Below are 49,737 nucleotides of genomic sequence, written 5' to 3'. Positions count from 1 at the left end.
AGAAATGAAAGGAAAGCAATGATTCCAATACAAAGCCCAAATCCAATGATCATAAGATACAATTTTGATCTTAGAGTAAGTTGCACCATAACTCATTCCTTGAAAACCATGAACAATTTCTATTTTTTATATGAACCATTAAATTAAGGTTCAAATAATGTATTATTGTATTATTCATTTCACCTAATGTCATATGGTTCAATGCCTGAAAGAGGTAAACCAAGTCACGCAACGAGCTTGGATTTAACCATGTTCATCTGTTGTGGCTTGTGCTTCAATGTCATATTTGGACATGAACCAACTATAGGCCTTCACACTTTTTGTTGCCGACGATGATGAAGCCTTTGCATGGTTTACCACCAAACTGGGATGAATCCTGTTAGTAGATCGTCCGATGGGCGAGGTAAAGCGTTGGGTGACGATCGCGCCATCCTAAGGGACACTGACAAGGCTTGTTTTGGCACCGGGGTCAAGACCCCAAGAGATCGCTGTGATCAGCCGGCAAATGGGCAGTCGGGTTGGGTTTTCTGTCAACAGCCGACTTTGAGTCTCAGTACCAGTGGATGGAGGAGATGGGCGTCACGTTTCGTGAGGCACCAAGTCATGCGTCTGACGGAAAAGGGGTGGTCATTGAGGATTGCTATGGCCATGGTTGGGATTTTCTGGTGTCTGCCCGAACTGCAACAAGGTGATATTGGGGGCAAATACAGCTTTGTCACTTGACCAAACCACCTAGCCTCTTTTGGGTAAGCACGTGAGCGAAAGCGCGATTAAGTGAGCATTTGGTCACTTAGCGTCAGATTTTTGAGCATTTTGGGGGATTAGATGCGTCGATTTGTTAAACCATTTATCATTGCTGTACTGGCCTGCACGGCAACCTTCGCATCGGCCCAAATCGCGCCAAAGCCCGGATTTCCCCATGATCGCTACACGGACTTTAAACCTGATTCAGGTGTAATCTATGGCACCCTTGCCAACGGCATGCGCTATGCGATCAAAAAATGGCCAACCCCTAAAAACGAAGCTTCCATTCGGTTGCGCATTGCGGCTGGGTCGTTGAACGAGGAAGACAACCAAAAAGGTCTAGCGCATTTTTTAGAGCACATGGCCTTTAATGGTTCGAAAAACATTCCTGAAAATGAGTTGGACAAAATCCTCTCACGCGAAGGCTTAGCTTTTGGGCCCGACAGCAATGCCTATACCAGCTGGGATGAGACGGTTTATCAATTGGATATGCCCAAGTCGGAAAAGCTTGATCTTGGTCTGTCCATCATGCGCGAAACCGCTGGTCGCTTAACCCTGGCACCCGACGCCATCGACCGTGAGCGTGGTGTTGTAGAGGGCGAGGAGCGGGCGCGCCAAAGCCCAAGTGAGCGCCAGTTTCGCGCTTTTATCGCCCATTCCCTTGATGGAACCCGTATCCCCGACCGCAATCCAATCGGCGATATGAAAGTTGTGCGTGAAGCGCCGCGTGAACGGTTCAAGGACCTTTATGAGCGCTTTTATACACCAGAGCGCGCCTTATTGGTTGTGGTCGGTGACTTCGATCCAGTGGCCACTGAAGCTTTGATTAAAAAGCAATTTTCCAATTGGACCGCCCCTGCTGCTCCCGGCAAAGATCCAAGCTTGGGAACACCAAAGCGTGAACCCGGATCGGTTAGATTGTTGCTGGAACCCCAAGCCGCCACCTCTGTCAGTCTGTTTAATGTGAAGCCCTATGTGGATGAACCCGATACGAGCGTGACCCGTCGCGACGATTTGCTATTAGACTTAGCGCAAACGATGGTGAACACTCGGCTAGAGCGCATTGCACGCCGCGATGGTGCGCCGATCTTAAGTGCCAGGATCGATACCACAAACTGGTTCAATGCTGCCGAAACCGCTACACTTGAGACCGCAGCGCGCGACCCATCCAAATGGCAGGCAGCGCTGGAAATCAGCGATCAAGAGCTAAGACGGGCGCTGACTTTTGGCTTCACGCCCGATGAATTTGCGGTTGCTCTGGCCAATGAGCGTGAAAGCTATCGTCAGGCAGCCGCGCAAACAAATGCACAACGCTCAGCTGAGCTTGTTGATTCCATTTTAGATTCTTTTGCCGATGACGAGGTGTGGACCAGTGATGCGGACGATCTTGCTTGGTTTGAAAAAGTTGCGCCAACCTTGACCCCTGCTGAGAGCCTCGCTCAATTACGCAAAGTCTGGGGCACTGAAGCGCCCGAGCTTTTTGTTTCTTCAGGTGCGCCGATTGAGGGCGGGGAAGCCTTTATCAAAGCCACCTATGACGGCTTGCGCACTAAAGCCGTTACCGCCCCTAAAGCAGAAGCCAAAAGCACGTGGGATTATGTGCAGTTTGGCAAGATTGGTCAGGTCGCAAGCTCGCAGAGCCTAGCCGATATTGGCGTCACCAAAATCCGCTTTGCCAATAATGTCTATCTGACAATTAAGCCAACCAAGTTTGAAGAAGGAAGGGTGCGGGTTTCAGTCAATTTCGGCGACGGGCAATTAGCATTACCGGCTGATCAACCGGGCTTGGCCTATGCCATTAATGCGGCCTTTACTGCTGGTGGCCTTGGGCGATTGGATATAGATGCGCTCCAGCGCGCGCTGGCAGGACGCAGTGTCGGAACTGGCTTTGGGGTCTATGAAGATGCCTTTGCGTTTAATGGCGCGACCACACCGTCTGACCTTAATCTTCAGCTACAAGTGTTTGCAGCCTTCTTTACCGATCCGGCTTGGCGGCCAGACGGTATGGCGCGCCTGAAAGCGGCTAAGGACGCGATTTACCGACAAATTGATACCACGCCGGGCGCCGTATGGGGCACACAAGGGCCCTATGTGCTTTTTGCCAATAATCCGCGTTTCGCGTTTCCAACCCCAGAGCAGTTTGACACATTGACGTTGGAGGCCGCCCGCACCGTCGTTGATGCCGCGCGTAAAAACTCTGCCATCGAGGTGATCATCGTAGGTGATACGACGGTTGAGGCTGCCCGTGACGCAGTTGCAGCAACCTTTGGCGCATTACCAGTGCGTGAGGAAGCTCTGGCAGCCCGGACAGCAGAACGCAAAGTCTCTTTCCCACCCGGCCGGGGCACGACCATCTTGACCCATAAGGGCCGCGCCGATCAATCCTTGGCGATGGTCTATTGGCCGATGCGCGATTTTGGCGATGGACGCGAAGTGCGCGGCTTACGGATACTAAGCGCCATCCTCCAAAACCGCCTGACCGAGGTCGTTCGTGAGGAATTGGGTGAAAGCTATAGTCCTGGAACGGATTGGTCACCCTCGCGCGTGTTTCCAGGCTATGGCACTTTGGGCGCGCTTGCCGAAGTCAAGCCAAGCGATAGCGACAAAGTCCTTGTAACCATGGAAGCGATTGCAGCCGATTTAGCTGCGGGCAAAATCGACGATGATTTGTTTCAACGCGCACGACGTCCCTTGATTGCCGACTTTGATGAAACCACCGCCAACAATCCTTGGTGGTTAGGCGCACTTGATCGGGCAAGCTTCCAGCCAGAACGGTTGGTGCGTATTCGTGAAGGCAAAAGCCAATATACTTCTGCGACATTGGACGAAATCAAGGCCTTGGCGAAGCGCTATTTGGATCCAGCCAAAGCCCGCTTGATCAAAGTGGTTCCAGGCCCCGATGCAACGCCAGTCCCAACGCCAACGCCCTAAACTAGGCCTGTCCATAGCACGTCTTCAATCCGGCGTGCTCCGGTTGCCAAAACGACCAAGCGATCAAAGCCCAATGCTACGCCACTGGCATTGGGCATGATGGCCAAGGCCGCCAAAAAGTCTTCATCAAGGGGGTAGGTTTCCCCGTAGAGGGCCTGCTTTGCTGCCATGTCGGCTTCAAAGCGGCGGCGTTGTTCGTGCGGGTCGGTCAATTCGCCAAAGCCATTGGCAAGCTCAATCCCGCAGACATAAAGCTCAAAGCGTTCTGCCACGCGGGGATCGAGTGCGCTTTTTCGCGCAAGTGCCGCTTCGCTGATCGGATAGCTATGTAACACGCACGGTGCGTCAAAGCCCAAGAAGGGCTCAATCTTTTCAACCAAAATCTTCGAAAATATATCCGACCAGCTATCGGTCGGGCCGGTGGTTATTCCAGCTTTAAGTGCGCCGTCCCGCAAAGCTGCTGCATCAGCAAACCCATCGTCGCTTATGGTCGCCAATAGGTCGATCCCGGCCATGACCTTGAAGGCATCCTGGACACTCAAATGGATCGGCGGCGTTTGGAGCAACACTTCATGCCCCCTCCAGCTCAGGCTGGGTGTTGGTATGGCTCCTGCGGCCACCGACAACAGCGTCAAGCAATCTTGAATAACCGCCTGCCAAGGCGCGTTCGCGCGATACCATTCCAGCATGGTGAATTCAGTGGCGTGGAGTGGACCGGCTTCGCGGTTACGAAACACCCGCGCAAAGTCAAAAATGCACGTCTCCCCAGCCGCCAATAATTTCTTGCAGGCAAATTCGGGGCTGGTGTGCAGATAAAGTGAAGTGGGCTTGCCATCGGGCGAAAGCCTGGTGGTGCTCAGTGCATGTAAATGGGTTTCATTGCCCGGTGAGACTTGCAACTGCCCTGCCTCAACTTCACAAAACCCTTCGCCCTCAAACCAAGCGCGGATTGCCTGTTTGATGCGACCGCGCGCCAATAAAAATGGACGCCGATCCATATGACGTGCTCTATCCCACCAAGGGCTTGGACTGGGTTCACGCGCACTCATGCTTCACCCATTTGGCGGATTGGCATAGACCAGCTAGAAGGCGCTTTCATCACAAGATTCCTATGCTTGAACCCCAATCGGGCCCAAGCCCATCACTGAAAGACAAAACATGGTCAAGGTCATCGCCTCTAGCCTTCGTAAAGGCAATGTTGTCGAACATACAGACAACAAGCTCTACGTCATCCTGACAACGCAAAATATCCATCCCGGTAAGGGCACCCCTGTGACCCAGGTTGAAATGCGGCGCATCACCGATGGCATCAAAATGACCGAGCGCTTTAAGACCACCGATCAAGTCGAAAAGGCCTTCGTAGAGGAAATTAAGTTCAATTACCTCTATGACGATGGCACGGCCTATGTGTTCATGAACCCTGAAACATATGAGCAGGTCTTAGTACCCCATGCGGTGCTGGGCGAAGATGCCGCCTATCTGCAAGAAAACATGGAAGTCTATTTGACCATCTTCAATGAAACGCCTTTGGCGGCAGTGCTGCCTACGCGCGTCACTTTAGAGATTGTCGATACAGAGCCCAGTATGAAGGGACAAACAGCTTCCTCTTCTTATAAGCCTGCGACACTCTCAAACGGTGTGCGCACCATGGTGCCACCCTATATTGCAACCGGCACGCGCATTGTGGTCTTGACCGAAGATGGTTCTTACGTTGAGCGTGCTAAGGACTAAGGTGTCATCACATTTAGGTTAAGCCAAAAGGACCAGGGGACCATCATGCGCCACATTCTTAGTCTTGGCTTGGCTTTGTGTCTGGCAGCATGCGCAATCAATTCGGTGGCATCACCCCCATCTGTCTCCCAGCCAAAAGCTTCAGTTCCAGAAGCCAAGCCAGCAGGTCAGTGGTCTCATGGTGCCATGATTGCGGCGGCCAATCCTTTGGCGGTGGAAGCCGGCTTAGAAATTTTGCGCGCTGGTGGTTCGGCAGTCGATGCCGCCATCGCCGTGCAAACAGCACTAGGTCTGGTTGAGCCCCAATCAAGCGGGATTGGTGGCGGGGCCTTTATGCTCCATTATGATGCCAAGACCGGCGATGTTGTCGCCTATGATGGCCGCGAAGTCGCCCCGGCTGGTGCCAATGAGCGCTTATTCCTGGACGAAGCTGGCGCTCCTTTACCGTTTTGGGCGGCGGTGAAATCCGGTCGGTCACAAGGCGTCCCGGGGGCGGTTGCGATGTTGTATCTGGCTTGGCAAGAACATGGCAAATTGCCTTGGAGCCGCAGCTTTCAGCCCGCGATCATCTTAGCTAGAGATGGATTTCCCATCTCTCCACGCCTCAATTCAAGTGTCACCCAACTCAAACGCATTACCGAACCTGGTGATGATGTGGTGTCTTATCTGATGGATGAAACGGCTACGCCATTGCCGGTAGGCACGATTTTGAAAAATGCAGCCTATGCCGACACGTTAAGTCAAATAGCAACACAAGGCCCAAAAGCATTTTATGAGGGGGCGATAGCGGCAGATATTGTCGCCCGCTCTGGTCAAGCGCCTATGCCTGGAACCTTGTCGCTAGCCGACCTTAAAGCCTATAAGCCCAAGAGATTAGAACCGATTTGCCGCACTTATCACGAGCGCAAGGTCTGTGGCATGGGGCCACCTTCGTCAGGCGGAATTGGTGTATTAGCCACTTTGGGCATTTTGGAAAACTTTGACATGGCCGCTACCGATCCTAGAGAGCCGCTTGGTTGGCATCGCTTTATCGAAGCACAGCGTTTGGCATACGCAGACCGGGACACCTATGTCGCTGATGATCGCTTTGTTGTCGTGCCCATCAAGGGCTTGCTGGACGCGACCTATTTGAAGAGCCGCGCGGCCTTGATCTCCGACACTTCAAGCATGAAAACTGTGGAGCCGGGAGAGCCACCAGGCTCGGTCAAGCGCGGTCGGGATGCGACGGGCAATGTGTTTGGCACCACCCATTTTGTGATCGTCGATCAAAGTGGCGATGTCGTTTCCATGACCACAACGGTGGAAGGCCTATTTGGCTCACAGCGCATGGTGCGCGGCTTCTTCCTCAATAATCAATTGACCGACTTTTCCTTCCTTAATGTCGATGCCAAGGGTGAGCCGATCGCCAATGCGCCCGCAGCCGGAAAAAAGCCCCGCTCCAGCATGGCGCCAACAATTGTATTTGATAAGGACGGTCATTTTGAATTGGCGGTCGGCTCCCCCGGCGGTAATGCCATCATCGCCTATGTCTCCAAAGCCATCATAGGCATGCTGGACTGGAATTTAACACCCCAAGAGGCAGTGGCCTTACCCAATATGATCGCTCGGACAATTCCGGTTGCGGTGGAGCGCAGCCGTGCGAACCCTAAGCTGATCCAAAGCTTGGAAGCGCTTGGGCATACGTTCAGAGATGGGGGTGGGGCGGAAGGGTCAGGTTTGCATGCGATACGCCTGACACCGCAAGGACTGGTCGGTGGGGCTGATCCTCGCCGTGAAGGAGTTGCACGGCAGCCTTAACAACAGGGTCTAGGGCATTTATCTTCATATATCTATGATCCTTAGTTGATACCCCAAATATTGCGAAGCAAGCTCTAAGCTCGCCCTCAGGGTATGGCTGTTAGGGCGATCCATATTGCCTGATGCGCGGGCTGGCCTTGATCGGCGTGGCGAAAGTGAGGGATGGCAGCTTAGCCACTATCGGCCGGGGTTAAGGTTGATACAGACGCTTGTGCATCCAAGCGCTGATTGAAGGCAAGGCTGGCGCGAACCTTAACACTCTCACTGCGCAATTGTCCGCATGCTGCCAAAATGTCTCGGCCTCTTGGTGTACGAATGGGTGCTGAATAGCCAGCACGGCTCACAATATCGGAGAAAGTATGGATGGTGTTCCAGTCAGAGCATTCATATTGGCTTCCAGGCCAAGGGTTGAAAGGAATAAGATTTACCTTGGCAGGAATACCAGACAAGAGCTTCACCAAAGCGCGGGCTTCAGCAGGGCTGTCATTGACGCCTTTGAGCATCACATATTCAAATGTCACGCGCTTGGCGTTATTCAGGCCTGGATAGGATCGGATCGCAGCCATGAGTTCGCCAAGCGGGTATTTCTTGTTCAGCGGAACCAAGACATCGCGCAGCCTGTCATGGGTAGCATGCAGGCTAATCGCAAGCATGGCACCTGTGCGGTTGCCGAGCTCTTTTATGTGCGGTACTACGCCAGAGGTTGAGACTGTGATGCGGCGTCGACCAATCGAAATCCCCTCTCCATCACTCATCAGATCAATGGCTTTGGCGACTTCATCAAGATTATAGAGCGGTTCGCCCATGCCCATAAACACGATATTGGTTAATGTGCGCCCATCGGTGGTGGAGGGCCACTCGTCCAAATCATCGCGCGCAATCATCACTTGGGCTACGATTTCAGCGGCCGTTAAATTACGGACCAACTTCTGGGTGCCCGTATGACAAAAAGTGCACGTTAATGTGCATCCGACCTGACTGGACACACATAGAGCGCCAGAACGGGCGACATCTGGGATAAACACCGTCTCAAACTCAACACCTGGGGCTGAGCGGATCAGCCATTTGCGCGTGCCATCGGTGGAGATCAGGCGCTCAACCACTTCTGGGCGATCCAATGTGTGGCGCTCTTCCAGCAACAGACGCAGATCCTTGCTGATATCGGTCATCACATCAAAGCTGCGCGCACCAAAGAAATAGACCCATCTCCAGATTTGTTGAGCGCGCATTTTTGCTTTTTTGGGCTCAACGCCTAATGCCAAAACCGCATCGCGCATTTCCTCAAGGGTCAAGCCAACTAAGGAGGTCACTTTATGGTGGCTGGTTATATCAGGGTCCCTTGGCGCTTGGCCGATGTGGGAAAGATTGAGGGTGATGGTCATTAAAGCTCACTAGCATGAAATAATTCACCCGTCAGTGGGGGAACAGAATCAGCTATGCCCTTAGTCCTAGAAAGGCCATAACACAGTGGCTTAACCTTATTCGACAAGCTTTACCAAAATAAGGCACGCGGCCCTTGTGACCCCAATCACATTTGACCTAATCAAACATGGCGTCGAGATCGTTTTGATTCATGGCCGCATCGTCAGTCCCAAACATCAAATCGATGTCATCTTGCTCAACCTCTGGGCCGTTCAGGGCAGGACCATTGAGCAAATTTTCACGTTTCCTTCGATCTTCTGGGGTTTCTTCAAGTTCGGCATCCTCAACCCCCATCACATTGGCAAAGCGCTCTAAGCGCTGCTCGATATGGGTCAAGGTTTCGACAACTTTTTTGATCCTTTGCCCTGTGATATCTTGAAACGTACAAGCCTCAAAAACCTCCATCATTTTTTCTGAGACATAGGCCTGGTAGGCGTCTGGATCACTTGTATCTGCGCCCATGACATCTTCGGCAACCGCCATGATCAAGTTTGTCGCTTCTGCGGTATGCTCAACAACCGCATGTAATTCCGCACCAGCCGTAGGTATACGGTCTTCACTCAAGTCCGTGGGGCGTAGATTTGAAATTTCAGAACGCGTACGCTGAATGTAAGATGAGATATAGCGCATTTCATCAAACAATGTTCGATCGATCGAGCTGAAGAATATGCGCATGGCTTCGCTCATTTGAGAGGCTAAGTTTAGAACTTCTCCCAATCGCGGATCTTGAAGGTCAGCCCCCTTAAGGGCGTTAATGGCCTCACGGACTTTATTGGCAACTTCTGTCGATGGCATCATCGAACCCTTTCAATAGCACATAAGTTCAAACGATATCTGGATCAAAAATCGCCCAGAACAGACGCAATCTTGGCTTTTAAGGTTTGCGCATTGAAGGGTTTGACGATGTAGTTATTCACCCCAGCTTTTTTAGCAGCAATGACGTTTTCGGTCTTGGACTCAGCCGTTACCATGATGAAGGGCGTCGGTTTGAGTAATTCATCGCCCCGCACTTCCCTTAGTAATTCATAGCCCGTCATCGGCTCCATATTCCAATCCGAGATCACAAGGCCGTATTTCTTTGCCTTCATTTTCTCCAAGGCTTCACGCCCGTCGGCAGCCTCATCGACATTCTCAAAACCTAACTGCTTCAAAAGATTGCGAATGATGCGTACCATGGTTTGATAATCATCAACCACTAACACCGGCGCGTTCATGTCCACTGCCATACAAGTACTCCTTTGGTGGCTTGGGCCACTCTAACCACACGGTTGATATCTCATTACCTGATGGTGGCTAAAGAAGCGTGAATCATGATTTAAAAAGGACTTAAAATGCCAAATAATGCAGCAGGCTTTTATTTTGAAGAACTTAGTATAGGCCAAGTCGCTGAATCATGGCGCACTATCACCGAATCAGACCTGCTTTTGTTTGGTGCAGCATCGGGTGACCTGAACCCTATGCACTTTGATGAAGAGTTTGCGACCACAACCCGGTTTGGTGAACGCATTGCGCACGGCATGCTCACAGCTAGCCATGTTTCAGCTTTAATTGGTATGCGCCTTCCAGGCCCAGGTAGCGTTTATTTAAGTCAGAATTTGGTGTTCAAGCGACCGGTCAAAATTGGTGCTACCGTTAAGACGCGCGTCGAAATCACAAAGCTTGATGCCGAAAATGGCTATGTAACCTTGTCGACAAGTTGTTCAATCGCAGGCAAAGCCGTGCTCAGTGGTGAAGCCCAGGTCATGGTCGCCAAGCGCGTGGTGTGATGCACATTTTTGAAACATGGTCCGATATTCCTGATGCAGCGAAGGGCACAAGCCTGGCTTTGGGTGCCTTTGACGGTTTGCACCTAGGTCACGTTGCCGTATTGCGGGCGGCCCAAGCGGCCTACCCGGAAGCACAACTAGCCATTGGTGCTTTTGAACCGCCGCCTAAATGCTATTTTGCAGCGAAAGCTAGCCCCACACTTCGATTACACACGCCCCGCCTTCGTGCATGCCGCGCCGCAGAACTTGGGGCGCAAATCATGTTCACCATCCCTTTTGACGCACTTATGGCTGCGATGTCGGCAGAGGACTTTATCAAGAACGTGCTGGCGGATGGACTTCATCCCCGCCATGTCGCGGTCGGCCATGATTTTCGATTTGGCCATGACAGGTGTGGGGATGGTGCAATGCTGACCCAAATGGGTAATCAATTAGGCTTTGGCGTCACCATTCTTGAGCCTGTGTTGGACCAAAATGGCTTACGCTATTCATCCACCCGCGTACGTGAATCCATAAAAACCGGGAATTTGGCCTTGGCGACCACTTTGCTTGGGCAAGAGTGGCGCGTTGAAGGTCTTGTCATTCATGGCGAAAAGCGGGGCCGCACGATTGGGTTTCCTACCGCAAATTTTCACCTAGAATCCCAGCTTGCTCCTCGATTTGGTGTCTATGCGGTTCGGGCTAGGATTATGGGGAGGGGGGAATGGTATGGCGGGGTGGCCAATTTTGGGAGAACTCCCACCACAGGTCTACGGGAGCCGCTGTTTGAGGTTCACATCTTTGATTTTGATGGCGACTTATATGGCAAGTGCCTCGAAGTTGGCCTGCATGCCTTTTTGCGGCCCGAGCTTACATTTACCAGTTTTGACAATTTGGTTACTCAAATTCGACGCGATGCCCAAGAAGCCGCCGAGATTTTGTCGAAGGTAACTTAACGGGTTTGGCAGGCTTGGCGATAGCGCTGCATCAAGGTTTTTTGATCCTTGCCAAGCCGGTAGAGCCAGTCCCAGGTAAAAATCCCACTGTTGTGGCCATCATCAAAAATAAGTCGCAGTGCATAGCGGCCAACTGGTTCTGCCCGCAACACTGTCACATCTGCCTTATCGTGAACCCATTTTTTTTCGACACCATGATGTCCTTGAACCTCTGCTGAGGGGCTCTCCACTCGTAGCAATTCATAAGGGATCAAAAAGGTGCTGGCATCATCAAAGGCAATGATTAATTGTTTTTTCTTGGCTTGGAAGATGAGTTCTGTAGGCCAAGGCCGCTCACGGCTGGAGGCGACCTCGTTAGGCATCTTGGATATCTCTGGCTTCACCTACCAACATGATAGGCACCCCATCACGGATAGGATAAGCCAGTTTAGCCGCCTTGGACACCAGTTCCCCTCTCTCCCGATCATAGGTCAAAGACGTGCGTGATACCGGGCAAACCAAGATTTCTAACAATTTGGGATCAAGTTCGCGGGTGTTGCTGTCAGAGGCTTTGGTATGATTGGTCATTGGAATGGCCTTTCTTCGTCATTGGAATCGTCATCATGGCCACCTTGGTCCATTTCCATCAAGGCAATCAAGACGTCCCGGCGATCTTCGATGGTATGAGCCTCTAACAGGGCTTGCTTTTCGATGGGCACGAATGGGCACAGTGCCGACAAGACATTGACAAGTGGTTCTGCTTGGGCCTGATCAATTGAACTCCAATCCGCGTTTAGATTGTTGCGATCAAGATAATTGCGTAAAGCTGACAAAAGGCCAGTCCGGTCGAAACCTTCATAGGAACGTGGCGTTGCAAGGTCTGCAGCATATCGCGTCCAATCCGGGGTAACCTGGCGATATGGGGTTTGGACTTGGTACTCGCGGGCAACCACAAAGCGGCAAATTCCTGTCAAAGTCACAAGATAGCGGCCATCATCGGTTTCAGCAAACGAAGTTAGTTTACCCACACAACCAACCCGAGATAGGCCGGGCTTTTCAGGGTCGCCGGTTCCATCAGCTTGGATCATGCCAATCAGTCTATTACCGGCCAAAGCATCGTCAATCATATTGAGGTATCGCGGCTCAAAAATATTCAACGGCAATTGGCCGCGCGGAAATAATAAAGCCCCAGTTAGCGGGAAAATAGGTATTACGGCGGGAAGATCACTGGGCTTGCGATAAACATAACCTGCCACCATTGCTAAAGTCCTCTATGTAAACAGGCTCTAAGAAAAAAGGATGGACGACAAACGACGCCGTCCATTGCGGGTTACATCCGACAAAGGCCCTGCGGCGTCAAAGACTTTGAGAAGCTGCATGCGCGCCGCATTCTCCTGCCAATCACGCTCACGATTGATGATGAATAATAATTGCTCAACCCCGTCAGCATAGGCACCAGCAGCAATATAGGCTTTGGCTAACTCAAAGCGCGCATTTAAATCATCGGGTGCTTGCGCGACAGCTGCGGCCAATGGGGCTAATTCACCAGCGGTGGCGACCTCACCCATCAAATCGATCTGAGCCTGCACGCTCATCACATCGCTATCCTTGGTTTTATCTGTGGGCACAGTGGCCAATAATTCTTTGGCTTTTTCTAAATCGCCACCGAGCACATAAACCCGCGCAAGCCCGGCCAAGGCTTTAGGGTTTTCTGGATCCAATGCTGCGGCCTGGGCATAAGACTGGGCGGCACCACCCAGATCGCCAAGGTCAAGGCTCTCTTTGGCCGCAGCCAGATGTTCATCAAGTCCTGTGGGCTGGCTGCCCACCAAGCGGTCGACTAAAGCCTTAATCTGGCTTTCAGGCTGGGCTCCCATAAAGCCATCCACAGGGCGGCCCTTGTCAAAGGCAAAGACCGCAGGAATGGATTGAACGCGCAATTGACCCGCTATCGCTGGATGCGCATCAATATTGATTTTGACCAGACGAATTTTACCCTTGGCTGCACGCACGACTTTTTCCAGGATTGGCGTCAAGGTCCGACACGGGCCGCACCATGGAGCCCAGAAATCGACAAGCACAGGGGTTTGCATTGAAGCGTCGATGACATCGACCTTAAATGATTGGTCACTACTATCCTTGATCAGGCCATTGGCGTCTGACGCAGCTTGTGCGGAGGGTTTTGGTGTACCTAAGCCGATTAAAGCCATCGAACGCTCGTGCGGCCAGCGCACGCTCCTTTCAGTTGATGATGTGACCAAGTCACAAGGACACTATGAAAATGGGCTTGGCACGTCCAGCTTGCAAGCGCTGACATGCGCAACTTATCAGTGACAATTAGGTGCCTGTATAGGTAAACAGATCGGTGCCTCACCGTCAAAATCGCCTAACAAAACGCGCCCACCCCAATAAGTGATGAATTTAGACAAATCATATTGGCTTATGGACGTTGTTGCATCATTGGATAAGGGGTGGAAGTTAATCGGGTCTGCCTCTAACAAAGCCTTGTCCAGCACCAAGGTCACTTTGTGGGTTGGGTCATTAATCAGTGCAAATAAAGTAACCGACCCTGGGCGCACGCCCAAGCGCTCAAACAAATAGGTTTCACTGCCAAAGCTTAAGCGCGTGCAGCCTATGGCTTTATGCAAGTGATTAAGTTGGATTCGGGTTTGTCCCAAAGCGCACACCAAAAAGCATGCGCCATTTTTATCCTTTAAAAAAAGATTTTTCGTATGCCCACCTGGTAAAGCGGCCTTGATGTCAGCGCCTTCTTCCACCGTAAAAACGCGGCGATGCTCTAAGGTGGAGTGGCTGACGCCAAGGCGATCAAACAGATTGAATAGGTCCGCGCGTGTCGCTGGCGCGCAAAGTTCTAAGGTCATGCTTTAGCTGTACCCCATGGTGCCTAGCTGCATCAAGTACGGCGCAAACCCCTTGCACTTACCCAGTGGCTGAGGCATATGCGCCGCCTTACTTCGGCTTTCTTGCCGTGATTACCCAAGGACGCGGGCGTAGCTCAGGGGTAGAGCGCCACCTTGCCAAGGTGGATGTCGTGAGTTCGAATCTCATCGCCCGCTCCATTTTTTCTCAATAAATTCAGTTTTCTAGACAGAAAATGGCTTGGTAGCTGGCCAAGCCAAACCAACCATTTTGGCCCGAAAAATGGGCCAGCTACCACCCAGCTACCACTTTTTTTAACTGTATCTTGGGTGAATTTTTTGCAGTTGAGTCTAGCTGGAGCGCGCTAAGAGCCCGCTCACTCCACATAAGTGTCTATTGCCTGCAATCAATTTGCGGATTGGATAGGCGGTCAACCGCAGTTTGCCAAATGAGTTCGCCCGAGATTGAGCCAGGAGGCATTGGCAATTTGCGTCCTGGCTGGTTTGAACACACAGAATCTATCTCAGAGCACCCCGCTCACGACCGGCTTGTCTTGGAGTTTGCTTCAACGACTGTTTTGGTGTCTCATACCATACCGGTCAATTGACCATCGTTGTCTCATTCTCGAGCATCGGCAAATTGCCGAAACGGCCAAAGGATGAAGGTCGTCATTGTTTGTCGTGACCTCCGCCATCAAAGTCGCCTGCGAAACCCGATCAACACTTGGCGCGGAGGTCCTGCAAACATGCCGTCCGTGCGGGTCGTTAGATAGCGACGGTCGAGCACATTGTGGGCACTAAGATAGATGTCCCAATTCACCCTTTCGGGTCGAAACCTCAGACCCAGATTGAGGATACTATAAAAAGGCACCAATCCGAGCGTGCCGTCGGCAGATTGGGCAATTGTATTACGAGCATCCGAAAATTGTTCGCCGACATAATGAACACCAAGAGTGACACCAAGCCCATTTGTTCCTGTCAGGCCGACAGACAAGTCGCCAAGCCATTTAGGCGCATAAGGAATTCGGTTGCCCCGCACATTGGCTGCACCCTCCCCCACATTACTGTCGAATTCTGCCTTGGCTAAATAGGTTCCAGACAGGGTGATCCAAGGCTTCCAATTTGGGGACAAGCCTTCTGACCATCCATGCTTTAAGTAGAGTTCACCACCGGCATGGGTGGCCTCACCAGCATTGATTAGCGTCCCACTGGCCAACCCCAACAGCGGCCCTGCGACGATCAGTTCCTTGAAATCCAGCAAGAATGCGGTCGCCTCGACTTGTGTTGCATCGCCAATACGGCGACGCATACCGAGCTCGTAATTTGTACTTTGCTCGGGACGGACCTGATTTGCTGGAGCCAGTGGATCAACATCCCGGTCCGGGCGTGGTGGCGCGAAACCCTTATGAACACCGGCAAATACAACAAAGGAATCCTGTGGTTCCCAAGTTAACCCAAAGCCCGGAAGTGCGATATTCTGATGCGACGAGGCGCGAAGATTTCTCTCGAGGAAGTTGGCATAAACCGACGTGTTGGTCGTCTGGATATCTTCGTTACGGATCCCTGCACTAACGCTGAGACTTTTGTAGTTCCAAGTTGTCTGAGCATAAAGCGCCGTTGCATCAGTTTGGATCAAATTCAAATCACGTAACGAGGTGCCTTGTGAGGTTTCACGTGCTGTCGGGGTTAGACCATTATATCGACGACGATCCGCATCTTCGTGATGCCAACGCGCGCCGACGATTGAGGTGATCTCTTGACCCCAGAGGGAAGACTGCAAAGTCCAAGTGGTCTCAAGACCTGAAAAGGAAAATTTTCGAGGGCGCATTTTATTGCCGCATCGCGCTGCAAAATTCTCATAGTCGGTTCGCGCACTCCCCTCACAGCCTGTTGTCGGGTTGGCCGTCATTGCGTCCGTCGACGTGTCCGTCTGGCGATACGAAGCGCGGAATGTTTCGGCTGCATAGACCTGTGTGTGCGAATTAACATGAGCACCCCAACCGGCATCATAGACGAGCTGCATTGCCCGGCGGGTCAGATCGAAATGATCGTCTGTAAACGGGTTCGCATAAGGGTTCTGTGCATAGCGCGCAGCGTTGAGCCCCGCCTCAGTTAGTGCTGTATCTTCAACAAAATTGGTAAAGCGCGCCGTTAAGGTGCGGCGATCGCCGAGTTTAACAACCGCCTTAAGCGCGACATCTTTAAGCTGTGTTGAATGACCATCTCTGGTGCCGTCGCTTTGCTTCTGTAAAATGTTGAGCGTGGCCCCACCCTGTTCATTCCCCGCGCCAAGCATGAGGTGGCCAGACCCGAAATTCCGTGTGCCGGCTGCAACATCAATCTGACCTTCAAAGCCGTCGGGGACAGGTTTGGTGATGAAATTGATCATACCGCCCAAGCTTTGCGGGCCATACATAATCTCGCCCGACCCCTTGAGTACTTCGATACGCTCAATCCGTTCGAACGGTGGGACATAATGTGCAGAAGGCTCTGAATAGGGCGCAGGCTGTATCGGCATGCCATCTTCCAGCAGCAGGGTGCGGGCCGATCGGCGCGGCGTTAGCCCACGCACGGAGATATTCACTTTGAGACCAAACAGATCTTCGCTGACAACCTGAACTCCCGGAACCCCTTGCAGTAAATCAGAGACAGAAATGGGCTTTAGCCGAGCTAGATCGTCCGCCGAAACTTCAAAAACCGACCCTGGCAGATTTGCTTTGTCTTTTAGAATGCTGCCAGAAACAATGATGGTCTCAACTTCTTCCGCCGCCGCTGGCGACGCAAGAAGAATCGGAAAGAGTAGAGCGCAGGCGGCCCGGTTAAAGCAAACTTTGTTCGCTTCAGTCATCGTCATCATCAAGCTGGAATGGGCTGAAGGTGGCGTTCTTTGATTTTGGATAGGGTGTCGACCAGCCTTTAATCTCATGCCAGACGATCCGGTTGAGTTCTGCCGTCGGCACAGCGTCGGGGACAGAGAAATTCATTTTCGCAGACGCCAACGCCCCGGCCTTTCGCGGGCCTGTGAGAGCCATGACTGGTGGATTGAGTTCAAGCAAATCTTGCTTAGGGACAATAGCCGTGTGCGGTCGCAGATCTGGTGTATCGGTAAAGCTGGCGCGCATGTCGTTGGCGATCAAATTGAACAAGGACATGCTTGGCAAACCAAGAATCAGCTCAATCGATTTCAGCATGCTTTGATGCGAATACATCGTTGAATCCACGTGATTGCGCCGCGTGTAAGGACTAATTGCTAGAGCCACTGTTCGGTGGCCATCAACATGATCCACCCCATTTTGCGAATCGTCTTCAACAACAAAAATCGCCATTTTGGACCAGAATTTGGATTTGCTGAGACCCTCGACAACTTGTCCTAAGGCAAGATCATTATCGGCAACCATCGCTTTGGGTGTATTCGCCCCAGGCTTTGTACCACTGGTGTGGTCGCTTGGCAGCAAAATGACGGTCAGATGCGGCATTGCATTGGTGGCTTCGTAGTCTTTGAGCTTGTTTAGGAAGATCCGCGCACGAACCACATCTGGAACGTCCAAATCATAGGGTGGAAAATTGCGGACCAACGCTTTGTCCAGTGGCGGTATGGGTGAACGCGTATTCCATTGATTTGCGAAGCTGTCGCCAGCTTGCCAGCGCGCGAACAAGCCCTGACGCGCAACAAGTTTATCTTCCAAAACGCTTGGGGCATACTCTCCAAAGACTGCGACAGACTTCCCTTTTGCAAGCACAGAGTCCCAAATGAAGCCGCCTGCAGAGTAAGCCAAAGGATCGCTACCATCAAATGGGTAGGAACGTCCTGAATAACCCGGCCACAAAGTGTAGCTGACTTCATTGCCTTGCGTGACCCATTGGTGGCCGCTGGCACTATTGCCACCGGTTGTATAAAAATTGTCCAATACGACAAAGTCGCGCGCCAAGCGGCGTTGGTTAGGGGTCACATCCTCCCCGAACATTACAAAATTTGGTTCGCCATTGCCACGCTCTAGGTCACCAAAGATTTGATCATAAGTGCGATTTTCCTTGATGATGTAGACCACGTGTTCAATCAAAGAAGGCTCGCCCGAGCGAACTGGAATCGCACGGGGCGGCGCGTGTGGGTTGGGCTGGGGCACCACCGCGTCCCGATAGGCCATGCGATTGTTCTCTGAAACGGCTGCCGAATAACTGGCAAGCTGAGCCGCGTCCGGCATGGGAATTACATGAACACTGCCGCGGTTGGCGTGCACGAAGCGCTTTGTCGGCCCTTCATTTTGGCCCGAGCCAATGCCCAAAAGTGTTGCCACCACCATCTTGGTCTCATCGCCATTGAGGGCGACTGAAACCGGATACCAACCCGTTGGCACCAAGCCGCTAATGCGGTTTGCTTCGAGGTCATAAATCAGAACGGCATTAATGCCCCCGCAGGCGATGAACAGTAACTTGCCTGCTCGATCGAGCGTCATTCCTGAAGGCGCAATACCCTTCACGGCTTGCGCAAAGGGTTGCAACTTAATGGTTTGCGTGACCGCCCGCGTTCGAACATCAACGACGGAAATGGAATCATCATTGGTATTGGCCACATAGAGCAAGCCTTTGGCCCCATCCAAGGCAAGGCCGGTCGGGTGTCGTCCGACGGGGATATTGTCAGAGACGGTTCCCGAAGTTAGGTTGACGACGCTGATTGATCCTTGAAGCGCTATGCCCTGTGCATCGATCCGAACAAGATCGGCACCTGGCTTTAGGCCTGTTGGTGCACTGGGCAACCCGGCAGTTGCGGCTAGCCCACCCCAATTGGCGACATAAGCAAGATTTCCGCCAGCAGCTACGGCCACAGGTGCAACACCCACGGTGACGGTCTTGCTCTGCCCAGATGCTAGATCCGTAATTGCCAGTCCATTGTTGAAGGTCAAAGGCGTCAATGCCTTGCCGTCATGCACAATCGGGGAGCCAACATTTTCAGTGCCAAGCTGGCTGCCAATCTTGGCAAGGCCCCCGGGGCTTGCTCCCGCATCAGGCCGCGCAATCACAACAGATCCGGGTTGACCTTGCTTGGCTTCAATGTAGCTGACAATTGGAACGCCATCCTTGTCCATTGCAATACCACGAATGCCGCCGACCCCTTTGAGGGCATGTTGAGAAATGGTCTTATTCTCAAGCCAGTTGAGCTGATACAAATGGCTGCGCGACAAGGCCCAAAGGGTCCCATCTTTTCCAAACGCAGCACCTTGGACGCGGCCTTTGAATACCGTCTGCGCGCCCGCAGGTGTGATCCCCTGGCGAGTGGTTATGACGCCGGGATCTTCAACGGCACGAACTGGCCGGTCGATCGATTGCGACTGCGCTTGAGACAAGGCCAGAAAATTAGAGGACACGAGAGACGTGGCTACCAGAAGGCTCGTAACTCGAGCTAGTTTTCGTTTATTCGCCATGACTGTGTCCTCCAATGGGCGATCAGAGATCGCGTGTTCGCATCTCAATTGCAGTGCTAGACTTTGATTTTGGATTGCTTGGCTGATCGACTGTTCGATAGGTCGCCGTCCAATTGTTGCGGTCAATTGTGGATCGAATGTAGCCGCGCTTGGACCCGTCGACGTAATCGACGTGGGGATTGTAAGACTTAGCGGCATCCAAAGCCCCGGCCCAAGGACAATGGGACGAAATCGAGGTCCCGCAGAAATTATGCCCGATCCGCTTTGAGCGCGGATCATAGGGCCTCTCATGGATGCGCATTGCGCTCGCGCTATGCCAGTCGCCACTCAAGACCACGGGATTAGCGATGCCATTGGCAAGGGCATCAATGATCCGCTGACGCTGCACGCCGTAACCATCCCATTGGTCCATATTCACGCGTGGAGCTTCCGGGGGTGCGTTATAGCGATAGGGTGCAAACCAAGTTTGCGAGGCCAACACATTGAATGGCGCATTGGACCGCTTCAGGGCATCAAACAGCCAAGCTTCTTGGGCTTGGCCTGTCATCGTCAAGCTCGGGTCATTCATCGCATCACACGCTGTGTCACCCGGAAACCCCTGCCCGCATGGTTGGTCGGACCGAAACTGACGCGTGTCGAGCAGATGGACTTGTGCCGGCCCAAACCGGTATAGGCCAAACATTTGCAGGCTGGCCTCAAGCCCTTGGATCATGGGCGGCTTCTCGATCGGCATATGTTCATAATAGGCCTTCAATGCCGCGATTTTTCGGACTTTGAATTCTAGTGAAGTCTGTTGGTCTGGATCTTCCGGTATGTCTCCGGCCCAGTTATTGTCGATCTCGTGATCGTCCATGGCGACAATCCACGGCGCTGCAGCATGAGCTGCCTGTAGGTCGGGATCGGTCTTATAAAGCGCGTAGCGATTTCGGTAATCCCAAAGAGATTTAGTTTCTGGGCTATTGTGAAGCCGGACGGTTTCGAACGACAATTCCTTGCCGTCAACCAAACGCGTATTCATGCCTAGCCGACCAATACCGCCCTCATAAATATAGTCGCCAACATGGATGACACAGTCTGGCGTCCAAGCGGCCATGTCTGCAAAAGCTGCAAAGTAACCGCTCTCATAAGCGTTGCAACTTGCTAAGGCGAGCTTTGCACTGGCGTCCATCGGGCTGGTTGTGCGCGTCCGCCCAATCGCGCTGGTTGCATCCCCGAACATGAATTGATAGAAAAACTCGTGCCCTGGCTGTAGGCCGTCTAACAAGACGTGAACACTGTGTGCATCCAAGTCAGAGGTTTCAAATTGCCCTTCGCGGAAGGTTTTTGTCATCTCCACGTCTAGGCAAACCTTGTAACGTACTAGCGCGCGGCCGACCGGCATGCCCCCACCTTTGAGTGGATCAGGAGCAAGACGTGTCCACAGGATAACACTATCTGGTTTCGGATTGCCGGAAGCGACTCCCAGAGTGAAGGGGTTGACGGTTGTGGCAGCAAGTACTTTTTGTGCACTTAGCAATGGCAGTGCACCTAGTGCCACGAGCGTGTTTCGACGAGTAAGCATCAATCACTCCAACAGAATTTCGACAAAGCTGGAATAGGCAAGCGAGTGGCCAGAGGCAGCACTTCTGCCTCTGGCCAATGTTGGATCTTTAGAATTTGGTCGCGTAGGTCACGTAGAAGCTGCGCGGTTTGCCTTCGAACGGATAGCCATAAAAGTAGCGATCGTCGGTGTTGGTGTATTCGCCACGGTTGAAAGCAGCACCGTAGAAGTTGTTTCCAAAACCCCAGCGCTCTGCGTAGTCTTCGTCCAAGAGGTTCACGACACGGAACATGAAGCGATGTTGCATGTTTTCACCGGCCAAATAGGTGATCGATGCATTCACCACGGTGTAATTACCAAAGTTCGTCCGGTAACGTGGTACACCCGTATCCGCCCCCTTGCCGTCAGGACCAGCGGCCTTGGTCGTCCCAGCAATCGCTGGACCGCCGGTCGACCACTCATCGCCCTGAATACGAGGCAACAGCTGAACCTTCAGGCGCTTGTCCTCGGAAGTCCAGTTGAGTGATGCGGTCGCAAACCACTCCGGGGTCTCATTGAGCTGTAGGCCGCCACGCGAACCAGAGCTAAGCGCTGAATCTTGGTTTGTATAGCCAACATTAAACGCCCATTGCTCGCCAATCTTTAGATCAACTTCAGCGGTCCAGCCTTGAATTTCATTCACGAAGTTGTTGTTGAAGAAGGTATCAACGGGGGTTTGAAGCCCAGTGATTGGGTTCGTCACAATGATTGGGCGGCCAGACGTTGTGGAAATTCGATTTGTGACTTCAGTCTTGAAACCACCAAGTTCCATAAACAAGACCGACTGGCCAAATTCGTGGGTGTAGCCAATGGCTGTATTGAAAGTCTCGGTTTCTTCGGGCAACAAATCGGGATTACCAATTGTGGTAAAGCCAGTCTCATTGACCGCCGTCGGTGGCCGGGGATTGTTGATGAACAATTCGTTGGTCTGCGGCAGGCTGTAAGACGTCCCGCCATTTGCGCGAACATAGAAATTGTCCATGAACGGATGTTTGATCCCGAATTTCCAGATGGTCTTGCTGTCAAACGCATCTGAGAAGTCCGTCCTGACGGCCAGCGAAATGCCGGTCTTTGGGCTAAATGGCAGCGTAGGATGGACGTCAACAAAGACACCGGTTGTGGCGGTATCATTGTTGGGGACCGCAAAGCGGGCATCGGAGTCATCTTTATAACTGACATATTGAACGCCACCGACAACTTCGAGGTACTCGTTAAACTTATAGGTCGCGCGGACCGTTCCACCAATCTCAACAAAGCCGCTCTTGAATTGGTTTGTTGTCCCAAAGCCATGCGCGAACGCAGGCTCAACAGCACCAGTCCAAGCACCACGGGGAACAGTACGTGTTCCGACCCCTGCTGCGGTAGCTTGGTTTGCGATCGGACAGCCAGCGGCAATACGGCACACAACAGGGTAAAGCTCTGCGTTCCAAAGCAAGGGGTTTGAGTAATAGGCTGAAGCTTCTATCAACAGCTTGTCGCCTGCTTTGTGGGTCAGCGATGCGTCGATGATTGGGTAGCGCAGCGTATTTGGCGAATAAGACTCGCCAGATGGAAATGCATCTTGGAACCAGCTCTCGGTATAGATCGCATTTGCGCGGAATTCCGTGCTCTCATTGATTTTCCAAAGATACTTGACCCCGATGTTGTTCTTGTTCAGCGGATATTCTTGAATACCGCCAGACAAAGCAACGTTATCCGTGAACAGGTTCGGATCATAAATGCGCGGACCATCTGTCGCCAATAAGGAACCATATACCATCAAGGAATGATTGCCTTCAGCATCGATTGGGAAGCTATAATTGCCCCAGAGCTCACGCGTGTTGAAAGCGCCATAGGAAACACCAAAGTCACCTTTAACGGTGCCATCAGGCTTTTTGGTCACGACGTTAACGACACCAATTCCACCATTGGAACCGAAATAAAGACTGTTGCCGCCGCGGAAAACTTCGATGTTCTCAACGATATGATTGTCGATTGTGGTTGCGCCCCAAATGTTTTCGAGAACAGGTCCGCGATCATATAGAGGTACACCATCCAGCGTGACCAAAGTATCGCGGTCGCCGCCGCCGTCGAGACGAATAGTGTATTCGCCTTCATCGGGTGAGTAGCCTACGTTGACGCCTTTCACCAAAAATTGCACGGCTTCGGCGAAATTGATTGCGCCACTTTGCTCAATAGTCGCTCCGGAGATAACTTGCACGTCGGTGCCATAAATCGCGAGCTCTTGGGCGACATTGGTTGCTGGGGCGCGGTTGCGTTCAGCGGTGACGACAACCGTTTCGGTTGTGGGCTTCGGCGTATCAGAGGCTGTATTCACCTGCGCGAGAGCCATGCTCGGCAGTGCAGTCGACGCCAGCAGAACTGCCAACAAGCGTCCGTGAGCCTTGAAAACTGATTGATGCATCATTTGATCCCCTCTAATAACTGAGATATTCTCAGTTCATGCACAAGTTCGCGTTGGCCGAGATCGTAACGATCTTAGCCCCAAGACAAGCGTTTTCAGTCTTTAGAGCTATAACCTATGCAGAAAGCGTGACGCTTGCACGAATTTTTTGTGAAAGGTTAATGAATATATTTCATTTCAAAACAGAACATGCTTGAACATAAGTCCACAAAGCGTTGATGGTGATGGAGAGCGAGTTTGAGCCAATTGATAGTAACAGCGGCCGGGATAGCCGACCGCAATCAAGCACGCACAATCCTTGACGGTGGCAGCGGAATTTTGCTGGACTGGGACGGGTGTGTTTCAATTGGCGATGTTCCCCACGCCGACGGCCTAAAGTTTCTCTCTCGGTTTCAAGAGCGAATAGCCATTGTGTCCAATAGCTCGACGATCAGACCGCGCGATATCCATCGCATCCTCGCACAAGCAGGCGTCACCTTTCCGATCGACCGTATCATCTTAGCCGGTCATCAGGCCTTGGTTCGTGCCGCAGAATTAAAGCGACCTACTATTGTCTTTGGAAGTCTGCCCATGAAAGCCTTGGCACGAGATCTGGGTGTGGTCCAGGTGAAGTGCGACCCAGAAATAATTGTTCTGTTGCGCGACACACGATTTAGTTATGAGAGCCTTCATCTGGGCGTAAATGCTTTGCTTAATGGCGCCCATTTGATTGTTTCAAATCCGGATCTGACCCATCCTGGCCATGCTGGTTTAGTTATACCCGAAACCGGTGCGCTACTAGCCGCTTTTCAAGCTTGTGTCCCTGAACAGGCCTTCAAGATGGAAGTGATTGGCAAGCCAAGTGCTAAGCTGTTCGAGCAGGCGTGCTTGGCCTTAGGCATTGATACCAACCAAGCCGTTATGATTGGTGACAACCCGCAAACTGACATTATTGGCGCAAAGCGGCTCGATATAGCATCGATCTTGGTTAGACCAGGCTCCAGTCTGAGATTGGCTGATTTGTGTTAGAATCGCTTCAGTGACAGGACGTCAAATGTTTCGCGCAAGGTTTGGATCGAGCGCTCATAATCCGCCAGCGCTAGCGCCGCGATCAATGTGTCGATCACACAGAGTTGGGCGATCCGGCTTGTCATGGCCTCGGTCCGGAACAGCGTCTCGCAGGCCATTGTAAAGAGCGTCACATCGGCGAACGCCTGTATCGGGGACCTTCCGAAATTCGTCAGAACCACGGTTTTTGCTCCGGCCTCCTTGGCGAGTTGAGTTGCCACCACCGTTTCGCGCGTCGAGCCAGTATGAGAGATGGTCAAGACAGCTACGTCGGGCGTCGTGCGCGAGGCACTTATCGCTTGCACATGGCTATCTGTAACCGCCTTCGCATCCAGACCAATTCGGAGCATGCGATAATGAGCGTCCTCTGCGATGGGTGCCGAAGAACCAATTCCGTAAATCTCAATTCGCTTGGCCGAGCGCATCAATTGGACAGCAGCTGCGATCGACTTTGGCTCTAAGGCAGACTTGGAATCGCGCAAGGCTTGGATGCCGCCATGGAAAACCTTTCGGCAAACCGTCTCGATATCATCGCTGCGTTCAAGGTCTTCGTGAATATATTGAACGGGCTGCACCACCGCTTGGGCCAGAGATAACTTGAGTTGTTGGAAGCCCGACAGGCCCAAGTTCTGGCAAAAGTTGACAACACTTCCTTGGCTAGCACCAGTGGTTTCGGACAATTCCGTAACGGACATTGCCATAACCCTTTGGGGTTGGGCCAAAATGAAGTTGGCAATCGTCTTGGACATCGGGCCCATCGTCTTATAGCTCAAGCGAATGCGCGCGATGATATTCTCTACCAGCGCCTGATCTTGGTTACGCCCCCGCCCTTTCATGACAGTCTCGGTCGTTTCAGTCATGGATCACCTCAAACAAGTGAGAGATTTATCAAATGTCAACTCACGTCGTGCCACGATTGAATAAATCTCACAATAGTTTTCGGCGTAATTTGGCTGACAGATGGTCGATAAGGAGCACCATAAGAAAGATGGCAATTAAAATGGTTGCCACATGCCCATAAGCATAAAGATCGAACCGTCCCTTTAGTTCCTGACCTATGCCACCTGCCCCCACCAGGCCAATAACCGTGGCCATGCGGATATTTCGATCTAAGATATACAGCGTATAGGCCGTGAATTGCGGCATGACTTGGGGCAGCACAGCATAACGCGCAAGCTTCAATCGATTGGCACCCAGTGCCCGCAAGGCCTCCTGCGGCTTTGGGTCTGCATTCTCGCTATCGTCGGCAAAAAACTTGCCGAGAAAGCCAGCACCATGGAGACCTAATGCGATCACCCCCGCAATCGGCCCAAAACCATAGGCAACGACTAGGAACAAAGCGCTGACCAATTCGGGTACAGCGCGAAAGAAGCTGACAAAAGTACGCGCAGCCGCGACAACGATCCCATCACCCATGAGGTTCCGTGCGCCGAAGAAGCCGAGCGGGATAGAAATCAGCAAGGACAGAATTGTTCCCCACAAGGCGATTTGAAGCGTTTCGATCAACTTTCCCAGAACCGTAACAACATAGCCATAAGGCACCACAAGCTCGGAAGCGGATTGGGTGGTCTTAACATACTTACCGGTGGAAGGATCAAGCGACTGGGTAGTACTCTTTCGATGTTCAACCCGACTAAAAGGCGGCAAGCGATCGGCTCGAAAATGCTCGATCTGGGCAATTGGGGTGCGCGTCTCAAGCTGTAGAGGCCATAGAGACCGGGCTATCTGCCCAAATCCATTGGCCACTTGCGAGTCGCCCTTGCCGGTAACGCCGACCCCGATTGCTTGCCCGGTTAAAGCCAATGCGCGATCCATCTGTGTTGCTTTGCCAGACCAAGCAAGCACCAATATGGCGAGCAAGGCCCAAATTAGAAGCTTTCCAGTCAACAATGGCCGAAACACCCAAGAACTGGCTTTGGCCGGATTGGTCTGCATCATGATGGGATGGCCTTGTCATGTTCGAGTGCCTTAGAGCCTTAGATTTGCGCCACTTTTTCCTCAGCCAGATCCTGAGGCGCACCATAAATACAACCCGGCCTTGATCGAGGGCGATGATGCGATCCGCGAAAGCCTTGGCGAGGTCCACTTGATGAAGACTGCACAATACCGTGGCCCCTACTGTCGCAGCTTGCCGGGCGATCAATGACAATATCTCGTGGCTTAACTTAGGGTCTAAACTGGCAATAGGCTCATCGGCCAGTATCAAAGGCGGCGATAACATGAACGCCCGCGCGATCCCGACACGCTGTTGTTGGCCGCCGGATAGTTCAGACACACGCCGATTCAACTGGCTGGGTTCCAAGCCAGCACTTTGCAATAAGGACGCGACCCGCTCTTGGAGCTTCCGTGGAAACCAACCCAGAATCGCGCGCCAAGTAGATGTTTCTGGCAGGGCACCAGCCAGAACATTGTTGGCAACAGTATCGCGATTTACTAAGCCAAAGTGCTGATGGACCGTGCCAATTCCGCGTCGTAAGTCCTTGAGGGTAGTAGGAAGAACTTCCACATCATTGATATAGATGTGGCCATCACTGGGTGTTTCGAGGCCGTTGATACAGCGTAATAGGGTGGACTTGCCTGAGCCAGACGGCCCCAACAACACGCAAAACGTCCCAGCTTCTATGTTCAAGCTGACCGAACTTAATGCCTGTGTGCCGTCTGGAAACGCTTTTGACAGATTGTTAAAAGTTACCCGAGCACCCCTGCCTAACCTCACGGCTTTGACGCCTTGTGCATGACCGCGGTTTTGAGTTCTGGCGTAACTTGTTCCATCATGTCAGACATGGGTTTGAAGTGATCTGCGCTGAACGCCGTGTCATAGCGGTCAACTCGCTTCCCGCCATATCCAACCAGCATGTCAGGCGTGACACCCGGCGCGGTAGCAAGGCCATCGAAAGCGGCCTTCAGCTTGGCCTTGAGCGCGGGGGCCAGCGACGACCGCATCACGATCGGTGGATTGGGCAAAGCCATGCTGCGGGCGATGAGATGGACCTTTGTCGGATCGACAGCGCCTTGATTAACTGCCTTATCGAATGAGACGAGTGACAAGGCCGCAACATCAACTTGGCCTTGGTTAAGCGCTGCGATTGCATTCGCATGACTTCCAACGAGCTTAATGCCAGCAAGGTCTTGGACGGGATCAATCTTTGCCTGAATTAGCATGGCTACTGGGATGATAAAGGAAGATGCCGAATTAATGTCGCCAAACGCAACATTCTTCCCCTTCACATCAGCAAGGGATCTTAGGCTTATGCTACTTCGTCCAAACAAACCGGCATAATATTCTGACTTGCCATTTTCGACCCCAACCGCGAGCAAGTCCGCGCAACCGCGCTGGTGAGCTTGAATATAGGCGGCAGGACCCACGAAAGCGATGTCTGCAGATCCGCTGCACAAGGCTTCAACCACAGCATTATAAGACTGGCCCACACGCAATTCAAATTTGAGCTTACTTGTTTGGCTGAGCGCATCAAAGACGGGCTTAAAGTCAGCTTTAGTGCCATCTTCTGTGCCACCATCCGCCGGAATGAGGATGACTTGTAACGCTTGGGTGGAGGCATCCTTCGCGGCTTGTTCATCAGATTGCTGCGAACACGCAGCCAAGGCCAACAAACTGATCGTCAGATAGAGCCACTTCATTTCCCGCCCCCCAAGCCTACAGGGGACGATAGGCCAGCCGCGTGACACTATAATGAATATTTATCAACCAGAACTGGTTTTGGCTTAGAATTTATTCAACGAGACCCTTGAGTGGGATCTTGACCGTAACGTGCCCCACGGTTTCGGTCCACGGTAAACTAGTGTTTTCCAGTTATCGACCCTGTGCTAGGTCAACAGTCATCCAGCCCTTACAAATCAAGCGCGAACTCCTTTGCAAGTTTGATCTGATCAAATTGCGGCAGGCTTTCCCGTTCATGAATGTCCGCTTCCAAGCAACCTCCAACCCGCCCCAAATGGCAACCCTTGGCGCAAAGCGGACCTAAAGCGACCGATGATCGCCGCCTCACCCCCGCACCCCACGCGCGACCTCATCAAGAAACGCATCAAACAGCGCCTCGGCCTGATCATCGTCATCCTCGCGCTCGAGAGGTCCTGCATAGGTGAACCAGATGCGGACGAACGCGAGGAGGGTTTCGCGAAGGATGGCCATGTCCCGCCCCCTCGCGAGATCGCGCTGATCAAGCCGATCAAGGCGGGCCTTGATCGTATCAGCGATGGCGTCAGCGCGGTCATGGATGAGGACGCGCTTAAGGGCATCGTTGGCGGCGCGTGAGAGGGTGAGACCGCGCAACTTGGCCTCGTGATCAAGGGCGCGGGCTGTGGTGTCATCGAGGTGGAGGGTGAGTTGCTTGCGCGTGGTCATGGCTGCGCCTTCAGATCAATCGGGGTTGGGAGGACGAGGTGCCATTGGTGCGCTTAGCCAGCGCGCGCTTGAGACGCGCCGTCCCCGAGGTGAGATCATCCTTGGTCACAAGCGGCTTGAACTTTGGCCTATCAGGTGGCGCGTCCTTGCTAACAGGGACAGGCACTATCTCCTGTCGCTTTGTCACCTTCTGCTTGGGTATCTTCACTACTACTTGCTTGGGCAGACATGCTCCTAGCGGATAGGAGACCGCAGCCTCACTCCAAGGCTCTGGCCGTTGAATTTTGTCCGTCGGCGTATAAGCTGCCATGCGAACCATGGAGGGGTCCGCCGGATGCAAGCGAACCGGCAGACGCCCAGCCTCAGCAATGAGGATTTCACCGGGCCGAACATGCCTTACTCCTTCGCTTGAGATTGCGCGATTATCGACCACTTCAATGAAGCTCATATAGTCTGGCTCCGTCATGATGACGGTGTCGAAGACCGAGCACATGGGCTCTTGGAGACCAAGCTTGAAGGCAGCTCTTATTTCTCTGGTTGATCTTGCGTGTACGAGGAAGGAGACCCCGCTGCGCTTGAGGTCGGCGTGTACCGCTTTGATCATCCGAGAGAGCTCATCTGGCATGTCAGGCTCAAGGGCGACCAGTACGGGCCGATTGCCAGAAGTCAGAGCTTCGCGGAACAAGATGCGGAGCTGCGTGATCGCATGCATGAGCGGCAGGCTGACAGGATCAAAGTCATCACGAGCATTCTTAGCTCTCATCTCGATGGAGAGAACGCGAGGGCCATACTCACAGATGTTGGCCAGTGTCGGCAGAGGTGCCCAGCCCAGATAATAGCTCCATCCCTTCTGGGTCGCCCACAAGCGCTTTGGTATCATGGCCAAGTCCTCAGCCACCTGCTCCTGCGTTTGTGCCCAATAGTCGAGAAGGCCAGACACCTGATCATAGGCCTCTGGCTTCAAGATCTCTGTCGCTTCAAGCCAGCCGTGCAAACGCGCATAAAGCTGATCAGGACTGGGAAGCTTTTCCATCACCCCTGCAAAGGTTCGATCAGCAGGGCGAAGCGTCTCAAGGCCGTGAACTAGAAGGGCCGTAGCCAGGACACGTTGACGCTCATTGAAGCCACACGGCGAGAGCATCGCCCACACATCTCCCCACGCAAGGACCCCTGTGCGGACTTGCCGCAAGGGATCGAGTGGGAAGTTGGCGATAGCCCCTTCAGCCACACGCAAAATCTCCCGGTCATCAATCAACTCGCCAAAGAGACGGTCCTTACCAAAGCGCAGGATTGCCCCGTCAAAGCTTTTAAGTGCTGCTTGGAACGCTCCAGTGGCCTCAGGCCCCGAGCCAAGGATCAGTATGTCCGTAGACGGAGGAAGCCTGACAAGGTCTGGCACACTTTGCCAAGGCAAGCCCTTCGCATGGCCCACAATGACCCCTGATGACCCAGCCTGGTCGAGCAAGTGTCCGCCATAAGCAAAGCGGTCACCCTTGGCAGGCCGCCTGGGCAGAAGTCCTGCGTAGAGAAGGGCCAGCCCTATACCCGGCAGTGTCAGGATCACGCCGCATAGGCGCATCAACCAGAGCCAACCTCCGGTACGGCCATCCGGTGTAAAGACATAGGCGATGCCCGCCCAAGGTGCCCGAAACTCTATGCCCAGAAGGTTCAGCCACACTGGCCCCAATTCCTCATGCGGAACTCTTCCCGGCCAAGCTGCAAAAAGTGTGAGGAACTCAAGCCAGACGAGCATCACAGCGCCCGATTTGAGCAACCAGACAAGTTTTTTACCCCAGTCTGAATTGTCGCCATGTAGAAATTGCAGCCAGAAACTTCTACTCGCAGATTGTAATGTAGTATATTTCTTTGTCATAGCTTGTATCCATTAGTATTTATGATCTAGTAAAGCACGAATATTTGAGCACAGTAAGATAAAGAGCAAGTTTTCACTTGCTCAAGGGCCTGTATGTGCTATGTTTTATGGAAGTTGTTGGCGAGGCGTCGCAAGTCGTTGGTAAGTCACATGGCGTGACAACGCATGGTCATTCAGGAGCCCAAGCATGGCAGAGCGTGGATCTGAGGCGTTGAGCATCCGCCTTGCTGTTGGGCGACGCGGGGACGCTCGGTCTGGGGCCTTGGGTGCCCGCTTGAGTAAGGCGATTGGTGGGGCAAGGCTTGGGACGGGTGGTTCTTTTCGGGGTGGTAGTGTTAGTGGTGCTCGAGGTGGGTTTAGCTCGGACAGACGCCAACGCGTTATAATCAAGGTATCCTTCTCGGCTCATCGCGCGGGTAGTGCGAAGCTTGCCGCCCATGCTGCTTATCTTGGTCGTGATGGAGCAGCTCGAGACGATGAGCAGGGACAGTTCTATGACGCTTATCGGGACAAGGTTGAGGGCCTGTCACGCGAGCTAGATGACTGGACCCAGGAAGACCCACGCCACTTTCGGATTATGATTGCGCCAGAGAGTGCTTCACGCATGGAAGATCTTCAGGAATATGTTCGCGATGTGATAGGGCAAATGGAAAGCGACCTTGGTGTTGGGACAGAATGGGTCGCTATCAATCATTGGAACACGGATAATCCCCATGCCCATGTCATCTTGCGGGGAAGAACCCGTGAAGGTCATGAGTTACGTATCCCCCGCGATTATCTCTCTCATGGTCTTCGCCATCAGGCACGGGAACGCGCAACGGCAGAACTCGGAGAGCGCTCGATCTTCGATGAGCGTATGGCCCTTGATCGCGATATCCATGCCAAGGGGTTCAGTCGGCTAGATAAGGCCCTTGCGGCAGAGCTTGATGGACGGAGAGAAGTTCGGCTCCAAGACCTAGGCGGGCGAGATCCCGATCAAGCAATCTGGGGCAATGCGCTTCGCGCTCGTGCGCGCGAGCTGGAAGCACGCGGCCTTGCCACAGAAGTGCGCCGCAATGTGATGGCCTTCAAGGGCGGCTGGACAGAGACGTTAGCCGAGAAGTCACGGGTTGATATCACCAAGACGCGCAGTACGACCAAGCTTCATGAACGGGGTGAAGAACTGGTTGGTGAGGTTGTCGGCTTTGAGAGGCGAGCAAGCGGCAACAGCGTCCTGATCCTTGATACCGGCAGCAAGACCAAGACCATGGTCAACACCAAGTCGCCCTTGGTCGATCATCTTCAGAAGGGATCATGGGTACATGTGGATGAGGCGGGCCATCTCTCGCGCCTCTCCTATCACTCACTCGAAGATCAACTCGGGGCAACAGCCTTTACCGCGCTAGACCGCGAGCTTGACCGTATCGGTCATGGCGAGGAGCGTTTCTTTACCGGTGATGCCCGTATCGATCAGGCGCTCGCCTCACGGGCGCAAGACCATGTTCGTGCAGGGCTTGGGGCTTGCGGTCAGGACGGGGTCTTCTCGTTCCATGACGGGGCTAAAGACGTGCTTCAAGGGGCAGAGATTAATGCCCTCAGCGAAACCCTCGCCGAACAAGGGCGGGGCACCCTCACCTCACCCAGTCACACTGTCTATGACGGCTGGCGGGTTGGCTCGTTCGAAGAGCTCCACGCGGGCCGCGTCGCCCTCCTCGAACGGGCCTCTGGCATGGGCAATCAAGTCGTCATGGTCCCGACACCCATCGAGAGCGCGATCAATATCGGCGACAATGTCAGCCTTAGCAGCCTTGGGCGCGGTGGGGCCGTGCAGGTGGTGCAGGACCTTAGCCTTGGGTATGGGTTGGGAAGGTAGAGGGTCTGCTTTGCGCTAAGGCTGCTCGATTGGGCGTAATTGAGAGTAGCGCGAAAGCGGACTAACCAGACTCAAGTAGCGAGATTTGACCAACCTTCGACTGATTAATGACCAAGATTCCTTGAAAATGGCTCTCTTGGCCTACCCTTCGTTCCAAAGTTGATCATCAGAATGAATGGCAGCGATTGTTGCGTCCGCGCGCGCTTGAGTATCGATCCCTAGGCCCAACCCCATGTTTTCGCTTTCCGCCCAAATGAGGTGTTTCGCAGCGATATCGTCGCCCTCACCGCGCCTTATCATTGCCGCAACCGTTAACAAATAGCCGTCGTATTCATCCGCAGCGGCGCTATTTTCCCATGTCCCTGCAAGACTCGCTAGGCCAATGGGGTCCCAGAAACGCCAGCCAATATCGCGCAGTCTAGAAAGACGTATCTTAGGTCGCTTGCTCATGATCAATCACTAAGCTTTGCGTGTTTCGAAGTCTATATTTGCTTGCTATGAGTTGCGGACTTCGGGTTGTCTCGCATTCGGTGGACTGTGCCGCAGAAGACTAACGAATTGCTGGTTGTTATTGATCACATCCCAAAGCAGACCATCCCCTTTCGGCCAACATCAGTCATTTAAGCGCGTTCTTTGGAGCGACTTTGGCTCGCCGCCCGCCGGTCTCAAAAGCTGGCCTAAAACTTGCTCATCTCCTCTCGCTAAGTGCGGACGTGTCTAATGGGAAGACGGCTCAGAGCAGATGTGGATCAGCGCCAGCTTGGTTTGTTTGGCGAGAGTTTGGCGCTCGGCCAGAAGCCAAAGGCGGTGACGGCGTTGCCCGTTGCGGCTGCCCAGCTTTCCAAATCTGATGTCTCGCCGAAGCATCCGCCTGCACCGGTCAAAGTAGAACCGCCGCCGCGCAAGAGCCTCGGGACCCTTCCCCCTGAAGTCGTGCGGCCAGTCGAAGCCGCGTCGCTATTGTCGGTCTCACTCAGCCTTTTGAAGAAATGGCGGATGCTTGGAGATGGGCCACGATTTGTGCGATTAGGCGGCAGAGCCATTGGCTATAGAAGGACCGATCTGTCTGACTGGATTGCCGAAAGAATAACTTAGGTAGATCGATTGATTAAGACAGTGCCATTTCATGCGGGAATAGACGGGCTATGATTCCGGATTAGACGCACTTTCATTCCGTATTGGACGGTAGTATAGACTTGTCCCTACAAGAATCAGCGCACTCTAGCGACCGCCATGGACATCAAGCTTATGACAAGCCAACTTCTCTCTCGTCACGCTGCCAACCTGGTGGACCTCGCGCTTTCTGATACACGCGTTGTCGCACTCGTGGGGCCACGACAATCGGGCAAAACAACACTGGCTAAGGCGATAGCCAAACGCGAAGGTCTGGAGTTTCTGACCCTCGACGATAACCAAACCCGCGCATTTGCGAACTCAGACCCAACCGGCTTTATCCGTCGCCTAGATCGGGCCGTAATCGACGAAATTCAACGGGCTCCAGATTTAGTTTTGGCAATCAAACAAACGGTTGATGAAGATCAGCGCTTCGGCAGGTTTCTGATCACGGGATCGGCCGATCTATTTGGCTCAAGCGTTACGCCTGACTCATTGGCTGGCCGAGTCGAGACCATTGAACTGTTGCCGTTGTCGCAGAGCGAGCTTGCCCAATCAGGACCATCTCAGTTTCTGGATAACGCCTTTGAAGGACTCATCACGCGTCAAACTCCAAAGCTTGCTACTAGCAATCTAGCCGAGATTGTCCTTGCAGGAGGTTATCCAGAGGCGCTTGCTCGCGCCAATGCCAAGCGTCGTTCAGACTGGCTCTTGTCGTATGCTCAATCACTTGCTTTGCGGGATGTGGGCGAGTTGGCGCTTATCACGAAGCCCGATCAGATGTTGGCACTGGTCAACAATCTGGCAGTGCGAGCAAGCCAATTGCTAAACCTTTCAGCATTGGGGAGTACTATAGGGGTAGACGCAAAATCTATCGAAAGATGGCTTGGCCTATTGGAGCGCCTTTTCCTGATAACTCGAGTTCCAGCATGGCATTCTAATGCCCTGAAGCGGCTTGTGCGCGCGCCCAAGGTACAATTCTTCGATTCTGGTTTGGTTGCAGCGTTGCAAAATTTTGATCATGCTAAACTTGAACGCGACAGACAGCTCTTTGGCCCATTGTTGGAGACCTTCGTCTTTGGTGAATTGCGCAAAGCTGCGAGCTTAACTGCCCGCCACACCTCTATCAGTCATTATCGGGACAAGGACCAAGTGGAAGTGGACTTTGTATTAGAGCGGTCTCCAGGCCATCTGATTGGGATTGAAGTCAAAGCGAGCGCAACAATCAGACCTGCAGACATCAGAGGTCTGACAAAACTACGCGATACAGCTCAGAACCAATTTAAGCTTGGCATTGTTCTTCATGACGGTGATTACGTCCAAGAGGTAAGCGAACGTATTTTCACCGCACCCGTCAGCATTTTATGGTCCTAGCCAAGCTTTTTTGCAGTCAGACCGTCGAAATTTTACTTCTGACGCCTCCAATCTAGCCCGTTGCACCCCCGATTTCTTCTCTGAGGCGTATTGTGGCGATGGGGCATGGAGGGTCACAATTGGCTACGCCGGCGCGTGCTGGAACCCTTCGAAACAGTTCGATCCAACTGTGGATATCAGGTGGATAAGTCCCGTTTTTTTGGGCTTCCCGATTTTGGTGAACATGCTGGATTAGTGTGGTTTTTATGAGTTCTCTTGGTCTTGCGAGATCGCAGTTCCGCGATGCTTGTAGAGCCTGAAAGAGGATTTCCCCATGAACACCGACACACTACTTACCGTTGAAGATGCTGCCGCCCATTTGAAGATTTCCAAGCACACCTTGAACCGCTGGCGCGTTACTGGTGAAGGCCCTCCCTTCATCAAATATGGCCCTCGCTTAGTCCGTTATCTCGTCTCCGCGCTTGATGCATGGGCACTGGATCGCTTGTATGCCAACACCAGCCAATATGGGCGGTAAGCTCTTGCATTGCCAAATTTCGCAAAATGCCAAAGCGTTTGGGCGCGTCAAGGTAACCTTCTTGAAGGGGGCTCTGCCCCCCTTGACCCGGCCATCACGCTCTGGCGCATCTTCAGGTGTCGGGACGCGGGGCGCGTCCCGTCATCACGTCTCGACCTTGCCTCTGGCAGGTCGAACACGGGGCTTGGACTAAATGAATTTTGGATTTCTGCCCTATCGGTGATATTTTATCTTGCCGAAAAGGCGGTTTGGGACAATTGCTGCTTGCCAAGACAGTAGATCAAGAACTCAACTTACCTCTGCGCGATTACGCGGCCAGTGGATTGACTTTAATGCCATCCTGATTGGCACGAGCCTGGGCTAACTCATAGCGAAGCTGCATCTTGAGCAACGTCTGAGCACGCGTGCCAAATACCTTTTCAAAACGGATAGCCATTTCTGCTGACAATCCCGCTTTCCCGGTCAAGAGATTGGTTAGTGCTTGACGCGTCACGCCGAGATGACTGGCTGCATCGGTCACTGACAAACCGTGGGCCTCAATGATATCGCTACGGAGCCACGAACCGGGATGCATGGCAAAACTATCGTGCAACTTAATTGCCATTAGTGATAATCCTCCAAATCCAAGTCCTCAATTATGAGGCTTTCGCTTACTTGAAAAGTCATACGCCAGTTCCGGCTGACAGTCAGCGACCAAACTCCTGCGCGATCTCCACCCAATTGATGCGCTCCGTAATTTGGAGGCACATATAGGTCATTGGCTTGATCAATTGCATCAAGCCAGACCAGCATTCTGCGCAACCTCTCGACGAGGTTGCCTGGCAGCCCTTTGGACTTGCCGGTTTCCAAAAAGGCCAAGAGTGCTTTGTGACGAACGCTCCCTATCTCCATTTCGCATACTCCGCAGACCATAGAATGTCAAGCGACACTTGTCAATTGTCACGTTGATCTGCGCGTGGCGTGACTATACGGGCTGCGACCAGGTCGGCGACACCGCGCTGGGGCAGATCGCCAATATGGGCATAGCGCTCAGTTGAAACACTCTTTCGATGCCCTAGAGATTTGCCAACAACATATAGAGACGCGCCAGCCTCAACAGCAAAGGTTGCAAAGCTGTGGCGTAAATCGTGAAGTCGGACATCGGGCAGACCGATGATTGCGCGAACCTTTTCCCAAGCGCGATTAACGCCAACGAGCGGCTTATCAACCCGTTCTGACATGAAGACCCAAGCCCCACGTCCCGGTGTACGCTTTTCAATAATCAAACGCGCGGGATCAGATAAAGCGATGATACGTGATCGATTGAGTCCACCCATTTTGGTCCGGACAGGAGGTAGTACCAATCTGGATCGGCCGAGATCTACCTCCGACCATTGCAGTTCCACGATTTCGTTTCGGCGAGCGCCAGTCAACATGATGAGGCGGATGATGTCCGCCATGTCTCGCGTTAAGAGCCATGCTGCTTCTGCGTCATCTAGCGCTGCCCAAACTCGTCGCGCCTCATCTTCTGTAAGCGGACGATCACGCTCAGCATCGCGATACTTTTGAACGTGCTTGGCTGGGTTATCTCTAAGAATCTCTCGCCAGATGGCCCAATTAAGCATGGCCGATAAACATCGCATGGCCCGCGCAGCCACACCCGGACCGCCTGTGACGATTGCCCTTCCCTGTTTCTTGGTCTTGATGTCAGCGGACGTTTCCCCTGCCGCGACTTTCGCTTGAAAGGCTGCCAGATCTGACGGCCTCAAATGAGCGGCGACCCTGTCTCCCAGCAAAGGCTGGATGTGGCGAAGATAGCAGCTGCGATCAACGCCCCATGACGATTCCCGCTTCAAAGGCTTATCTTGGGGGCCCTCTCGCAAATAGAGATCAAACAGCTCTGAGATCGTTGTTGGCTGGAGAGCTTTTGGTTCAGCAATACTCGGTGAAGGAGTATCCGAATTAGCCGCTTGGCCGAGTATGGAACTTGGATCCTCACCTCGATTGAGTGCGGTAATCAACTCTAGCGCTTTGTCGCGTGCCATCTCAGGCGTCCAAGGTGCCCCATGCTCACCGATCGTGACCCAACGCTGCACCCCGTTCGCACGAGCCTTTAGGCAATAGGTCTTTCGACCACCGGGCCAGACCCGCAAAAAGAAACCCCGAACACTGGCGTCCCAGATCCTGAATTCACCGTCACTTGTTGGTGCTGCGCTATCGACCAATCGCTTGGTCAACCGAGCCTTCAATGGGGTAGTCGACATCTGGCTTGCCCTTCAATTCATAGCGGTGTCTGCTCCAAACACATGACCACAACAGAGGTGAGAATGCGTGAGTTCGTCGCAAATTTTGTGCCGCGCCAGCTACCACTCAGCTACCAACTTAAAAATGATCCCTGACAAGCAATCACAAGCGCTGGTGAAAAGTGCGCTTAAGTCTCTGTAAAATCAAGTTAGTCTTTAAAAGCTATGACAAGTAAAAATCAACCATAGATCTATGCGTTCAAACTTGCCAAGGTGGATGTCGTGAGTTCGATCCTCATCGCCCGCTCCATTTTTCTTTCATCCACAAATACTTATTTTGCAGCGCAAGAAGGCGCTTTCTGTTAAAGGCGGCGCGTCGGGCCGGACGAATTGTCTGCAGCCTTAGATCCAATATTGAAGACCAGCGATAAGGCCTCTCAAACCGAGCTTACGTAAGCGGCCAAACTAACCAAAGCCCAACCGAACTTCACGGTGTTCGCATGAAAGCTTGAAGCGCTTCACGGCCTTTCTCACTACTCAAAGCACCGCCATGGCCCACGGGGACGACCTGGAGGGTTACAGACGCGCCTTTCGATGTGAGTTGTTCAGCGAATTGCTTCATACGTATGGGACGAATGACTGTATCTTTCGCGCCAGACAGCAGCAAAATAGGGACGTTAGACGCGCGAGCATAGCCAAAATAATCAAACTGTTGCAATGCTTTATCCATCCGTATTCTAATGAACGGACGGGCAATGCTTGGTACAAAATCGCTACCGATAGCTTGATAATCGGCAGCACTGCCTTCAATAATCAAGCCTGAAAAGCCCCCAGATCGCGCCATTGAGGCTGCCACACTGCCGCCGAAGGACAAACCATAGGCATATAAAGGGCCGTCCTCAATGAAACCATTGTTACGTAACCGATCGATAAATGCCGGACCGAATTTGACCATTGCTTCGATTGAAGCGGGTACCGTGGTACCACCACGACCTGGATAGTCGTAAAGAATGATGTCAGCCCCGGTCAGTTCTGCAAAGCTTTTAGCCATTTTGCTGGAACTTTCCGAATCTACAAAGCCACCATTCCCTGCGCTATATATGAGGGTAGCCTGACTTTTTGGGTTATCCAATTTAACAACGCGAACCTTGCCGAGCTGATCCAAATCCATCAATTGGCTAGTAGCAGAATAACCTTGTGGAACCTGCAGCACCACAGCTGGTGGAACCAGTAGTCGATCCGGAAAAAAAGTAGCCTGAGTGATCGTCATGGTGCAGCCGCTTAAAGCTGTAAGCAAAGCGCAAGTCGTCAAAAATCTTAACAACAAAGTCATATCAGCCTCCGACATTTTAGAGCGGAAACATAACTGTTATTTCTCAGATGAACACAGACTGAATTACAAAGATCAGCAATGCGCTTCGCGCCGCAGGGTGCAGTCCGGCGGGACTGCGCCATCCCGGAGCGATTAGCATTTCAAGGCCATATTTGAGTTTTAGCGCGCAAGCTGAGGTGTCAAGAGACGGCTTCAAGGCAAGCGTGGCGCGCCCTTGAACCACTCTAAGTCGTTTTCGGCTCAATCAAAACCGAATCTCTTTTGGGGCATCACAGGTTGCGTGGAAGATGCATATGATCCTTTATGCACCGCCATGGTCAAATCACTTAAGCTCTTAGAAGCTATTCCCAAAGGATCGAGCCGCCTAGCATTCGCCTAAATCTCATATTGAAACGCCCGGAACCAAGCCCCCTTGAGAACGCAGTTTCCCGTCGGATGGCGCGGGGTCGAAATTTCGATTCTTGCTCAATCCATAATCAAAAAAGGGATCTTCTCTGATCCCTTTCCTCGGCATAAAGGCTCTTCTCCGGGGTCTTGGGGCGGCCAAATTGGCCTCAACAAGCGCTAAACATCTCAATATTTGCTATCATCCCCATAAATGCTAGAGGTGGCCGCTGGTAGCAGGCTTGGGCCTTCTTCTGGGTCGATATTACCTGCCTCTGCAGCCGCCTTTGTGCGGCGTGAAGAGGAAGATTTCACCAAGGCATCCAATTCAATTTGGGTACAAAGACCGATGGTGACCGGGTCTACTGGCTTGATCTGGGCGCTGTTCCAGTGGCTGCGGTTGCGCACGCTATCAATGGTCGATTTGGTGGTGCCGATCAGCTTGCCCATTTGAGCGTCGGTGATTTCAGGGTGGTTACGCAAAAACCACGCGATAGCATCAGGGCGATCTTGCCGACGCGACACAGGTGTGTAGCGGCCGCTGCGCTTTTTTACCGGGGGCAGATCAAGCTTACGGCCTTCCACTTGTTTGATTTTATAGCTGGGATCGGCTTCACCTCGGGCAATTTCTTCGCGCGATAATTGCGAATTAGCAATGGGGTCCAGACCGCGAACGCCAGCTGCAACGTCGCCATCTGCGATCCCTTTGACTTCTAAAGGATGCAAGCCACAAAAGGCTGCGATCTGGTCAAATGTCAGGCCGGTATTATCAATCAACCACACTGCAGTGGCTTTGGGCATCAAGATCTCATACATGATTTTTGGCCTCCATATACAAAATCGCCCGGCGCGACGGCCGGGCAAGGGGTCGCGGGCAGGTTTCACAACACTGCCCTATCCTTTTTGACATAGCGGTGTGTGTGCCAATTTGGAAGCCCGTGGACTGTTTCTAATCAATGGCCCCTGACTTCATTCAGGGATTAAAACCGGGCCGAACCCCGCAGCTGAAGGATCGTTTGATCGGGTACTTTTGCTAGGTGGTCAGGCTGATGCACCTGGGTTAAATCAACGCTCAGCCATGTACTGTCCGCTTGATTGGTGGCAAGAAGCCAGTCGCGGCCTAAAGAAAAGCGGAGTTCACGCCCACTTGGGGTCACATCAATCTTGCGGCGCGACCAAGTTTGGGGCTGATCCCATGATTTGTAAGGATCGGCTAACAAAAGGTAGAGACTGCCGGATTCAATCCGCATTGGCTGCTCCAACGACGCCCGCCACCGGCCATCACCTTGATTATGGCTTAGTACCAGTGAAGCAGCGCTTGCATAGAGGTTTTGACCCTGGGCGAACATTGCATTGGGCGAGAGACGCGATAGGGTGGAGCCTTGCACGCGCGCCGAGATAAAGGTGTCTGCATTCAAGGATAAGTCAAACTGCAGGCCAATAAATCGGCTATAGCTTTGTGGGACATCTGGGCGCAGCATCAAACCGCTATCCCCCCAGCGCGTCCCCCAAAAGCTGCCCAGCTCGGTCATTTTACCCAGCTCCAGGACACTTGTGAGGTGTTGGCGTGCATGGGCCAATTGCACAAAGGAGGCACTTTGATGGATGGCTGCAAAGCCACGCTCTCGTAGTTGATCGCCTTGGGTGCTAAAAGCATGCAGGCTTGTCCTCCCCACTTTCATGACCAGCCCCTGATAAGTGTGAAATTGGCCAAGGCTTAAGAGGCCAAAGCGCGTACCCCCCCCAGCTGGATCCCCTGCCAGCCCATAAGGCTCAAAGCTTGTTTGGTTGTCAGATTGGACCAAGGATAATGCTAAAGAGCCACCAAACGGCATGGATAGCAGGGGATAAAAGCCACCGATCGAGCCTGACCCTGCTAAGAAACGGCCATCTTTTACACCCCAAGCTGCACTATCGGCCACACGGGTGAGCAGACTGATCATACCCTCACCAAGCGATGCAGTTTTCTTGGGCTGCGTGTCATAATGGTTGGCACCAAAGCCCAGCACAGGATTGGGGGCCAATCGATAGCCTAAAGCGACGTTAAAGGGCCTTTGATATTCGTCCAAAACTGCTATGGACAGGCCGTCGCGGACGAAAGCATCGCCAAAAGCACGCCCAGCCACCCCATCAAACTGATCGATCCGAACACTCTGGCCAGTCGAGGAGCTGCTGGTTGTGGCCCCGAGCGGGGAAAACGCCCGCTCCATATCAACGATGCCACGCCCGTAGACCTCATCAACCCCCGGTGTGCCAAGGTCCCGCGCGCTACGATACAATATATCGACAGCTTGCTTTCCGCTCAAATTTGGGAAGGCCTGCAGCAATAAGGCCAAGGATCCACTGATATGGGGGGCGGAAAATGAAGTGCCAGAGACTTGCCAGCACGAAGCCATAGTACAATCTGTGATTACTTCAGTACCAGGGGCCACCAAATAATGATTCTTCGCCACGCCCGCTTTGGCGCTAAAGCTGGATAAGGCTTCGGCTTTATCACTAGATCCAGCGGCGATGATTAAGCCCTGAAAACGAGGGTCAATAGCCAGCTGAGCTGGAAATTCTGGGTTAATGGTTGTATCATTGCCAGCCGAAGCCACGATAATGATCCCCGCTTGGGTGGCACGCAACAAAGACGATTGCAGGATAGAACTTGTCCCGTCTGCACTACCTAGGGATAGATTAATCACTCGAACACCATCTCCGATCGCCGCATCAATCCCGCGCGCAATGGAGATTTCCGGCAATTTACACCCCTTGCCTTCGCCAGTTTCTTCGCAGGTGCCCTCCCGATCAGCCCGATAGCTCACAATGGTCGATTTAAAGGCGACCCCCACCGTACCGGTCCCATTAAACTCATGCGCGATAATGCCAGCTACCCTTGTGCCATGGCGCTCCTCTGCGCCGATGGTTTGACTGGGTCGGCCAATTTCCATATCGCGCGACAATGGCGAAATATTGTTTTTTAAGTCGGGTTGATTGAGGTCAATCCCGGTATCGACTACACCAACCCGAATGCCTACCCCTGTAGCCCCGCGCTCCCATGCCTTGATGGCTTTAATACCTGCTAACCCCCAGCTACGCTTATATTCACCAGAGGTTTCAGCTGGGTAATCAACTCCCGCTACATATGATGGCGGCGGAGGTGGCGCTGGCGGCGGAGGGGGTGGAGGGGGTGGAGGGGGTGGAGGAGGTGGAGGAGGTGGAGAGGGTGGAATAGGTGGTGACGAAGGAATAGAGCTAACCCCGCCTCCACCACCGGCACAGGCGGTCAAAATCAGGGAATGGGCGAGGAAAAGGATTAAACATAAAGCGCGCCATGTCATGATTGATCTTCCAAATTCAATTTCATACCAAGCGACACCCCGCTCTTGTAAGTGATAATTGATTATTCGTCCTTTAGTAAATCCAAAATCATCTGACCATAACGGCGCGCTTTGGCTTCGCCTATGCCAGCAATACCCATCAAAGCAGTCATGGTGCTTGGTCGCGTCTTGGCAAGCTGTCGCAAAACTTGATCGTGAAACACAACATAAGGTGCTACTCCTGCACTACGGGCCGTGTTTAAGCGCCACAGGCGCAGACTCGCGAAAACGGCTTGGCTGGCCTCATCCAAATCCTCTTGCAGCTTGAATTGACTGGTTGCACGTTTGCTGTCGCGGGTTTGAGTCAGATCGTCACGTATGAAAAGGCTAGCTTGCCCTTTAAGAATGGCGCGGCTTTTGTCGGGACAGCCAATCGACAAGATTGGAAAGCCGTTCTGTTCGGTTTCGGTCAAAACGCCATCGAGCAGTAATTGATCGATCATGCGCCGCCACGCGGTCTTTTGTAGCCCTTTGCCAATCCCAAAGGTAGACCGTTGCGCAAACCGCTGTTCCAAAGCGCTTTCTGGCTCGGTTCCTGTTAAATGCGCAATGATTTTGCTACGACCAAAGCTTTCCTCACAGCGGATCACGGCAGAAATCGCCATTTTCGCCCATGAACTTGCATCAAGTTTGGTGGTTTGCTGGGTGCACACATCGCACTGCCCACAGGCCGCTACATCGACCTCACCAAAATAGCGCCGCACCCCTACACGCCGACATACCAAACCATCGAGGTAACCGTATAATTGGCTGAGCTTTGAGCGTTGAATCTGTTTTACCGCATTGGGCACGGTTGCGGCTTCGATCCGGTCTGCCATAAAGCGGCGATCAGAATAGCCATAACAGACGATCCCCTCAGCGGGTAGGCCATCGCGCCCGGCGCGGCCGACTTCCTGCCAATAGGCTTCAATGCTTTTAGGCGGATCCGCATGGATCACATAGCGCACATCGGGCTTATCAATGCCCATGCCAAAAGCGATGGTAGCCACAATGACCACGCCGTCTTCTTCTTGGAACCTTGCCAGATGCGCGCTTTTTTGTTCGGGTGGCATTTGGGCATGGTACGCGAGGGCATGCACACCCTTCTCGCGCAGGCTGGCTGCCAATTCTTCGGTTTCTTTGCGTGCGGTTACATAGATAATGCCACTTAAGCCTTGGCGTGCTTGTACTAAATGGTGAATTTCGGCGCGGGACCGGCCATCTTTTCTGCGCGTGGACAAGATCAGATTGGGGCGGTCAAAGCTTGCAACAAATTCTGGCGCGTGGGTAAGGTGTAGTTGCTGACGTATATCCTTGCGCGTTCGTACGTCGGCTGTCGCTGTGACGGCCAAAAGTGGTACGTTGGGAAATATGCCGCGCAACTCCCCCAAGCGGCGATAATCGGGGCGAAAGTCATGGCCCCATTGGCTTACACAATGGGCCTCATCAATGGCAATTAAAGAAATTGCATGTCGGCGAAGCCGCTCTAGGAGTGCGCCGGAGGCAAGCCCCTCTGGCGAGACATAAATCAGATCAAGTTTGCCCGCATCAATCGTGCAAAATGCGCTTTGTTTTTCTTCCCAACCAAGACTTGAATCTAAGCGCGCCGCGTTTACGCCCACAGTCCGCAAAGCCTCAACCTGATCGGTCATTAAGGCAATCAAAGGGGACACCACAATGCCAAGGCCCGGTCGTAACAAAGCGGGAATTTGATAACAGATGCTCTTGCCACCCCCGGTCGGCAAAACAGCCAAAGCGTCGCCGCCGCCCAGCACGTGGGCCACAACATCGCCCTGCAAGCCGCGAAAAACACTATGACCGAACACGCGCTGCAAAGTGGCCTGCGCATCTGCCAAACGCAATTCGGGTGGAGGAAGGACTTCTGCCAGCATGCCCATGTCATGGTGCGCTTTGGCTGGCGAGGCTAGAGCCCGAAATGAAATGGCTTACCGCCCTAATTCCCGCATGGCCCGATCAAGACCCTGTAACGTCATCGGGAACATGCGCTCTCTGCCAATGATGTCGCGGATCAAACTTACCGAAGGTGTGTGGTCCCAATGGCGTTCTGGGATGGGGTTGATCCAAATCAGATGGGGATAGATGTCGCTGACCCGTTTGAGCCAAGCGGCCCCGGGCTCTTCATTCCAATGCTCGACACTGCCGCCGGGATAGGTGATTTCATAAGGGCTCATCGTCGCGTCGCCAACGAACACGACTTTATAATCGGCGGGAAATTTATGGAGCACATCCCAAGTCGCGAGCTTTTCGGCGGCGCGGCGGCGATTATCTTTCCATACTTCTTCATAGAGGCAATTATGGAAGTAAAAATATTCCATATGCTTGAATTCAGTACGCGCGGCTGAAAACAATTCTTCGCAGACCTTGATATGGGCATCCATAGAGCCGCCAATGTCAAAGAAGATCAGAACCTTGACCGTATTGCGCCGCTCTGGCCGCATCACCACATCGAGGTAGCCTTTCTTGGCAGTGGTATCGATGGTGCCTTTTAAATCCAGCTCTGAAGGGGCGCCGTCGCGCGCCCAGCGGCGCAAACGTCGAAGGGCGACTTTGATGTTGCGTGTGCCCAGTTCAACCTGATCGTCAAGGTTTTTATATTCGCGCTTATCCCAAACTTTGACGGCGCGGCCATGCCGGCCTTCTTTTTGACCGATCCGAATGCCTTCAGGATTATAGCCATTGGCCCCAAAGGGTGAGGTGCCGCCGGTGCCGATCCATTTATTGCCACCCTCATGACGCTCTTTTTGCTCTTCAAGGCGCTTTTGCAGCGTCTCCATCAATTTTTCCCACCCGCCCAAGCTCTCAATCTGCGCCTTTTCTTCTTCGGTGAGGTATTTTTCAGAGAGCGCGCGCAGCCAATCTTCTGGAATGGCGGCATTTAAGGTGTCGGCGGTTTTTTCTAGTCCTTTAAAGACATGGCCAAAAACCCGGTCAAACTTATCGAGATTACGCTCGTCCTTCACCAAAGCCGAGCGGGACAAATAGTAAAAGTCCGTGATGTCGCTATCAATCACCTCACGGTCCATGGCTTCCAGCAGCATGAGATATTCTTTCAGGCTGATCGGCACCTTGGCGTCGCGAAGTTCGGAAAAAAAGCGCTGAAACATCGGGTCTGTCCTGAAGCATTTTGTAAGTTTGGACAGACTTTAAAGCAGGCAGCGCCTTTGTCGAGTGGGACGCCCCTATGGCTTAGGCGAGCGCTGTGCCAGACAGCAGTATCTTAAGTCCAACATCTGTTTTCTTGCAGCTTAGGGAGCTCCTAGCTGCCCTAAGTGCGCGCCTCACGCCGCGCCAAAAAGGCCAAGCGTTCAAACAGGGCCACATCCTGCTCATTCTTCAATAAAGCGCCATGCAAGGGCGGGATCAACTTGTTTGGATCCTTTTGTTTGATCGCATCAAGGTCAATATCGTCGGTCACCAAAAGCTTGAGCCAATCGAGCAATTCCGAAGTTGACGGCTTTTTCTTAAGGCCTGGCACTTTACGCATGTCATAGAAGCTGGCGAGTGCTGTTGCGATCAAGCGCTTTTTGATGCCGGGAAAATGAACATCCACAATGGCTTGCATCGTGTCTTCATCGGGGAATTTGATATAATGGAAGAAGCAGCGGCGCAAAAAGGCGTCGGGCAATTCTTTTTCATTATTGGACGTGATGATCACAATCGGGCGATTAATTGCTTTAATCGTTTCCCCGGTTTCATAGACATGAAACTCCATGCGATCCAATTCTTGGAGAAGGTCATTGGGAAATTCAATGTCGGCTTTATCGATCTCGTCGATCAAAAGGACGCAGCGCCCTTGGTGTTCGAAGGCTTCCCACATCTTGCCTTTTTTGATGTAGTTTTTCACATCTTTGACCCGCTCATCGCCCAATTGGCTATCGCGCAGGCGGGTGACGGCATCATATTCATAGAGGCCCTGCACAGCTTTGGTCGTCGATTTGATGTGCCATTCCAACAGAGGCAGGCCCAAGGCTTTGGCAACTTCAATGGCCAGAACAGTTTTGCCGGTTCCAGGCTCACCCTTGATCAAAAGCGGGCGCTCTAATTTAATGGCGGCATTGACCGCAATTTTCAAATCATCTGTCGCGACATAATTCTTAGAGCCTTCAAACCGCATTCCTGGCACTCCTGATTTTCATGCTTTATGTTCTGATCCGAGGCTAACAGGCAATAAGGGATGGGGGCAAGGGAGATTTGCCCATGTTTGACCAGTACGGGTGCCTTATTATGAGGCATGTCTGCGCTTGCAGCATCCTTGGTGCTTGACACAGAACATCTCCCCACGAAGAGTAGGACGTGACTAGGGGAAACACGACGGCGCGCGTATTTCATCCTGCGAGCGATATCGTTCAGCTGCCGCGCCGGGGCAAAAAGATGTTTTAAAACCTATCAACTGGGTGCGGCCAATGATGAAATGTTTGATCACAGGGGTGAGGTCCGACCCGGTTGGTCTGGGCTTAATAACCGATTAAGCCACACGACACTGCAAACCCTTCGTGACCTGCAAGCCAATTTCGACCGCACCTTTATGGCCCAAGGGGTAACTTTCATGGTGTACGGTCATGCAGATGAAACTGAAAAATTATCCCAACCGATATTCTTCCCCGCATCATTCCAGCCGCTGAATGGGACAAGTTGGAGCGCGGCTTTAAGCAGAGACTTGAAGCAATCAATTTATTCTTGGCCGACATTTATGGCGAACGAACCATTATCAATAATGGCTATATTCCGCGCGACCTAATCCTTGGTTCATCCAATTATCGTCGTGAAAAGCTGGGCGTTGAAGTGCCCCATGGTGCCTATGTTAATATGTGAGGGACCGATGTGATCCGCCGTGAAGACGGCAATTATGTGGTTTTGGAAGACAATCTGCGGGTGCCTTCTGGGGTATCTTATATGTTGTCGTACCGCGATGCGGTGAAGCGTGCCTTTCCAAACCACTATCGGGCAGCGCGGGTGCGCATGGTAGAGTCTTTTCCCGACGATCACCTTTCGATGTTAAAAAGCTTGGCAAGCGAGTATCAGCCCGATCCGATCGTGGTAGTTCTAACGCCTGGCGTCTTTAACACTGCCTATTTTGAGCACGCGTTGTTAGCGCAGCTCATGGGTACGCCTTTGGTAGAAAGGCGCGATTTAGCGGTGTATGACAATGTCGTTATATGCCTCCACTTTGGGCTTAAAGCGTGTGGATGTGATTTATCGGCGTGTCGATGATGCCTTTGTTGATTCATTGGCGTTTCGCCCTGATTCAACCCTTGGCGTTGCGGGCCTGATGAATGCCTATCGGGCCGGCAATGTCGTGATCGCCAATGCACCAGGCGCTGGGGTCGCTGACGATAAAGCGGTTTATGCCTATACGCCCCAAATCATCTAACATTATCTCGATCAGGATCCGATCATTGATGGAGTAGAGACTTACTGGTGACGCAAATCCATTCATTTATCCCATGTTTTGGCGCAATTAGATCAATTGGTTGTCAAGGCGGTGGGCGAAAGTGGCGGTAATGGCATGTTGATCGGACCACACGCCACCAAAGCGCAGATTTCAGAATTTGCTGACAAGATCAAATCCGATCCTGAAAATTATATCGCTCAGCCCACCATTTCATTATCCACGGCACCGACCTTTATCAATGGCGCGGTAGAGGCCCGCCATGTGGATTTACGTCCATTTATCCTATGTGGTGTGCGTATGACACTGACGCCGGGTGTCCTTATCCGCGTGGCATTGGGGCGTGGGTCCCTGTTGGTTAATTCCAGTCAAGGGGGGGATCGAAAGATACTTGGCTTCTCTCTGGCCCTGGCGATGGGCGGGCTTTGATATCATCACAGAGCCACGAGCAAAATTAAAAACGTATCGCGATTGGCTAGGCAATATTGTCTATCATTTTGACGTCCCCGCCAAACATAACGAACTAATTATACGCTCGCGCGCCATGGTCGAAACCTATGCAAGACCTGAGTTTTTGCCCGACCACGTCGATCCGGGTGCTTGGGCGCATTTACGCTCTGTCGAAGTGCGCAGCCGTTATAATGACATGATGTGCCCTTCAACCTTTGTGGAAGGGACAGGCCATCTACTGACCTTCATGGCTGAGCGCGACTTAGTGGTCTTGCCACCAGACCCTTTGACAGGTCCTCGGGTATTGAACCATGAGATTTATGGTGCGTTTGACTATGGACCAGGCTTTACAGCGGCTGACAGCCCGATTGATGCGGCGTTACAACACCGAAAAGGCGTGTGTCAGGATTTTGCCCACATTATGCTGGCGGTCGCGCGCCACTGGGGCATACCGTCGCGCTATGTATCGGGCAATTTAGCGCGCACCCAAAGTAAACCCAGTTCCGCTCTGTTCCAGATGCATCCCACGCCTGGGTTGAATGCTATTTGCCTGAACAAGGCTGGGTCGGTTTTGATCCAACCAACGCTATGTTGGCTGGCGATCGCCATGTTATGGTGGCCTATGGCCTTGACTATGCGGATGTTCCCCCAACCCGGGGTGTCCTTAAGGGTGATGCTGAAAGTTTGCTAGAAGTCGATGTACATGTAAACCAAGGCAAGCGTTTATGCTTAGATGGTGAATTTTTCAAAGTGGTTCGTACGCCACGTGGACGAACTGATCCCTTTAACAATTTGGCAAACCCTACACGGACACAAAGATTTGAAATTCAATACCAAATGGAGCAGCAACAACAATAAAACTATGAATCAG

42 protein-coding genes, 1 tRNA gene and 2 pseudogenes are annotated in these 49,737 nt (G+C 52.6%); 16 read left to right on the top strand and 29 right to left on the bottom strand.

Going from position 1 to position 49,737, the window contains the following annotated elements:
• The first annotated feature begins 518 nt into the window (after window positions 1-518).
• Together PsB1_RS11985 and PsB1_RS11100 are read left to right on the top strand one after the other, a co-directional pair.
• Complete coding sequence (locus PsB1_RS11985) at window positions 519-692, top strand: VOC family protein (RefSeq protein WP_420887917.1); 174 nt, start codon at window positions 519-521, stop codon at window positions 690-692.
• 133 nt (window positions 693-825) lie between these two features.
• A complete protein-coding gene (locus PsB1_RS11100) occupies window positions 826-3,675 on the top strand; it encodes a M16 family metallopeptidase (protein ID WP_284361541.1) in 2,850 nt (949 codons plus the stop codon).
• Here PsB1_RS11100 and epmA read toward each other — a convergent pair.
• Window positions 3,672-4,724 carry an EF-P lysine aminoacylase EpmA gene (gene epmA / locus PsB1_RS11095; RefSeq protein WP_284361539.1) on the bottom strand — a complete coding sequence of 351 codons (1,053 nt, stop codon included), beginning with the start codon at window positions 4,722-4,724 and terminating at the stop codon, window positions 3,672-3,674. The two genes, PsB1_RS11100 and epmA, sit on opposite strands and share 4 nt — an antisense overlap.
• 109 nt (window positions 4,725-4,833) lie before the next feature.
• Between epmA and efp the strand changes: the two genes are divergently transcribed.
• Window positions 4,834-5,406 carry an elongation factor P gene (gene efp / locus PsB1_RS11090; protein ID WP_284361536.1) on the top strand — a complete coding sequence of 191 codons (573 nt, stop codon included), beginning with the start codon at window positions 4,834-4,836 and terminating at the stop codon, window positions 5,404-5,406.
• Between the two features lie 45 nt (window positions 5,407-5,451).
• Window positions 5,452-7,203 (top strand): gamma-glutamyltransferase, encoded by a 1,752-nt coding sequence (gene ggt / locus PsB1_RS11085; RefSeq protein ID WP_284361533.1) that lies wholly within the window; start codon window positions 5,452-5,454, stop codon window positions 7,201-7,203.
• 170 nt (window positions 7,204-7,373) lie between these two features.
• Here the strand turns inward: ggt and rlmN are convergent, their stop codons facing one another.
• The 3 genes from rlmN to PsB1_RS11070 form a co-directional block, all read right to left on the bottom strand.
• Window positions 7,374-8,585 carry a dual-specificity RNA methyltransferase RlmN gene (gene rlmN, locus PsB1_RS11080; RefSeq protein ID WP_284361531.1) on the bottom strand — a complete coding sequence of 404 codons (1,212 nt, stop codon included), beginning with the start codon at window positions 8,583-8,585 and terminating at the stop codon, window positions 7,374-7,376.
• A gap of 157 nt (window positions 8,586-8,742) precedes the next feature.
• On the bottom strand, window positions 8,743-9,423 hold the full coding sequence (locus PsB1_RS11075; protein ID WP_284361529.1) for a protein phosphatase CheZ: 681 nt from the start codon (window positions 9,421-9,423) through the stop codon (window positions 8,743-8,745).
• A gap of 41 nt (window positions 9,424-9,464) precedes the next feature.
• Window positions 9,465-9,851, bottom strand: a complete 387-nt coding sequence (locus PsB1_RS11070) for a response regulator (protein ID WP_284361526.1) — start codon at window positions 9,849-9,851, stop codon at window positions 9,465-9,467.
• 105 nt (window positions 9,852-9,956) lie between these two features.
• On the opposite strand from PsB1_RS11070, the gene PsB1_RS11065 reads away from it, so the two are divergent.
• Both PsB1_RS11065 and ribF read left to right on the top strand, forming a co-directional pair.
• A complete protein-coding gene (locus PsB1_RS11065; RefSeq protein WP_284361524.1) occupies window positions 9,957-10,391 on the top strand; it encodes a MaoC family dehydratase in 435 nt (144 codons plus the stop codon).
• Complete coding sequence (ribF, locus tag PsB1_RS11060) at window positions 10,391-11,326, top strand: riboflavin biosynthesis protein RibF (protein WP_284361521.1); 936 nt, start codon at window positions 10,391-10,393, stop codon at window positions 11,324-11,326. Before PsB1_RS11065 ends, ribF begins: the two co-directional genes overlap by 1 nt.
• Here ribF and PsB1_RS11055 read toward each other — a convergent pair.
• From PsB1_RS11055 to PsB1_RS11035, 5 genes are all read right to left on the bottom strand, one after another.
• A complete protein-coding gene (locus PsB1_RS11055; RefSeq protein WP_284361518.1) occupies window positions 11,323-11,688 on the bottom strand; it encodes a gamma-butyrobetaine hydroxylase family protein in 366 nt (121 codons plus the stop codon). The genes ribF and PsB1_RS11055 overlap by 4 nt on opposite strands.
• On the bottom strand, window positions 11,681-11,893 hold the full coding sequence (locus tag PsB1_RS11050; RefSeq protein ID WP_284361514.1) for a Trm112 family protein: 213 nt from the start codon (window positions 11,891-11,893) through the stop codon (window positions 11,681-11,683). Before PsB1_RS11050 ends, PsB1_RS11055 begins: the two co-directional genes overlap by 8 nt.
• Window positions 11,890-12,564 (bottom strand): LON peptidase substrate-binding domain-containing protein, encoded by a 675-nt coding sequence (locus PsB1_RS11045; protein WP_284361511.1) that lies wholly within the window; start codon window positions 12,562-12,564, stop codon window positions 11,890-11,892. The genes PsB1_RS11050 and PsB1_RS11045 overlap by 4 nt, the downstream gene beginning before the upstream one ends.
• 27 nt (window positions 12,565-12,591) lie before the next feature.
• Window positions 12,592-13,515 (bottom strand): thioredoxin, encoded by a 924-nt coding sequence (trxA, locus tag PsB1_RS11040; RefSeq protein WP_284361546.1) that lies wholly within the window; start codon window positions 13,513-13,515, stop codon window positions 12,592-12,594.
• 117 nt (window positions 13,516-13,632) lie between these two features.
• Entirely contained in the window at window positions 13,633-14,187 is a 555-nt protein-coding gene (locus tag PsB1_RS11035; protein WP_284361508.1) for a prolyl-tRNA synthetase associated domain-containing protein, read from the bottom strand.
• Between the two features lie 123 nt (window positions 14,188-14,310).
• Here PsB1_RS11035 and PsB1_RS11030 point away from each other — a divergent pair.
• Window positions 14,311-14,385, top strand: a tRNA-Gly gene (locus tag PsB1_RS11030).
• A 493-nt stretch (window positions 14,386-14,878) separates the two neighbouring features.
• On the opposite strand, the gene PsB1_RS11025 is transcribed toward PsB1_RS11030, so the two are convergent.
• From PsB1_RS11025 to PsB1_RS11010, 4 genes are all read right to left on the bottom strand, one after another.
• Window positions 14,879-17,032 carry a TonB-dependent receptor family protein gene (locus tag PsB1_RS11025; protein ID WP_284361506.1) on the bottom strand — a complete coding sequence of 718 codons (2,154 nt, stop codon included), beginning with the start codon at window positions 17,030-17,032 and terminating at the stop codon, window positions 14,879-14,881.
• Window positions 17,025-19,604 carry a bifunctional YncE family protein/alkaline phosphatase family protein gene (locus tag PsB1_RS11020; protein WP_284361503.1) on the bottom strand — a complete coding sequence of 860 codons (2,580 nt, stop codon included), beginning with the start codon at window positions 19,602-19,604 and terminating at the stop codon, window positions 17,025-17,027. Before PsB1_RS11020 ends, PsB1_RS11025 begins: the two co-directional genes overlap by 8 nt.
• Before the next feature lie 22 nt (window positions 19,605-19,626).
• Window positions 19,627-21,165 carry an alkaline phosphatase D family protein gene (locus PsB1_RS11015; RefSeq protein WP_284361500.1) on the bottom strand — a complete coding sequence of 513 codons (1,539 nt, stop codon included), beginning with the start codon at window positions 21,163-21,165 and terminating at the stop codon, window positions 19,627-19,629.
• Window positions 21,166-21,253: 88 nt separating this feature from the next.
• On the bottom strand, window positions 21,254-23,590 hold the full coding sequence (locus PsB1_RS11010) for a TonB-dependent receptor plug domain-containing protein (protein WP_284361497.1): 2,337 nt from the start codon (window positions 23,588-23,590) through the stop codon (window positions 21,254-21,256).
• A 234-nt stretch (window positions 23,591-23,824) separates the two neighbouring features.
• Here PsB1_RS11010 and PsB1_RS11005 point away from each other — a divergent pair, with 234 nt between their 5' ends.
• Window positions 23,825-24,595: an HAD-IIA family hydrolase gene (locus tag PsB1_RS11005; RefSeq protein WP_284361494.1), complete on the top strand. Its 771-nt coding sequence runs from the start codon at window positions 23,825-23,827 to the stop codon at window positions 24,593-24,595.
• On the opposite strand, the gene PsB1_RS11000 is transcribed toward PsB1_RS11005, so the two are convergent.
• The 6 genes from PsB1_RS11000 to PsB1_RS10975 form a co-directional block, all read right to left on the bottom strand.
• Window positions 24,592-25,494, bottom strand: coding sequence for a MurR/RpiR family transcriptional regulator (locus tag PsB1_RS11000; RefSeq protein WP_284361491.1), 903 nt, complete (start codon window positions 25,492-25,494; stop codon window positions 24,592-24,594). The two genes, PsB1_RS11005 and PsB1_RS11000, sit on opposite strands and share 4 nt — an antisense overlap.
• A gap of 67 nt (window positions 25,495-25,561) precedes the next feature.
• The gene (gene phnE, locus PsB1_RS10995; protein WP_284361487.1) at window positions 25,562-26,380 is read right to left on the bottom strand and encodes a phosphonate ABC transporter, permease protein PhnE; all 819 of its coding nucleotides are present in this window, start codon (window positions 26,378-26,380) and stop codon (window positions 25,562-25,564) included.
• A complete protein-coding gene (locus tag PsB1_RS10990; protein WP_284361484.1) occupies window positions 26,328-27,350 on the bottom strand; it encodes a phosphonate ABC transporter ATP-binding protein in 1,023 nt (340 codons plus the stop codon). Before PsB1_RS10990 ends, phnE begins: the two co-directional genes overlap by 53 nt.
• The gene (locus tag PsB1_RS10985; RefSeq protein ID WP_284361480.1) at window positions 27,347-28,273 is read right to left on the bottom strand and encodes a phosphate/phosphite/phosphonate ABC transporter substrate-binding protein; all 927 of its coding nucleotides are present in this window, start codon (window positions 28,271-28,273) and stop codon (window positions 27,347-27,349) included. The genes PsB1_RS10990 and PsB1_RS10985 overlap by 4 nt, the downstream gene beginning before the upstream one ends.
• A 364-nt stretch (window positions 28,274-28,637) precedes the next feature.
• Window positions 28,638-28,997, bottom strand: coding sequence for a hypothetical protein (locus PsB1_RS10980; protein ID WP_284361478.1), 360 nt, complete (start codon window positions 28,995-28,997; stop codon window positions 28,638-28,640).
• Window positions 28,998-29,007: 10 nt separating this feature from the next.
• Complete coding sequence (locus tag PsB1_RS10975; protein WP_284361476.1) at window positions 29,008-30,870, bottom strand: hypothetical protein; 1,863 nt, start codon at window positions 30,868-30,870, stop codon at window positions 29,008-29,010.
• Window positions 30,871-31,057: 187 nt separating this feature from the next.
• On the opposite strand from PsB1_RS10975, the gene PsB1_RS10970 reads away from it, so the two are divergent.
• Window positions 31,058-32,722, top strand: coding sequence for a hypothetical protein (locus PsB1_RS10970; RefSeq protein WP_284361474.1), 1,665 nt, complete (start codon window positions 31,058-31,060; stop codon window positions 32,720-32,722).
• A gap of 141 nt (window positions 32,723-32,863) precedes the next feature.
• On the opposite strand, the gene PsB1_RS10965 is transcribed toward PsB1_RS10970, so the two are convergent.
• Window positions 32,864-33,172, bottom strand: a complete 309-nt coding sequence (locus PsB1_RS10965; protein ID WP_284361470.1) for a hypothetical protein — start codon at window positions 33,170-33,172, stop codon at window positions 32,864-32,866.
• Between the two features lie 270 nt (window positions 33,173-33,442).
• Between PsB1_RS10965 and PsB1_RS10960 the strand changes: the two genes are divergently transcribed.
• From PsB1_RS10960 to PsB1_RS10945, 4 genes are all read left to right on the top strand, one after another.
• On the top strand, window positions 33,443-33,817 hold the full coding sequence (locus PsB1_RS10960) for a helix-turn-helix transcriptional regulator (RefSeq protein ID WP_284361466.1): 375 nt from the start codon (window positions 33,443-33,445) through the stop codon (window positions 33,815-33,817).
• Window positions 33,818-33,970: 153 nt separating this feature from the next.
• Window positions 33,971-35,209, top strand: a complete 1,239-nt coding sequence (locus tag PsB1_RS10955; RefSeq protein WP_284361464.1) for an ATP-binding protein — start codon at window positions 33,971-33,973, stop codon at window positions 35,207-35,209.
• 313 nt (window positions 35,210-35,522) lie between these two features.
• Entirely contained in the window at window positions 35,523-35,726 is a 204-nt protein-coding gene (locus tag PsB1_RS10950) for a helix-turn-helix transcriptional regulator (RefSeq protein ID WP_284361461.1), read from the top strand.
• Window positions 35,698-35,919, top strand: coding sequence for a hypothetical protein (locus tag PsB1_RS10945; RefSeq protein ID WP_284361460.1), 222 nt, complete (start codon window positions 35,698-35,700; stop codon window positions 35,917-35,919). Before PsB1_RS10950 ends, PsB1_RS10945 begins: the two co-directional genes overlap by 29 nt.
• Before the next feature lie 114 nt (window positions 35,920-36,033).
• Here PsB1_RS10945 and PsB1_RS10940 read toward each other — a convergent pair whose 3' ends face one another.
• The 9 genes from PsB1_RS10940 to PsB1_RS10900 all read right to left on the bottom strand — a co-directional run bounded on the left by PsB1_RS10940 (window position 36,034) and on the right by PsB1_RS10900 (window position 47,141).
• On the bottom strand, window positions 36,034-36,330 hold the full coding sequence (locus PsB1_RS10940; protein ID WP_284361457.1) for a HigA family addiction module antitoxin: 297 nt from the start codon (window positions 36,328-36,330) through the stop codon (window positions 36,034-36,036).
• Entirely contained in the window at window positions 36,330-36,617 is a 288-nt protein-coding gene (locus PsB1_RS10935; protein ID WP_284361453.1) for a type II toxin-antitoxin system RelE/ParE family toxin, read from the bottom strand. Before PsB1_RS10935 ends, PsB1_RS10940 begins: the two co-directional genes overlap by 1 nt.
• 41 nt (window positions 36,618-36,658) lie before the next feature.
• Window positions 36,659-37,969 (bottom strand): tyrosine-type recombinase/integrase, encoded by a 1,311-nt coding sequence (locus PsB1_RS10930; RefSeq protein ID WP_284361449.1) that lies wholly within the window; start codon window positions 37,967-37,969, stop codon window positions 36,659-36,661.
• Between the two features lie 466 nt (window positions 37,970-38,435).
• Window positions 38,436-39,281, bottom strand: a complete 846-nt coding sequence (locus PsB1_RS10925) for an alpha/beta hydrolase (RefSeq protein WP_284361448.1) — start codon at window positions 39,279-39,281, stop codon at window positions 38,436-38,438.
• Window positions 39,282-39,854: 573 nt separating this feature from the next.
• Complete coding sequence (locus tag PsB1_RS10920) at window positions 39,855-40,481, bottom strand: DUF1013 domain-containing protein (RefSeq protein WP_284361445.1); 627 nt, start codon at window positions 40,479-40,481, stop codon at window positions 39,855-39,857.
• Window positions 40,482-40,645: 164 nt separating this feature from the next.
• Window positions 40,646-42,988, bottom strand: a complete 2,343-nt coding sequence (locus PsB1_RS10915; RefSeq protein WP_284361441.1) for a S8 family peptidase — start codon at window positions 42,986-42,988, stop codon at window positions 40,646-40,648.
• Window positions 42,989-43,050: 62 nt separating this feature from the next.
• Window positions 43,051-44,904: a DNA helicase RecQ gene (gene recQ, locus PsB1_RS10910; protein WP_284361439.1), complete on the bottom strand. Its 1,854-nt coding sequence runs from the start codon at window positions 44,902-44,904 to the stop codon at window positions 43,051-43,053.
• 48 nt (window positions 44,905-44,952) lie between these two features.
• Complete coding sequence (locus PsB1_RS10905) at window positions 44,953-46,131, bottom strand: vWA domain-containing protein (RefSeq protein ID WP_284361435.1); 1,179 nt, start codon at window positions 46,129-46,131, stop codon at window positions 44,953-44,955.
• A gap of 161 nt (window positions 46,132-46,292) precedes the next feature.
• A complete protein-coding gene (locus PsB1_RS10900; protein WP_284361432.1) occupies window positions 46,293-47,141 on the bottom strand; it encodes an AAA family ATPase in 849 nt (282 codons plus the stop codon).
• A 518-nt stretch (window positions 47,142-47,659) separates the two neighbouring features.
• Here PsB1_RS10900 and PsB1_RS12010 point away from each other — a divergent pair.
• From PsB1_RS12010 to PsB1_RS12000, 3 genes and pseudogenes are all read left to right on the top strand, one after another.
• Window positions 47,660-48,238: pseudogene (locus PsB1_RS12010) on the top strand (circularly permuted type 2 ATP-grasp protein).
• Window positions 48,168-48,845 (top strand): annotated as a pseudogene (locus PsB1_RS12005) (circularly permuted type 2 ATP-grasp protein). The pseudogenes PsB1_RS12010 and PsB1_RS12005 overlap by 71 nt, the downstream one beginning before the upstream one ends.
• A 115-nt stretch (window positions 48,846-48,960) precedes the next feature.
• Window positions 48,961-49,557 (top strand): transglutaminase-like domain-containing protein, encoded by a 597-nt coding sequence (locus PsB1_RS12000; RefSeq protein WP_284361429.1) that lies wholly within the window; start codon window positions 48,961-48,963, stop codon window positions 49,555-49,557.
• Window positions 49,558-49,737 lie beyond the last annotated feature (180 nt).

The organism is Candidatus Phycosocius spiralis, from assembly GCF_030158815.1.
Lineage (GTDB): Bacteria > Pseudomonadota > Alphaproteobacteria > Caulobacterales > Aquidulcibacteraceae > Aquidulcibacter > Aquidulcibacter spiralis.
This window is presented reverse-complemented; position numbering and strand designations above follow the sequence as displayed.

Excerpts from the sequence above, each read along its gene's own strand:
- PsB1_RS11015 (WP_284361500.1), bottom strand. The coding sequence starts at position 21,165 with ATGCTTACTCGTCGAAACACGCTCGTGGCACTAGGTGCACTGCCATTG.
- PsB1_RS10920 (WP_284361445.1), bottom strand. The coding sequence starts at position 40,481 with ATGTATGAGATCTTGATGCCCAAAGCCACTGCAGTGTGGTTGATTGAT.
- PsB1_RS10970 (WP_284361474.1), top strand. The coding sequence starts at position 31,058 with ATGGCAGAGCGTGGATCTGAGGCGTTGAGCATCCGCCTTGCTGTTGGG.
- PsB1_RS11020 (WP_284361503.1), bottom strand. The coding sequence starts at position 19,604 with ATGGCGAATAAACGAAAACTAGCTCGAGTTACGAGCCTTCTGGTAGCC.
- PsB1_RS11045 (WP_284361511.1), bottom strand. The coding sequence starts at position 12,564 with ATGGTGGCAGGTTATGTTTATCGCAAGCCCAGTGATCTTCCCGCCGTA.
- PsB1_RS10960 (WP_284361466.1), top strand. The coding sequence starts at position 33,443 with ATGGGAAGACGGCTCAGAGCAGATGTGGATCAGCGCCAGCTTGGTTTG.
- epmA (WP_284361539.1), bottom strand. The coding sequence starts at position 4,724 with ATGAGTGCGCGTGAACCCAGTCCAAGCCCTTGGTGGGATAGAGCACGT.
- PsB1_RS10900 (WP_284361432.1), bottom strand. The coding sequence starts at position 47,141 with ATGCGGTTTGAAGGCTCTAAGAATTATGTCGCGACAGATGATTTGAAA.
- PsB1_RS10945 (WP_284361460.1), top strand. The coding sequence starts at position 35,698 with ATGCCAACACCAGCCAATATGGGCGGTAAGCTCTTGCATTGCCAAATT.
- PsB1_RS10925 (WP_284361448.1), bottom strand. The coding sequence starts at position 39,281 with ATGACTTTGTTGTTAAGATTTTTGACGACTTGCGCTTTGCTTACAGCT.
- PsB1_RS11070 (WP_284361526.1), bottom strand. The coding sequence starts at position 9,851 with ATGGCAGTGGACATGAACGCGCCGGTGTTAGTGGTTGATGATTATCAA.
- ribF (WP_284361521.1), top strand. The coding sequence starts at position 10,391 with ATGCACATTTTTGAAACATGGTCCGATATTCCTGATGCAGCGAAGGGC.
- PsB1_RS10975 (WP_284361476.1), bottom strand. The coding sequence starts at position 30,870 with ATGACAAAGAAATATACTACATTACAATCTGCGAGTAGAAGTTTCTGG.
- PsB1_RS10930 (WP_284361449.1), bottom strand. The coding sequence starts at position 37,969 with ATGTCGACTACCCCATTGAAGGCTCGGTTGACCAAGCGATTGGTCGAT.
- PsB1_RS10955 (WP_284361464.1), top strand. The coding sequence starts at position 33,971 with ATGACAAGCCAACTTCTCTCTCGTCACGCTGCCAACCTGGTGGACCTC.
- PsB1_RS11025 (WP_284361506.1), bottom strand. The coding sequence starts at position 17,032 with ATGACTGAAGCGAACAAAGTTTGCTTTAACCGGGCCGCCTGCGCTCTA.
- PsB1_RS12000 (WP_284361429.1), top strand. The coding sequence starts at position 48,961 with ATGGTCGAAACCTATGCAAGACCTGAGTTTTTGCCCGACCACGTCGAT.
- efp (WP_284361536.1), top strand. The coding sequence starts at position 4,834 with ATGGTCAAGGTCATCGCCTCTAGCCTTCGTAAAGGCAATGTTGTCGAA.
- PsB1_RS10935 (WP_284361453.1), bottom strand. The coding sequence starts at position 36,617 with ATGGAGATAGGGAGCGTTCGTCACAAAGCACTCTTGGCCTTTTTGGAA.
- PsB1_RS11055 (WP_284361518.1), bottom strand. The coding sequence starts at position 11,688 with ATGCCTAACGAGGTCGCCTCCAGCCGTGAGCGGCCTTGGCCTACAGAA.
- PsB1_RS11065 (WP_284361524.1), top strand. The coding sequence starts at position 9,957 with ATGCCAAATAATGCAGCAGGCTTTTATTTTGAAGAACTTAGTATAGGC.
- PsB1_RS10915 (WP_284361441.1), bottom strand. The coding sequence starts at position 42,988 with ATGACATGGCGCGCTTTATGTTTAATCCTTTTCCTCGCCCATTCCCTG.
- PsB1_RS10940 (WP_284361457.1), bottom strand. The coding sequence starts at position 36,330 with ATGGCAATTAAGTTGCACGATAGTTTTGCCATGCATCCCGGTTCGTGG.
- rlmN (WP_284361531.1), bottom strand. The coding sequence starts at position 8,585 with ATGACCATCACCCTCAATCTTTCCCACATCGGCCAAGCGCCAAGGGAC.
- PsB1_RS11035 (WP_284361508.1), bottom strand. The coding sequence starts at position 14,187 with ATGACCTTAGAACTTTGCGCGCCAGCGACACGCGCGGACCTATTCAAT.
- recQ (WP_284361439.1), bottom strand. The coding sequence starts at position 44,904 with ATGGGCATGCTGGCAGAAGTCCTTCCTCCACCCGAATTGCGTTTGGCA.
- PsB1_RS11100 (WP_284361541.1), top strand. The coding sequence starts at position 826 with ATGCGTCGATTTGTTAAACCATTTATCATTGCTGTACTGGCCTGCACG.
- trxA (WP_284361546.1), bottom strand. The coding sequence starts at position 13,515 with ATGGCTTTAATCGGCTTAGGTACACCAAAACCCTCCGCACAAGCTGCG.
- PsB1_RS10985 (WP_284361480.1), bottom strand. The coding sequence starts at position 28,273 with ATGAAGTGGCTCTATCTGACGATCAGTTTGTTGGCCTTGGCTGCGTGT.
- PsB1_RS10950 (WP_284361461.1), top strand. The coding sequence starts at position 35,523 with ATGAACACCGACACACTACTTACCGTTGAAGATGCTGCCGCCCATTTG.
- PsB1_RS11010 (WP_284361497.1), bottom strand. The coding sequence starts at position 23,590 with ATGATGCATCAATCAGTTTTCAAGGCTCACGGACGCTTGTTGGCAGTT.
- PsB1_RS11075 (WP_284361529.1), bottom strand. The coding sequence starts at position 9,423 with ATGATGCCATCGACAGAAGTTGCCAATAAAGTCCGTGAGGCCATTAAC.
- PsB1_RS11000 (WP_284361491.1), bottom strand. The coding sequence starts at position 25,494 with ATGACTGAAACGACCGAGACTGTCATGAAAGGGCGGGGGCGTAACCAA.
- PsB1_RS10965 (WP_284361470.1), bottom strand. The coding sequence starts at position 33,172 with ATGAGCAAGCGACCTAAGATACGTCTTTCTAGACTGCGCGATATTGGC.
- ggt (WP_284361533.1), top strand. The coding sequence starts at position 5,452 with ATGCGCCACATTCTTAGTCTTGGCTTGGCTTTGTGTCTGGCAGCATGC.
- PsB1_RS10905 (WP_284361435.1), bottom strand. The coding sequence starts at position 46,131 with ATGTTTCAGCGCTTTTTTTCCGAACTTCGCGACGCCAAGGTGCCGATC.
- PsB1_RS11050 (WP_284361514.1), bottom strand. The coding sequence starts at position 11,893 with ATGACCAATCATACCAAAGCCTCTGACAGCAACACCCGCGAACTTGAT.
- PsB1_RS10980 (WP_284361478.1), bottom strand. The coding sequence starts at position 28,997 with ATGACCACGCGCAAGCAACTCACCCTCCACCTCGATGACACCACAGCC.